The organism is Streptomyces sp. NPDC057136, from assembly GCF_042670885.1.
Classification (GTDB): Bacteria; Actinomycetota; Actinomycetes; order Streptomycetales; family Streptomycetaceae; genus Streptomyces.
On sequence record NZ_JBHUUV010000042.1, the window covers coordinates 1 to 52,518 of the forward strand.

Consider the following 52,518-nt stretch of genomic DNA (forward strand, 5'->3'; position numbering starts at 1 on the left):
GCTGGGAAATCCAGCCCCTCCGGCGTTTGAGGAGCGGGGTCCGGGGCGGAGCCTCGGTTACGGGAAGGGGCGGGGTGGGGGAAATGACGGTCCCCGGGCACGCCCTGCACCGGCAACGGCACCGCGTCCGCCAGCCTCGCCCGCAGCGCCCCCGCGCCGCGCCGTGCATCCCGTACGGACAGGGGTAGCGGGGACCAGCCCGCGAGGCGGCCCAGGGCCACCACCGGGGGGTGGACCGGGGAGATCGCCATGACGTCCTGCGGGGTGCCGGTCACCGGGGCCGCGCCCGGTGACGGCAGCAGGATGACCTGGTCCGCGTACTGCACCACCCGTTCCAGGCGGTGTTCGGCCATCAGGACCGTCGTCCCCAGGTCGTGCACGAGCCGCTGGAGCACGGCCAGGACCTCTTCGGCCGCCGCCGGGTCCAGCGCCGACGTCGGTTCGTCGAGGACCAGCACCTTCGGGTGCGAGGTCAGGACCGAGCCGATCGCGACCCGCTGCTGCTGGCCGCCCGACAGCGTGGCGATGGGACGGTCGCGCAGCTCGGCCAGACCCAGCAGGTCGAGCGTCTCCTCGACCCGCCGTCGCATCACGTCCGGCGCGAGGCCCAGCGATTCCATGCCGTAAGCGAGCTCGTCCTCGACGGTGTCGGTGACGAAGTGCGCGAGCGGGTCCTGCCCCACCGTGCCGACGAGGTCGGCGAGTTCACGCGGTTTGTGGGTACGGGTGTCACGGCCGTCGACCGTGACCCGGCCGGACAGTGTGCCGCCGGTGAAGTGCGGGACGAGCCCGGAGACGGCCCCCAGCAGGGTCGACTTCCCGACCCCCGAAGGGCCGACGAGCAGTACCAACTCGCCCTCGGGGACGGTCAGATCGATGTCGGAGAGGGTGGGCCGGTCCGCCCCCTCGTACCGTACCGAGACGTGCTCGAACCGGATCATGTCTGCTCCTTGAAGCCTGTGGGTGAGGGCGGCAGCGGTGCCACGACCGCGGGCAGCAGACCGATCAGGACCGCGGCGGCGGGCCACAGCGGCAGCACCGGAGCGGTCAGCGGTACGACGCCGGGGTGCAGCGCCTGCGGATCGGCGCTGCCCGCCCAGATCATCGCCGCGGCGACCACCGCGCCCGAGCCCGCCACCAGCCAGGCCCTGGCCCCCCACCGGTCGGGCCGGTAGCGGGTGCGGACCGAGCGGCGGCCACCCAGCCGCAGCCCCGCCATCGCGGCGACGAGGCCGACGAGCAGCAGCGGCAGCCCGTACACGGCACCCTGCGAGGCGAGCAGCCCGTACGTGCCCGCGCACACCCCCAGCAGTCCGCCGAGCGTGAGGACGTTCGTGGTGTGCCGGACGGCGGGCGGCACCTGCGCCGTACGCCCGTATCCGCGCGCGTCCATCGAGGCCGCCACCGCCACCGACCGCTCCAGGGCACCTTCCAGGACCGGCAGTCCGATCTGGAGGACGGCCCTGATCCCGCCGGTCGGCCGCCCCCGCAGCCGCCGGGCCGTGCGCAGCCGCACCACATCCGCGACCATGTTCGGCGCGAAGGTCATCGCCACGACGACGGCGACCCCCGCCTCGTACAGCGCGCCCGGCAGGGACTTCAGCAGCCGTGCCGGGTTGGCCAGCGAGTTCGCCGCGCCGATACAGATCAGCAGGGTGGCCAGTTTCGCCCCGTCGTACAGGGCGAAGACCAGCTGCTCGGCCGTGACCCGGCCGCCGATCCTGACGCCCTGCGCCCAGTCGGGCAAGGGCACTTCGGGGAGCGTGAACAGCGTGTGCGTGCCGGGGATCGGCGAGCCGAGAAGGACGGAGAACACCAGCCGTACGCCGACGACGAACAGCCCGAGCTTGATGAACGCCCCGTACGAACGGGCCCACGGTGCGTCCGTACGCCGCGCCGCCACCACATAACCCGCCACGCCGACCAGCAGCCCGAGCAGCAGCGGGTTGGCGGTCCGGGAGGCCGCGGTGGCCAGGCCGAGCGCCCACAGCCACCACGCCCCGGCCGGCAGCGCGTTGCTGCGGGTGGCCTCGGGTGCGCGCAGGGCGCGGTGGAGCCGGGCGGCACGGGTGGAGCGGGTCATCGGCGTCGGCGGGCCTGGAGGACGGCAGCGATACCGAGCAGCAGGACGGCACCGAGGCCGACGAGCACACCGGCCGACGGACCACTGCCGTCGTGGTCACCGGCGACCGGGGAAGTCGTGGCCGGGGCGGTCGCGGCAGGGGTGGAGTCGGCGGGCTCGGACGTGTCGTCGGGGTCCCCGGCGACCTGGTCCCCGCAGCCCGACGCCGGGTAGCCGGAGATCGCGCAGAGCAGCGCGTTACTGCTGTAGCGCAGCGGCGTCGCCACCGACGCGAGCGCTTCCGCCGCGCTCGCGTCCGGCTCCACCCGCGCGCACGCGGCGCGCAGCGCGGGCGGGGTCTCGCCGTCGGGGGCGTCCGCCGCCGTGCCCGGGTCGATGACGACACCGATCCGCTTCGTGCCGTCCCGGGCCGGCGTGCCCGCGCAGATCTCCTCGAAGTCCGGGGCGTGGCGCGGCTGCGCGGAGTCCTGGGAGTCCTCGCTCACGGAGAAGCGGAAGCCCTCCACCGCACCGTCGTCGGGCCGGGTCAGGGACGGGCCCTGGGTGGCGTACGTCCAGTTCTTCCCGTCGCTCTCCCAGAACGACCAGTAGCGGTACCCGGCCGCCTGTGCGCTCCCCGCGCCCAGCACGGCCAGGAGGCCGCCCACGACCAGCAGCAGGACCGCGGCTCCGGTCCGGCCCCGTGTGATACCCCCCGCTCGCTTCACAGCTGCTGGTTCTTCCGGCGGCTGCTGAGCAGGAAGCCGATTCCCGCGCCGAAGGCGAGGCCGACGCCGACGAGCCACCAGACGCCCAGGCCGCTGTCGTCGCTGCTCTTGTCCTTCACCGGCTCCTGCCCGGTGACGGTCGGCGAGGGGGCGGCGGTGGCGGCGGGCGCGGGGCCGGTCGCGTTGAGCTGCGCGACGAGGTCGACGCCGCCGAAGTCACGGGCGTCGGTGCCGGTGGCGTGCGCAGCGAGTACCAGCTGCGCGGTGGCCGCGGGCCCGCTCTGCTCGGCCCACTTCTTGGAGTTCTTCTCCAGCCACTTCACGGCTCCGGCCGCCTTGTCCTTGTGGCCGGAGGCGGCGAGCGCGACGACCGCGTCCGCGGTGTTGCCGAAGTCGGGCTGCGGCGCGGTGTCCTCGGCGCCCGGCATGGGCGGCAGGTCCAGGTACGGCTGCTTGCCGAGCAGGCCCGCGAGGTAGTACGCGCCGTTCTGGGCGGTCTGCTCGGGGCTGAGGTCCGTGCTTTTCTGGCAGACGGGGGCCTTCACCGCGTTGGAGTTGCCTGCGGCCAGGCCCTTGCCCATGGCGCCGAGCACCCCGGCCGCCGTGGCGTCCGCGTTGGCGGCGAGCTTTCCGTCCTTGTCCGGCTGGTAGGCGAACGCGCCGCCCTCCGCACCGCCGCACGGGATGGCGAACGTCTGGAGCGCCGCGTACGGCGTCTTCCCGCCGAGCGTGGTGATGTCGCCCAGCTTCTGGCCCGCCCTGGCGAGCGCGCCGATCACGATCGCGGTGGAGTTGGCGTCGCTCGGGCTGCCCGGGTTGTAGCCCCAGCCGCCGTCCTCGTTCTGTACGGTCTTCAGCCAACGGACGCCGCTGTCGACGGTCTCGCGGTGCATGTCGAGCTCGACGAGCGCCTGGACCGCGGCGGCGGTGGCGTTGGTGTCCGCCACCGTCTTCGGGGTGCAGTTCTTGGTGGCGTCGCGGTACGAGGGGAACGCGCCGCTCGCGCACTGCTGGCCCGCCAGCCAGTCCACCGCCTTCGTGGACGGCGTCACGTACTCGATCTTCTGGGCGAGCAGCGCGAGCGACTGGCGCCAGACACCGTCGTACGTCGGGTCCGATGTGCCGTACAGACCGGGCGGCAGCGCGGTGGTCGGGGACGGCGACGGGCTCGGGGCGGCGACCGCGGCGGGAGCGGCGGTGGCACAGAGCACGGCGGTGGTCGCGAGCGCGGCTGCGCTGCGGCGTACGGACATGGCTGGCTGGGCCTCTCCTGCGGTGACCGGGCGCAGGCGCACTGAGGCACCGGGCTCCGGCCCCGTATACCTCGACGGTGCCGGCCACCGGGGTTCCGGTGGCACGAGCCGGTCACGACCGCGTACAGGGCATTCCGACTTCACCGCCGCGGGGCGGAATACGAGATGGGGTCTCCCCTGCTCGAGCGGAGCCGAGAGCTTGGGGAAGGGCCAGTGCCGGACTTCCACCGGCTTTCCCCTGTACGGGCATGATGACGACCCGCTCACTCTACCGGCCCGCCCCGTGCCGCTCCCGGGCGGACGGCCCGGTCAGACCGCGACGTACGTCACCGGATCGCTGCCCGCCGCCTCCGCGCGCCCGAGCTTCACCAGGCGCCGCAGATGGGCCTCGGCCTCGGAGACGGCGATGGACCGGGAGCCGTGGGGGATCTGCTCCCAGGGCCTGTTCCACACCATCCGCTCGGCCAGCTGCCACGGGGTGAGGGGCGCGGAGAGCAGGGCGAGCAGCCCGGTCAGCCGCTCCTCGTGATGGTCCAGGAGCTCCCGTACGCGCCCGGCGGCGTCCGTGAACGCGTGCTGGTGCGCCGGAAGCACCTCGGCGACCCCGAGGCGGCCGATGCGTTCCAGCGAGTCGAGGTAGTCGCCGAGGGGGTCCGTGACCGTCGTGTCGTCCGGGTCCTCGTACAGCCCGATGTGCGGGCTGATCCCGGGCAGCAGATGGTCGCCGGAGAAGAGCCGGCCTCGGCCCGGCAGCCGCGCCGGGTGGTCCTCCTCCAGGTGGAGGCAGACGTGGCCGGGCGTGTGGCCGGGTGTCCAGATGGCGCGCAGCCGGCGGCCCGCAAGGTCCAGCAGCTCGCCCGGGACGATCTCGCGGTCCGGGATCGCGGCACGCAGCCCGGGCAGGGTGCGCATCCGGCCGCTCGCGCGGGCGGCCCTGAGCGGGGCGAGGTGTTCCTCGGGGGCGCCGGCCGCGGCGAGTTTCGCCGTGAGGTACGCCAGCCAGGTCGCCGGTTCGGACTCCCGGGTGCGGCGTACGACCTCGGTGTCCGCCGCGTGCATCGCGATCCAGGCCCCGGAGACCTCCCGGACCTGTCCCGAGAGGCCGTGGTGGTCGGGGTGGTGGTGGGTGATGACCATGCCGTGGATGTCGGTGACGGCGGTACCGAGGGAGCCGAGTCCCGCGACCAGGGCGTCCCAGGACTCCGGATCGTCCCAGCCGGTGTCGATGAGGACCGGCCCGCGGTCGGTGTCGACGAGGTGGACGAGGGTGTGACCGAGCGGGTTGTCCGGGATGGGCACCTTGATGCTGTGGATGCCTCCGCCGTGGTCGGTCACCTGGGTCATGGGTTCCTCGTCTCTGACAAGAACTCGTTCCAGTAGTAGCCCCAGTCAATCACTCTTGCCGCCGCGGATCGATGCCGATGCGTGGACTCCTGCAAGCGGAACTGGTATCAGTTCTGACACATAGTCAGGTACGTGCCGGGTTCGCGGGAGGCAGCAGCCATGACCGAGCTTGTGGAACACGGAAAACTGTTCATCGGCGGGGAGTTGACCGATCCGCTCGGCGACGGCGTCATCGAGGTGATCTCCCCGCACACCGAACAGGTCATCGGCCGGGTCCCGCACGCCTGCGAGGCGGACGTGGACCGGGCCGTCGCCGCCGCCCGCCGCGCCTTCGACGAGGGGCCCTGGCCGCGCACCACCCTGGACGAGCGGATCGCGGTGATCACCCGGATCAAGGACGCCTTCGCCGTACGGTACGAGGAGATCGCCCGCGTCATCAGCTCCGAGAACGGCACCCCGTACAGCTCCAGCGTCATGGTGCAGGCGCTCGCCGCGATGATGGTGTGGGACTCGGCGATCACGGTCGCCCGTACCTTCCCGTACGAGGAGCGGCGCGACGGAGTCCTCGGACCCCTGCTCGTACGCCGTGAACCGGTCGGGGTGGTCGCGGCCGTCGTGCCGTGGAACGTCCCCCAGTTCACCGCGGCGGCCAAGCTGGCCCCGGCGCTCCTCGCGGGCTGCACCGCCGTCCTGAAGGTCTCGCCCGAAACGCCCCTGGACGCCTACATCCTGGCCGAGATCGCCGCCGAGGCCGGGCTCCCGGAGGGAGTGCTCTCGATCCTGCCCGCCGACCGCGAGGTCAGCGAGTACCTGGTCGGACACCCGGGCGTCGACAAGGTGTCCTTCACCGGGTCCGTCGCCGCGGGCCGCCGGGTCATGGAGGTCGCCTCCCGCAACCTCACCCGCGTCACCCTGGAACTGGGCGGAAAATCCGCCGCGATCATCCTCCCCGACGCCGACCTGGACGCCGCCGTCGCGGGCATCGTCCCCTTCGCCTGGATGATCAACGGCCAGGCGTGCGTGGCCCAGACCCGCATCCTCGCCCCCCGCTCCCGCTACGAGGAGATCGCCGAGGCGTTCGCCGCGGCCGCGGGGGCATTGAAGGTCGGCGACCCGCTCGACCCCGCGACCGAACTCGGCCCGCTCGTCGCGCGGCGCCAGCAGCAGCGGTCCCTCGACTACATCCGGATCGGCCAGGAGGAAGGCGCCAAGATCCTTACGGGCGGCGGCCGTCCGGCCTCGCAGGAACGCGGCTGGTACGTCGAACCGACCCTCTTCGGAGACGTCGACAACTCCATGCGCATCGCCCGCGAGGAGATCTTCGGCCCGGTCATCTGCCTGCTCCCGTACGGGGACGAGGAGGAGGCCGTGAAGATCGCGGACGACTCCGAGTACGGGCTCAGCGGCAGCGTCTGGACCGCCGACACCGAGCGCGGCGTCGACATCGCCCGCCGGGTCAGGACGGGCACGTACAGCGTGAACACCTTCAGTCTCGACATGCTCGGCCCCTTCGGCGGCTACAAGAACTCCGGCCTGGGACGGGAGTTCGGGCCCGAGGGATACGGCGAGTTCTTCGAGCACAAGATGATCCATCTGCCCGCCGGATACCAGGGGGCGTGATGGGCGACCGCTGGCAGGTGGAGGTCGACCGGAGCGTCTGCATCGGCTCCGGGATGTGCCTGAACCACGCCCCGGAGGGCTTCCGGCTGGACTCGGCCAGGCAGTCCCATCCCGCCGATCCGGAGAGCGACGCCAACGAGAAGATCCTCGCGGCGGCCGAGGGGTGCCCCGTCGAGGCAATCACGCTCACGCTCCTGGCCTCCGGTGAGGTGGTGTTCCCGCCGGAGGAGTGAGAAGGAAAGGGCCGGAAGAAAGGGCTTCCCCCCAGCTCAGAGCCCGTGCGAGACTCCGGCGGAGATCGCACGGGCGCCCGCCCGTGAGAACGACGACCGGGCGGGGAAGCCACCTGTGGGTACGAGAAGAGCGGCGGCCGTTGCCGTAGCAGTGACCGGAATACTGACCGCCGTCGCCGGCTGCGGCCTCGGCGACGGCGATGCGACGGACAGCGCGGCGAAGGCGTCGCCAACGGCCGTAGCACCGTTCACCAAGGAGACGGTGGCCAACGAGGTGGGCGCGGCCGCGGACGCCTCGGGGCTCCCCGCGGGCGACGACTCGATGGCCGGTATGCCCGCGGGGGAGTGGCAGAACTGCGTGGCCCCGTGGCTGGCGGACGCGCCCGAGGCGGACGCCGCCGACGGGTTCGCCGCCACGGTCGAGCGGCTGCGGAAGCTGGGCTGGAAGATCACCACGAGCCGCGAGGACCAGGACGTCACCTTCCGCACCCTCACCAAGCAGGGCTGGAAGGTGTACGCCCGGCACTTCGCGATGGAAGGCTTCGGCGACCGGCAGCCGGTCTCCTTCACCGCCGTGAAGGACGGCTGCGCGCTGCCGGAGGAGGTTCAGGGAGACTTCTCCGACGACCCGGCCTAGGGCCTGTCCGGCGGATCAGGGCCTAACAGCCGGAGTCTGCGAGCGCGAAGTACCCCGCCGGTGACTCCTTGAGCGTGTGGGTGACGAACGTGTTGTACAGCCCCATGTTCTGGTTGGAACCGTTCGCGTACACGTAGCCGCCCGAGGTGTGCGCCCGGCCCGCCGTCACATGCGCGTAGTTGCTCGCGGTGAAGCACTGGACGGGGACGCCGCCCGTGGTGGTGGCGGTCACCGCCGACGTGGCGGCGCCGACGGCGCCCGAGGAGTCGACCGCCGCCACCGTGTAGCGGTAGGAGACCCCGGCGGTCAGCCCGGTGTCGGTGAAGGACGCCCCGGTGGGCGAGGCGACCTTGCTCCCGTCGCGGCGCACCTCGTACGAGGCGGCTCCCGCGACCGGACTCCAGGACAGCGAAGCGGAGTCGGCGGTGACACCGGTGACCGTCAGGCCGGACGGGGCGGGCAGTCCGTCGCCGCCGCCCGGTGCGCCCTGGTCCAGTCCCCAGAAGACGCCGGTGTAGTACGTCGAGCAGATGGTGTTCAGGAAGTACGCGGCCGTCGAGCCGCACTGCCCGGCGCCCGTACCGGGGTTCACGGGCAGGCCGTGGCCCATGCCGGAGACCGAGTACGTCTCGACGGCGGGCTTCCCGGACGCGTCGTTGTAGACGGTGCGGGTGGTGTTCCCCGGCAGGGTGCTGGTGCCGTCCGGGGTCTGGCCGATGCCCCACACATCGGTCCACTGGTCGCGCAGGGCGGTGGCGTTGGCCGGGTAGACCGTGTAGTCCGATGTGCCCTGCCAGATCGCCACCCGGGGCCACGGGCCGGTGTAACCCGGGTAGGAGGCGCGGACCTTGTCGCCCCACTGGGCCGGGGTGAGCTGCTGCGGCCCCGTCTGGCAGCCGGAAGCGGCGGCCTGGCTCGTGGCGCACTGGGCGGGCAGCCCCGAGGCCACGGAACCGCCCGCGAACACGTCCGGGTAGGCGGCGAGCAGATTCGCGGTCATGCCGCCGCCCGCGGAGAGCCCCGTGACGTACACCCGGCGGCCGTCGGAACCGTACGTCCGCTTCGCGTACTCGACCATCTGCACGACGGACGCGGCCTCGCCCCGGCCGCGGGTGTCCTCCGCCGGATCGAACCAGCTGAAGCAGGAGAGAGAGTTGTTCGCGGACGTGGTCTGCGGGAAGACCACGTCGAAGCCCCAGGTGTCGGCGAACTTCGGCCAGCCGGAGTTGGCGTAGTAGGCGTTCGCGGTCTGGGTGCAGCCGTGCAGGGCGATCACCAGGGGCGCGCCCGCCGGAACATGCGCCGGGGTGTACGCGAACATCTGGAGGTTTCCGGGGTTGGTGCCAAAACCGGTGACCTGCTGAAGAGTATCGGCGGCGACGGCCGGCTGAGCGGCCGTGGCGGTGACCGGCGTCGCCAGCAGGACGCCGAGGACGGCGGTGGACGCGACGCACCGGAACAGGCGTCGCAGGATCGATGGGCGCATGGTGGGGGCCTCCCTGATCGGACGTGCGGACTGCTGCCGGAACCTATGAGCCGGGGCCGGGACCGCCCATGTGGCGGGCGGCCACCCGCGTCGGCCTGGTGTGTGCGGCACGGCCCTTGCGCAGGTCAGGGCGGTGCGCCGGGCCGCCGCCGCCCCGAACCGCCGCTTGCCCGGCAGCCGTCCCGCACCATGTACGCCGCCACCATGTACGCGTACGAGGGTGTGTGCACCGACCCCGTGTGATGCGGGCGGCGACCTCCTTACCGTGACGGCCATGCAGACTTCCCGGACACCGGACCACGCGCCCGCCCCTTCCCCCGCCGACGGCGTGCCGCCCCCGTCCGCCGACCGGTTCCTGACCGGCCGCACCGCCCTGGTGACCGGCGCGGCGAGCGGCATCGGACTGGCCTGCGCACGGACGCTCGCCGCAGCCGGCGCCCACGTGTACGTCGTGGACAAGGCGGCCGACGCCGCCAAGAACCTGGCCGATGAGATCGGCGCGACCGCCTGGGTGGTCGACCTCTCGGACCCCGAGGCGGTGGACACCCTGCCCGCCGACGCGGACATCGTGGTCAACAACGCGGGGCTCCAGCACATCGCCCCCGTGCACGCGTTCCCGCCCGAGCGCTTCGCGCTGATCCAGCGGGTCATGGTCGAGGCCCCGTTCCGCATCTTGCGCCGGACCCTGCCCGGCATGTACGAACGCGGCTGGGGGCGCGTCGTCAACATCTCCTCCGTCCACGGACTGCGCGCCAGTCCCTACAAAGCGGCCTATGTCACGGCCAAACACGCACTGGAAGGACTCAGCAAGGTGGTCGCGCTCGAAGCTGCGGAGCACGGGGTGACGAGCAACTGCGTCAGCCCCGGATACGTACGCACCCCCCTGGTCGAGAACCAGATCGCGGCGCAGGCCCGTACCCACGGCATCTCGGAGGAGGAGGTGGTGGGACAGGTCATGCTGGAACGCAGCGCCGTCAAGAGCCTCATCGAACCCGAGGACGTGGCCGAGGCCGTCCTGTGGCTGTGCGGTCCGCGCACCGGGCACATCACCGGCACCTCGCTCTCCATGGACGGCGGCTGGACCGCCAACTGACCCACCGACCCGACCCGCGCACTCCCGACGAACGATGGCCGCCCATGTCTGAACCGTCCCCCTCCGCCGCACCCCACCTGCGACGTCTCCTCGGGCTGCTGGCCGACGACGCCCCCGCCGAGGCGCTCGGCGCCGTCTCCTCCGCGGCGAGAGCCGCCGGCGTGCCCGCCGCGGACCTGGCCGAGGTGGAAGGGGCGGTCGCCACGGCCCTGCGGATCAGGGGCGCCCTGCGTCAGCACCGCCGCCGGGAACTCCAGCTCACCGCCCTCTTCGACACGGCGGGAGACCTGGCCGCCTCCCGCGACCTGGACGAGGTGCTGAAGGCCATCGTGCGGCGGGCCAGGATGCTGCTCGGCACCGACACCGCCTACCTCACCCTCCCCGACGAGGAGGCCGGGGACACGTACATGCGGGTGACCGACGGCTCGGTGTCCGTGCTCTTCCAGCGGCTGCGGCTGGAGCTCGGCGAGGGGCTCGGCGGCCTCGTCGCACAGACCGCCAGCCCGTACGCGACGCCCGACTACCGCACCGACGAACGTTTCCGCCACACCGAGAACATCAACGCGGGTGTGCTGGCCGAGGGGCTCGTCGCCATCCTCGGCGTCCCCCTCCTCCTCGGCTCCAGCCGCGGCGGTACGGGGAAGGTCATCGGCGTCCTCTTCGCGGCCGACCGCTCCCCACGCGTCTTCAGCCCGGACGAGGTCGCCCTGCTCTGCTCCCTCGCCGCGCACGCCGCCATCGCCATCGACACCGCCCGCGCGCTCGCCGACACCGGGGCGGCCCTCGCGGAACTGGCCCAGGCCAACGCCGAACTGGCCGAGGCCAATGCCGCCGTGCGCGAGCACTCCGCCGCCATGCAACGGGCCGAGGAGGCCCACGACCGGCTCACCGACCTGGTGCTGCGCGGGGGAGACGTCACGGATGTCGCCACGTCCGTCGCCGGTCTGCTGGACAGTCCGCTGACCATCCACGACCCGGCCGGACGCCCGCTGGCGGCCGTCCGGCCGGACGGGACGGCCTGCGCCGCCGACGGCGCGGATGCGGAATGGCTGGCCGAGACCGCCGAGGAGTCCCGGGCCGGAGGGCGTGCCGTGCACCGTGACGGGCGGTGGATCTGCGCCGTACTCGCCGGGCAGGAGCTGCTGGCCAGTCTGGTGCTGCACCAGCGCCGACGCCTCGACGACTCCGACCGCCGGCTGTTCGAACGCGCCGCCGTGGTCACGGGGTTGCTCCTGCTGCTGCGGAGAACGGTGGCCGAGACGGAGAACCGGATTCGCGGCGAACTGATCAGCGACCTGCTGAGCGACGCGGAACGCGACCCGGCCGGTCTGACCGAGCGCGGCCGCCGGCTGGGCATCGACCTGGACCGGCCCCGGCTCCTGCTGGTCGCCGAATCCGGCGCCCGGGAGAGGCTCGGCGCCGCCGCCATGCGGTATCTGTTCGGCGGGGACATCCACGGAGTGAGCGCCGAACACGCGGGAACGGTCGTGCTCCTGGTCGACTGCGCAGACGAGGGTACGGGCGCGGGCGCCGGCTCCGGGCGGTCGCCCGGTGAGGTGGCCAGGGCGGCGGCGGCCCAGCTCGGCCACCTCGTCCAGGCCCCCGTCACCGTCGCCGCGGCGGGCCCGGCGGGCGGACCGCGGGAACTGGCCGCCGCGTACGCGGAAGCGGCCCGGTGCCTTCGGGCGATGCGGGTCCTCGGCCGTGCGGGCGAGGGTGCCTGTGTGGACGAACTCGGCTTCCTGGGTGTGGTGCTGGGCAACGCACAGGACGTCGACGGCTTCGTCCTGGCCACGCTGGGGCCGCTGCTGCGGTACGACGAGCGGCGCGGCACGCATCTGGTGCGGACGCTGAGCGCGTACTTCGGGGCGGGGGGCAGCCTGATCCGGGCCAAGGACGAGCTGCACGTGCACGTCAACACGGTGGTGCAGCGGCTGGACCGGATTCAGGTGCTGCTGGGGCGGGACTGGAACGAGCCGGGGCGGGCGCTGGAGTTGCAACTCGCGTTGCGGCTGCACCTGTTGTCGGGTGGGCGGGAAGGGTGACCGGGGCGGCCGGTTGCCGCCTTGGCCTCAATCGACAGAAGTGTCTGAACCGTTCAGCAGGTGGTGGGCGATTTCCTTTGCTCCTCTGTCGCCCGTCAGCACCGTGTAGTGGTTGACGTCCGGTATCCGTACCGTCCGGACCGTCGTTCCCGTGAGGCCGGCCGCTGCGAGGCGGGTTTCGTCGTACAGGCCCTGGGCCTCGTCCATCAGGCCCCGTTGCGCCCACAGCAGCGTCGCCGGGGCCGGTAGTTCCCGTACCGCCGACACCACCTCATCGGCGAAGAGGCCGACCCCGTCGGTGCGTACGGCCTCGATCCGGCAGGTGGAGTGCAGCGCGGGCTCCTCACCCGTCAGATCGCGCTGGATGTACGCGTCCACCTCCGCCGACCACGCCCCGGCGAACGCGGGATGCGCCTGCCAGAAGGCCCGGTAGGCGGCGCGGTCGGGGAAGGCCATCGACAGCCGGTCCATCGCCGGTCCGATGACGGCTGTCAGGAGCGCGTCCGGGGAAAGATGGGTGGGCGCGGGGAAGCCGACCCCGCCGTCGACGAGCAGCAGCGGACCGAACCGCTCCGGATGCCGCACGGCGGCCAGCGCCGCCACGAACGCGCCCATCGAATGACCGGCCAGCACCACCCGGCCGAGGCCCAGCGCCTCGGCCAGGGCTGCCGCGTCGTCCGCGTGCGCGGCGATCCCGTACGGGCCGGGCAGCCCGGAACTGGCCGCCCGGCCCCGCAGATCCGGGGCGATCAGAGTGACCCGGCCCGCCAGCGCCCGGGCCACACGGCCCCAGGACAGGGCGTTGGCCGTGATGCCGTGCAGGGCCACGACCACCGGCGCGCCGGTCTCGCGGGCCGGCCAGCGCAGGGCCGCCAGTTCGCCTCCGGCGACGGGGACCCGCAGTTCTTCGTACCGGGCGGGGGTCATGGGTTCTGGTTCTCCTTCGTGTTCCGGGAGGCGCGGCGGCCCGCGCCCAGCCGGCCCGGCAGCCGTGCGAGGCCGCCGGGCAGCAGATGCACCACGGCCACGAACAGCACCCCGAGCAGGAACAGCGGCTGGGACAGCGGTACCCGCAGCACCGCCGGCAGATCGGCGACCGCTCCCGATCCGGCGAGGTCGCCGAGCCGGTGGTCGGCCCAGGTGTACAGAATGCCGCCGACCATCGGCCCCCAGCGGGTGCCGGACCCGCCCAGTACCACCATCACCAGCAGCGACAGCGTGAAGTCGGAGGTCGTCGTCTGCGGGGTGGAGCCGCCGGTGAGCAGGAGGTGGACGAGCCCGCCGACCGCCGCCAGCGCACCCGCCAGCACGAAGGCCGTCAGCTTGAACCCGTACGGCTTCAGGCCCAGCACCTCCACCCGGCGCTCGTTCTCCTTGATGCCCTCCCAGACCCGCCCGGTGGGGGAGCGGACCGCCCAGTGGACGACACCGAGGGTGAGGACGAGGTAGGCCAGCGCGATCCAGTAGAGATTCGCCGTGTTGTCGATGCCGACGAGCCCGGACGGCAGCAGCCCGGCGGGCGCCGCCCGGCCCTCCTCGCCGCCGGTGAGACCACCGGGGTTGCGGGAGACGAGGATCGAGCCCGCCTGTGCGAAGGCCAGCGTCACCATGGAGAAGCCGATGCCGGTGACCCGCAGGCTCACCGAACCCAGCACCAGCGCCAGGGCGATCCCGAAGCAGAGGCCGAGCACGGCCGAGACGGCGAACGGCAGCCCTGCCTCCAGCAGGAACATATTGGTGGCGTAGCTGCCGGCCGCGAAGTACAGCGCATGCCCGAAGGACAGCAGCCCGGTACGGCCGAGCAACAGGTCGTAGCCGGTGGCCAGGGCGCCGAACAGCAGGCAGGTGGCGAGGAGTTGGAGGGACCCTGGACTGCCCACCGGGCCGTCCAGGAGCCCCGGCAGCGGCAGCGCGCTGAACGGTGCGACGACCAGGGCGAGCAGCACGGCGGCGGGCCACCAGTGCAGCACCCGGGCCGGAGCCCCGGCCGCCGGACGCGGCGCCCCCGCGGCCGGTGTGCCGTCGGTACGGTCGTGTGTCTCGGTGGCGGTACTCACGCGAGCCTCCCGGTCAGTCCGCGCGGCCGGACGAGCAGCAGCGCGCCGAGCAGGACGACGACGGCCAGATCGCCGAGGCCCGCTGCGGTGTAGTAGTTGGCGAACTGCTGGACCAGGCCGATGACGACGGCCGCCACGGCGGCCCCGGTCACCGAACCCATGCCGCCGGTGACCACCACCACGAAGGCGAAGATCAGCAGCGAGGTGCCCTGCCGGGGGTCGACCGAGCCGAAGTACAGCCCGCCCAGTGCCCCGCCGAGCGCGGCGACGCAGCCGCCGATCGCGAAGACGAGCGTGAACGCCCTGCGGACGTCGATGCCCAGAGCGGTGACCATCGCCCGGTCCTCGACCCCCGCCCGTACGACGAGCCCGTGCCGCGTCCGGCCGAGGAACAGCCGCAGCGCCACGAGGACCACGACCGCCGCGGCGATCAGGACGAGCCGGTTGACCGGGACGTGCGCGCCCAGCAGCCCGAAAGTTCCCGACAGTGCCTCGGGTCCAGGGAACGTCAGGGCGTCCGGGCCCCAGATCCCCGAGAGGAGCGCGGGGACGGCGAGCCCCACCCCGACCGTGGCGAGCACCTGTTCGCGTGGCCGGGTGTAGAGCGGGCGGACCACGGCGAGTTCGAGCAGGACGGCCGCCGCGGTGCCCACCGCCGTACCGAAGAGCACGGCGAGGGCGAAGCCCGCACCGCCCGGGCCCGCGCCGGGCAGATTCCCGGACGCCGCCCACCAGGTGCCGTACGCGCCGATGGAGAGCAGCGCACCGTGCGCGAAGTTGAGCACGTCCATCAGGCCGAAGATCAGTGAGAGGCCCGACGCGATCAGGAAGTAGAGCGCCCCCAGACCGAGCCCGGTCATGGTGAGCAGAACGATGGTGGACATCAGGAATCCGCCTCCGCGGTCGGGGAAGAGGCATGGGCGGCCGGACCGTGCCCCACGCCGAGCAGTCTGCGGGCCGCCTCCGCGTCGCCCAGCAGCGCGTCAGCCGGACCCTGGTGCGCGGTGCGCCCGTCGGCGAGGACGACGCACTGCCCGGCCAGCCGCCGTACGACGGCGAGGTTCTGCTCCACGAGCAGCACCGGCACCGCCTCGGCGGCCCGCTCCAGCACCTGGGCGACCTCGGTGACGACCCGGGGCGCGAGGCCCTTGGTGGGCTCGTCGGCGATGACGAGCCGGTTGTCGTTGAGCAGGGTGCGCCCGATGGCCACCATCTGCTGCTGGCCGCCGGACAGTGTTCCGGCCAACTGCCGTGCGCGCTGCCTCAGTTCGGGAAAGAGTTCGTGCACGAGTGCGTACGCGGGCTCGCCGGCCCCGCGCCGTTCGGCGAGCCGCAGATTCTCCGCGACGGTCAGCCCGGCGAAGATCCCGCGGTCCTCGGGGGCGTACCCGATGCCCCGCCCGACCACGGTGTGGGTGGGCAGCGCCACGGTCTCCTCGCCGTCCAGCAGCACGCTGCCGGCGCGCGGGACGAGGCCGAGGATGCCGCGTACGGTCGTGGTCTTGCCCGCGCCGTTGCGGCCCAGGAGCGCGGTCACCCCCTGGCGTGCCACGTCCAGGTCCACGCCGTGCAGGATGTGCCGTCCGCCGATCAGGACCCGCAGGTCCCGTACGGCGAGCAGGATGTCCGGGTCCGGTGTCACAGCCCCTCCCCGAGGTAGGCCCGCTGGACCGCCGGATCGGCGGTCACGGCCTGCGGGGTGTCCAGCGCCAGCAGCTGTCCGTGGTGCATCACGGCGAGCCGGTCGGCGAGGCCCAGCAGGACGTCCATGTGGTGCTCGACCATGAGGACGGTGCGGCCCTCGTCGCGGTGCAGGGTGCGGATCAGTTCGGTGAGTGCGGGAACCTCCTCGGCGCTGACCCCGGCCATCGGCTCGTCGAGGAGCATCAGCCGCGGCTCTCCGACGAGCAGCACCGCCAGTTCGAGCTTGCGCTTCTCCCCGTGGGACAGCTCGGCGGCCGGCACCTGAGCCCGGTGACCGAGGCCCGTGCGCTCCAGGACGCCGTGGACCTCGGCGGTGTACGGGGAAGCCCGCCGCCACAGCCGGTACGAGCCGCCCTTCGCCGCCTGCGCGGCGAGCCGGACGTGGTCGGCGACGCTCATCCCGGGCCAGAGGCTGGACGTCTGGAACGTCCGGCCGATCCCACGGCGTGCGCGGACGTGCGCGGGCTGCCCGGTCATGTCCGTGCCGTCCAGCGCCAGGGTCCCGGCCGTGGGTGTGGTCAGCCCGCTGATCAGGTTGAACAGGGAGGTCTTGCCGGCCCCGTTGGGGCCGATGAAGGCCAGGAACTCGCCCTCGCCGACGCTCAGGGTGATGTCCTCGACGATGGTCGCTCCGCCGATGCTCCAGCCGAGCCCGTCGAGGCTCAGCACGGGGGCGGAGGCGTGCCCCTTGGGTCCGGGGTCCGTGGTGATGTCCGGAGCCGTCATCGCTCAGCCCGCCGAGGGCTTGACGGGCGGGGCCACCTCGTCCATCGGCTCGGTGCTCACCAGCTCCGGGGTGGCGCCCGCGCCCTTCCCCTTCAGACGGGCCACGAACATCGGCTGCACCAGGGCGTGGTCCTCGGCGCGGACCTGCGTCGTGCCCTTCACCCCGTCGAAGGTCCAGCCCTCCAGGGCCTTCGCCATGGCCGCGGTGTCGGTGGCGCTGCCCTTCTCCACGGCACGGACGATCATCTGGGCGGCCGTGAAACCGTCCGGGGTGAACAGGTCGGGGGTGCCGCCCGCCTTCTCGACCGCGTCCAGCATGGCCTGCTCCACCGCGTTGCCGCCGCCCGCGCCGGGGAAGTAGTGCGCCAGGAACGAGACCTTGGAGCCGGCCGCTCCGAAGACCGGGTACGAGGCCGTTCCGGCCAGTCCCGTGACCACCTTCCCCGCGTCCAGCACGCCCTGCTGGTCCAGTGCCGTCCACAGGGCGGGGGCGGTGGAACCGGCCCAGGCGACGAAGACCAGATCGGTTCCGGCGGACTTCACCTGCCGGGCGAACGGGGTCAGGTCCGTCGCCCCGGGCGGCGCGAGCACCGAGCCGACCTCGGCGCCCCTGGCGCCGAGGACCGCCTCGACGGCGGTGACGTTGGCCTGACCGAAGGTGGAGTCCTGGGCCAGCACCGTGACCTTCTTGCCCTTGGCGTCGCCGAGCATCGTGCCCGCGGTGAGGATGTCCTGGTAGGACTGCCGGCCGGACCGGAAGGTGTACGCGTTGATCCCGGTCACCGCGTCGGTGGCGGCCGGGCCGCTGACGTACAGCACCTTGTTCTGGGCGGCGAGCGGGGCCATCTGGAGGGCGACGCCGGAGTCGGTGGTGCCGGCCAGCACCTTGTAGCCCTTGCCGATCAGGTTCTTCGCGGCGGAGACCGCCTTGCCGGGGTCGCCCGCGTCGTCCTGCTCGGTCACCTCGATGCGGTGGCCCGCGACCTTGCGGGTGCCCTTGGTGGCGTGGTCGAGCCCCGCCATGAACCCGTCGCGGTACTGCTTGCCGTAGGCGGCGAGCAGCCCGGTCCGTGAGTAGACCAGGCCCACCTTGACGGAGTCGTCCTTGCCGTCGGCGGAGTCGGAGCCGCCCGCCTGCCCGGCAGCCGTGCAGCCGGCCAGGAGCAGTGCGGCGGTGGCGAGGGCGGCTGCGGTCAGGAATCTGTGCTGGACGGCTACGGCTCTGCGACGGCGCATGGTGACCGGCTCCTCGGCGTGGTTCGGATGATGTCGGCCGAACCTATGAACACCGTGGCGCCGTCGATATGGTGCAGGAACCCTCACCTGGCCGGGTCCCCATGTGGGTGCCCGACACGGGCACCGGACCGGGTCCTACCGGTCCCCGGGCGGACCGGCCTCCGGACTCGTCAGGTCGATCAGCCTGCACACCGTCTCGATGTCTATCTTCACCTGCGCGATCGAGGCCCGCCCCGACAGCCAGGTGATCAGCGCGGAGTGCCAGGTGTGCTCGATGACACGGACCGCCGACAGCTGCTGCGGCGTCGGGTGCTCCAGCCCCATCGAGTCCAGGACGATCTTCGTCGTGAGCCGCGAGACGGTGTCCACCTCGGGGCTCACACTGCGGTCGGCGAAGGTCAGCGCCCGCACCATGGCATCGGCCAGATGCGGCTCCCGCTGGAGCGCCCGGAAGGCCCGCATCAGCGTCTCGGCGACCCGGTCCGCGGCGCTCTCGCCGGTCGGGGGGCGCTTGCGGAGCGTGCTGTGCATGTGCTGGAGCTGGTCCTGCATGGTGGCGACCAGCAGATGGATCTTGGATGGGAAATAGCGGTAGAGCGTGCCCAGGGCGACCCCGGCGGCCTCCGCGACCTCGCGCATCTGTACGGCCTCGAAACCGCCCTTGCTGGCGAGCTGGGCGCTGGCGTGGAGGATACGGCGGCGGCGGGCCTCCTGACGTTCCGTCAGTGGAGGCGATGCGGGTCTGGCTTCCGCTGTCATGTGTCCCCATCCATGGCTTCTGTCCGCAACCGGTACAGGGGAGCGAGATTCCGGGCGCGCACAGCATGCCAGGGTGCCTGCCGTGGCGCGAATCACCTGATCCGGCGGTTACGCCGACGCTACCTGCCGGTAGATTCGATGCTCGTTGAACGATCCGGTCTGAAACTTGTTCTAGATTAGCGTGAGCGGTTACGCTCCGGCGAACACGCAGTGAGAAGGGGGCCGAGTGTGACCGCTGAGGCCATAGAGACAGGCCCCCGGGCGGGCACCGAAGCACCCGCCGCCGCCGACGGCCGGCCGTTGCGCATCGCACTCCTCACGTACAAGGGCAATCCTTTCTGCGGAGGCCAGGGCGTCTACGTACGCCATCTCGGCCGCGAACTCGCCCGCCTCGGCCACAGCGTCGAAGTGATCGGCGCCCAGCCCTACCCGGTGCTCGACGAGGGCGTCCCGCTCACCGAACTGCCGAGCCTGGACCTGTACCGCCAGCCCGACCCGTTCCGCACCCCCGGGCTCGGCGAGTTCCGCGACTGGATCGACCTCGCCGAGGTCGCCACCATGTGGACCGGCGGCTTCCCCGAACCGCTCACTTTCAGCCTGCGGGCCCGGCGCCACCTCCAGGCCCGCCGCGGCGATTTCGACGTCATCCACGACAACCAGACCCTCGGCTACGGCCTGCTCGGCGACCTCGGGGCCCCGCTCGTCACCACGATCCACCACCCCATAACCGTCGACCGGCAGCTCGACCTGGACGCCGCGGGCAGCCGCCGCCGCCGCGCCTCCGTACGCCGCTGGTACGCCTTCACCCGCATGCAGAAGCGGGTCGCCCGCCGCCTGCCGTCCGTCCTCACCGTCTCCGGCTCCTCACAGCAGGAGATCGTCGAGCACCTCGGCGTACGGCAGGACCGCGTCAGCGTGGTGCACATCGGCGCCGACACCGACCTCTGGTCGCCCGATCCGTCCGTCGCGGAAGTGCCGGGCCGGATCGTCACCACGTCCAGCGCGGACGTCCCGCTCAAGGGCCTCATCCACCTCGTGGAGGCGCTGGCCAAGCTCCGTACCGAGAACCCGCAGGCGCACCTCGTGGTCGTCGGCAAGCGGGCCGAGGACGGACCCGTCGCCCAGGCCATCGAGCGGTACGCACTCCAGGACGCCGTCCAGTTCGTCAAGGGCATAAGCGACGCCGAACTGGTCGACCTGGTGCGCAGCGCCCAGATCGCCTGCGTCCCCTCGCTGTACGAGGGCTTCTCCCTCCCCGCTGCCGAGGCGATGGCCACCGGCACCCCCCTCGTCGCGACGACCGGCGGCGCGATCCCCGAGGTCACAGGACCCGACGGGGAGACCTGCCTCGCCGTGCCGCCCGGCGACGCGGGCGCGCTGGCCATCGCCCTCGGCCGGCTGTTCGGCGACCCGGAACTGCGGGCCCGCCTCGGCGCGGCCGGCCGCGACCGGGTGCTCGCCCGCTTCACCTGGGCCAGGGCGGCCCTCGGTACGGCCCAGCTGTACCGTCAGGCGATCGTCTCCCGGGGAGCCCGCAGGTGACTGCCCCCGCCGCCCACGGAACCCGTACCTCCGACCTCGAAGGCAGGCCCTCGTGCTGACCGTCGACTTCACCCGCTTCCCGCTCGCCGCAGGCGACCGAGTGCTCGATCTGGGCTGCGGTGCCGGCCGGCACGCCTTCGAGTGCTACCGGCGCGGCGCCCAGGTCGTGGCGCTGGATCAGAACGCCGAGGAGATCCGCGAGGTCGCCAAGTGGTTCGCCGCGATGAAGGAGGCCGGTGAGGCCCCCGAGGGTGCCACCGCCACCGCGATGGAGGGCGACGCGCTCAACCTGCCCTTCCCCGACGACTCCTTCGACGTCGTGATCATCTCCGAGGTGATGGAGCACATCCCCGACGACAAGGGCGTGCTCGCCGAGATGGTCCGGGTCCTCAGGCCCGGGGGCCGGATCGCGATCACCGTGCCGCGCTACGGCCCCGAGAAGGTCTGCTGGTCGCTCTCCGACGCGTACCACGAGGTCGAGGGCGGCCACATCCGGATCTACAAGGCCGACGAACTGCTCCGCAAGATCCGCGAAGCCGGACTCAAGCCGTACGGCACCCACCACGCGCACGCCCTGCACAGCCCGTACTGGTGGCTGAAGTGCGCCTTCGGGGTGGACAACGAAAAGGCGCTGCCGGTGCGTGCGTACCACAAGCTGCTGGTCTGGGACATCATGAAGAAGCCCGCGGTCACCCGGGTCGCCGAGCAGCTGCTCAACCCGGTCGTCGGCAAGAGTTTCGTGGCGTACGCGACGAAGCCGCACCTTCCCAAGGCCGAGGCGTGAGCACCCCCGAGCGGACCGAACACCTCGTACTGCCCGGGGTTCTCACCGCCGACCAGGCCGCCGAGACCGTCGCCGCGCTGCGCGCCGTCCAGCGCGAGGACGGGGCGCTGCCCTGGTTCCGCGGTCACCACCTCGACCCGTGGGACCACACCGAGGCCGCCATGGCACTCGACGCCTCCGGCGAGCACGAGGCCGCGGAACGCGCCTACGACTGGCTGGCCCGCCATCAGAACGAGGACGGCTCCTGGTACGCCGCCTACCATGACGGCGACCCGGAGCAGCCGACCGACCGCAGCCGCGAGACCAACTTCTGCGCCTACGTCGCGGTCGGCGTCTGGCACCACTACCTCGCCACCGGCGACGACGCGTTCGTCGACCGGATGTGGCCGACGGTCTACGCCGCCGTCGAGTTCGTCCTGCGCCTCCAGCAGCCCGGCGGCCAGATCGGCTGGAAGCGGGAGCCCGACGGCACCCCCGTCACCGACGCCCTGCTGACCGGCTCCTCCTCCATCCACCAGGCCCTGCGCTGCGCGCTGGCCATCGCGGAGGAACGCGAAGAGCCGCAGCCCGACTGGGAGTTGGCGACCGGAGCGCTCGGTCACGCGATCCGCAACCACCCGGAGCGCTTCCTCGACAAGGACCGCTACTCGATGGACTGGTACTACCCGGTCCTCGGTGGCGCGGTCACCGGCGTCGCCGCACAGAAGCGGATCGACGAGGGCTGGGACCGGTTCGTGGTCCCCGGACTCGGTGTCCGCTGCGTACTCCCCAACCCGTGGGTCACCGGTGGCGAGAGCTGCGAACTGGCCCTGGCGCTCTGGGTGATGGGCGAGTCCGACCGCGCCCTGGAGATCCTCCAGTCCGTCCAGCACCTGCGCGCCGAGGGCGGCATGTACTGGACGGGGTACGTCTTCGAGGGCAACCGCGCCTTCTGGCCCGAGGAGCTCACCACCTGGACGGCGGGCTCCCTGCTGCTGGCGGTGGCCGCACTCGGGGGGGACGAGGCGACCACCGCGGTCTTCGGCGGCGAGCGGCTGCCCAGGGGACTGGAGCCGGACTGCTGCCGCTGATTCCTCAGAAGCGGCGGACGCGGCCGGCCACGGCGTGGCCGATGAAGAGGTAGACGACGGCGGCGAGGCCGTATCCGGCGACGACCCGGGCCCACTCGGCGTCGAAGGTGAACAGGTCGTGCGACCAGCCGGCCAGCCAGCGGGCGGATTCCCTGACGAACTCGACCAGTTCGTTGGCCCGGTTGGCCTCGAGCAGGTACATCAGAATCCACAAGCCGATGACGAAGGCCATGATGTCGGCCACGACGGCTATGACACGTGCTGCGGTACTGCTTCCTGTGCCTGTTCTGGGAGACATGGCCTTCGGGTTGCCGCTTTACGCAGAGTGAAACCCGGACGGCCCGTCCGGGTGGCGGCCCCGCCCCGGCCGGGCGAGCCTGGCCCGGAGTGGCGAGCTCCGTCACTTGCCGTGAAACGCCCGGTCAGGGAGGCCAGCTGTGCCCCGTCCCCATGCCGTCCGCCGCATCCCGGTGGCGTTGCTGCTGTCCTGCGCCGTGCTGGTGAGTGCCACCGGGTGCGGGGACGGCGGCAGCGACAGCACCACGAACGCCGATTCCAGCGCGAGCCCGAGCCCGAGCGCGAGCGCAAGCCCGAGCGCCTCCGCCTCCGCCGGGAAGCAGAAGCTCGCCAAGACCCGGTTCGTGGCCAACGCGGGGCTGGCGGCCGGTGCGACGTACCAGTGGATCGTGAAGCCGTACCGTGCGGGTTCGTTCAAGAAGGGCGCGGACGGCCGCACGTTCGCCCTGATCAAGGCGGGGCTCGCGGGCGGATTCGCGTACAACCGGCTCAAGGCGGCAGCCGAGAACGCCAAGGGCGACCCGCTGCTCTCGAAGGCCGTCGCCCCGCTGACGGCCGGTATCGAATCGCTCAAGGGGCTGGGCACCAAGCTCCGCAACGGTGAGGTGGGATCCGGCGACATCGGCACCTTCGAGAGCGTCATCAACAGCATCAAGGATGCGGGCGCGAGTGCCGGCGCCGAGGTGAAGGACAAGGTCCCGTCCACCTCCCAACTGGGCCAATAGCCGTGTGTTACCCCCGCAACGCCCGTATTAGGGTGCGGATATGACCCTCCTCCTCCCGTACGACCGCTACTGCGACGAGATCCTGGCCCAGACCGATGCGCTGAGAGCGGTGCTCAAGGACGCGGACCTCACCGCGACTGTGCCGACCTGCCCCGACTGGAATCTGCGCGAACTGGCCGTCCACGTCGGCGGCGCCCACCGCTGGGTCGGCGAGATCGTACGCACCCGGGCCACCGAGGACATCCCCGAGGAACGCGTACCCGGCTCCGCGGGGCCGGAGAGCGAGGAGCCCGGCGCCCTCGACGCCTGGCTCGTCGAAGGAGCCGACGGCCTGGTGGCGGCCCTGCGCGAGGCGGGCCCCGACGCGGAGGTCTGGAGCTGGGGGGCGGAGCAGCGGCCGACGTTCTGGGCGCGGCGCATGACACACGAGACCGTCGTGCACCGGGCGGACGCCGCCCTCGCCGCACGGGCCGACTACGAGGTGGCGCCCGAGGTGGCGGCCGACACCATCGAGGAATGGATGGAGCTCGTCTCCGCGGCCCAGCGGGACGGCGACCCGGAGGCCGTCGAACTGTGCGGCGGCGACCGCTCCCTGCATCTGCACGCCACGGACGTCCCCGGCGCGGAATGGCTGATCGAATTCGGCGAGGACGCCTTCGGCTGGCGCCACGCCCACGAGAAGGCGACCGTCGCCCTGCGCGGCACACTCACCGACCTGATGCTCGTCTTCCACCGCCGGCTGAGCCCCGCCGGCACGCGCATGGAGCTGCTGGGAGACGCGGAACTCCTGGACTTCTGGCTGGACCGCGCGTCCTTCGGCTGAGCCGCGCTACACGTTGAGCTCCGCCAGCACCCGGAGCGTACGAGGGTCCGGTGCTGTGACCAGGAGGTCGGTCACCGGACCCTTGCGCCACAACTCCAGCCGCTCCGCGATGCGTTCACGGGGTCCGACGAGCGAGATCTCGTCGGCGAAGGCATCCGGCACCGCGAGCACCGCCTCCTCCTTGCGGCCCTCCAGGAACAGTCGCTGGATGTGCCGGGCCTCCTCCTCGTAGCCCATCCGGCCCATCAGATCCGCATGGAAGTTCCGGGCCGCATGCCCCATGCCCCCGATGTAGAACCCCAGCATCGCCTTCACCGGCAGCAGCCCCTCGGCCACGTCCTCGCACACCTGCGCCCGCGCCATCGGCGCGACCATGAACCCCTCGGGGAGGCCGGCGGCCGTGACCCCGTACACATCGGGGCGCGTGGGCGACCAGTACAGCGGCAGCCAGCCGTCCGCGATCCTGGTCGTCTGGGCGACGTTCTTCGGCCCCTCCGCACCCAGCAGCACGGGAAGCCCGGCGCGCAGCGGATGGGTGATCGGCTTCAGTGGCTTGCCCAGACCCGTACCGTCCGGTCCGCTGTACGGATGGGAGTGGAAGCGCCCCGCGAGCTCGACGGGCCCTTCCCGCGCGAGAACCTGCCGGATCACCTCGACGTACTCGCGGGTCGCGGTCAGCGGACTGCTCGGGAACGGCCGCCCATACCACCCCTCCACCACCTGCGGCCCGGACAGACCGAGCCCCAGCATCATCCGGCCGCCCGAGAGATGGTCGAGGGTCAGCGCGTGCATCGCCGTCGCCGTGGGCGTACGGGCCGCCATCTGCGCGATAGCGGTGCCGAGCCGGATACGGGAGGTGTGGGCCGCGATCCACGTCAGCGGCGTGAAGGCATCCGAACCCCAGGCCTCCGCCGTCCACACGGAGTCGTAGCCGAGCTCCTCGGCGCTGCGGGCCAGGGAGAGATGGTCCGGATTCGGGCCGCGACCCCAGTATCCGAGAGCGAGTCCGAGGCGCATAGCGGTCCCTCCAGGCGAATGTGACGCTCCGTCAGGCAACGGGTGCGGGAGGGATGGTACGACAACGGCCCCCCGCCCGGAAGGGCGAGGGGCCGCGATGTGCGTGCGGGGTCAGCCGCGCTGGATGCCCGTGGTGTCCTGGAGGACTCCACGACGGCCGTCCTGCGTCTGGGCGATGAGGCCCGGACCGCGCTGCTCGACCGCGAGATACCAGGTGCCCGGCGCCAGTTCGGCGATCGGGTTCGGCGAACCGTCCTCGCCGTACAGCGGACGGGCCACCGGCACAGCGAACCAGAACGGCGTGAAGTCGCCGGTCGGCGCTCCACCGTCCTGCGGGGCCTGCGGGGCCTGCTGCGCCTGCATGGCGTGCGCCTGGGCCGGGTCGGCCTGACCGGGCTGCGGCTGCGCACCGTACGGCTGGGGCTGACCCGGCTGCGCACCGTAGGGCTGCTGCTGGGTGCCGGGGTAGCCGTAGCCCTGGCCGGGCTGCGGCTGCGCACCGTACGGCGCCTGCACGCCCTGCTGCGCCGGACGCGGGGCGCCCATCAGTGGGGCCTTGAGCGCCGGAACCATCGGGGTGGCGATCGCACCGGCCGCCAGCGCGATGGCCGCGAGAAGGCCGAGGATCAGGCCGGCGCCCGCCTCATTGGCGTCGATGATCGTCCAGAACGCGGTCCACAGGGCGAAGACGGTGAACGCGGCGCCGAACTGGCCGAGTTCGAGACCGGCGACCTTGCGGCCCGGCATGGCACGGCTCACGATCAGCAGCGCCGCGCCGATGATGCCGGCCAGGTAGACGCTCATCAGGAGCGAGAGCGAGTCCCAGGCGTTCGAGCTGAAGCCGGAGCAGTCGACGCCGGAGGGGCAGTCGACGCCGAAGAGGTCGAGGAAAGAGGCGATGAACAGCACCACCGCTGCTCCGATCACCACCCCGTCGCCTCGAGTGAGGGAGCGGATATTCACGTGAAGGTCCTTAGTCGGTCGTCTCGTCGGGGCGGTCGTCGCTGCCGCCTGTACGGCGGGTACGGCGCGAAGCTCGGGGGCGGCTCCCCATCGTACGGATGAATCTATCGTCTGCCCGGCCGGGTTGTGCCCCGCCCCGGACCTTGGGCTGTTATCCCCCCAATTCCCACGCAGGTCTACCTCTTGAGATAGCTGCTGATGCCGTCGGCAATGCCACGGGCCGCCTTCTGGCGCCATTCCGCGCTCGTGAGCAGGGCCGCGTCCTTCGGATCACGCATGTTGCCGCATTCGATGAAGACCTTCGGCACGGTCGACAGATTCAGTCCGCCGAGATCCGTGCGGGTGTCGAGACCGGTGGAGTCGCCGATGTAATTGGAAGGTGAGCTTCCGGTGGCGCGGAGGAACAGACCGGCGATACGGGTGCCGAGTTCGCGCGAGGGCTCGACGATTTTCGCGGTGTCCGCGGCGCCGCCGCGCACCCGTCCGGGGAGGATCACATGGAACCCGCGGTTGCCGGCCGCGGAACCGTCCGCGTGGACGGAGACGACCGCGTCGGCCCCGGCCTTGTTGCCGATCCGGGCCCGCTCGTCGACGCACGGGCCGAAGGGGCGGTCGTTGTCGTGCGTCAGCACGACCTTCGCGCCCTGCGACTCCAGCAGGGTGCGCAGCCGGTGCGATACGTCGAGGGTGAACCGGGCTTCCGCGTAACCGGCGTTGGTCGCGGTGCCGGTGGTGTCGCACTCCTTGTGGCCCGTGCCGATGTCCACCTGGCGGTTGATCTCGCGGGTGTGGTCACGGTTGCGGGGGTTGTGCCCCGGGTCGATCACCACGGTCCTGCCCGTGAGCGGCCCCTTCGGAGAGGGCTTGGGTGTCGTGGCCGCCGGTGCCGATGGGGCGGGCTTCACGGCGCTGCTGCCGGCGTGTGGTTGTGTCTGCGGCGCCAGACCGCTGCCGCCGCCACCTCCACACCCGGAGACGGTCAGGGACAGGGAGGCCAGGGCGGCGGCGGTGAGCAGGGGCCGGCCGTGGCGGGTGGGGGGAATTCTGTCGTCGTACGGCACGTGGCGAGCCTATCCGGGCGGCTCAGATCCCCGCCCCAAGGCGCCGCAGGACGCGCAGCGAGTCCGTCACCGAGATCTCGGTGAACGCACCGGAGGCCAGCGCCCGCTGATGCACGCGGTACGGGGCCTGGCCGCCGTCCGCCGGGTCGGGGAACACGTCGTGGATCACCAGCAGCCCGCCGTCGGCGACATGCGGGGCCCAGCCCTCGTAGTCACCGTTCGCGTGTTCGTCGGTGTGACCGCCGTCGATGAAGACGAAGCCGAGCTTCCCGCCCCAGACGGCCGCGACCTGCGGCGACCTGCCGACCAGGGCCACCACGTGCTCCTCCAGACCGGCCTTGCACAGGGTGCGGCGGAAGGTGGGGAGTGTGTCCATCAGGCCGACCTCGGGGTCCACGACGGTCGGGTCGTGGTACTCCCAGCCCGGCTGCTGCTCCTCGCTGCCCCGGTGGTGGTCGACGGTGAGAGCCGTGACCCCCGCCGACCGGGCGGCGTCCGCGAGCAGGATGGTGGAGCGCCCGCAGTAGGTGCCCACCTCCAGGAGCGGGAGCCCGAGCGTGGCGGCTTCGGCCGCCGCCGCGTACAGGGCGAGTCCTTCGCGTACCGGCATGAAGCCCTTGGCGGCCTCGAACGCGGCAAGGATCTCCGGCTTGGGCTCGGCGGCCACGGTGTTCCTCCAGGTGGGTCGGTCGATCGACGGCGCCCCATCGTGCCGTACGCCCCCGCCGTCGAGGACGGCGGGGGCGTACGTGACCCCTTGGTGCCCGGCTCGCCAGGTCAGCCGGGCACCAGGGCCGGAACGAGCATGCAGCGCGGGGTGTGTACTTAGGGCGCCCTTGCCGCCGTGCGTGCGGCAGGTGCTTCCGGCGGGCACCTCACAGGTCGGACAGGCGAAGTCGGCGCTCACGACGGGCGGCACCTGCCAAGCGTTGATCTTGGCAGTGTGCGCCCCCTGTGCCTCAGGTTCACCACATGGTGTAAATAGTCCCAGTTTGAGTCATCTCGCCGGTTGCCTTCGCCAAGTATCGAGGAACGCCCGGGCGCCATGCAGGGGAAAGTCCCCCGTGATCTCCGGCACGCCCGGCCGCACGCACCATCCCGACAAGAGAAGACGACTCATATGCATCTGACTCCGCACGAGCAGGAGCGCTTGCTGGTTCACGTCGCTGCCGATGTGGCGCGGAAGCGTCGCGACCGGGGCCTGCTCCTCAACTACCCCGAGGTGATGGCTCTGCTGACCACCCACGTCTTCGAGTCGGCGCGCGACGGCAAGACAGTCAGCGACATCATGGATTCGGGCCGACAGGTGCTCACCCGCGACGAGGTGATGGCCGGCGTCCCGGAGATGATCAAGAACGTCCAGGTGGAGGCCACCTTCCCGGACGGCACCAAGCTGGTCACCATCCACGACCCCCTCCCGGAGGCCACCGAGGAGCCTGAGGTCTACCCGGGCAAGGTCGAGCACCCCCAGCCGCCGCGCAAGCCGCAGCACCCAGTCGGCTGTGCAGATGACGAGGATCCGTCCGCGTGCTGCGACCCGTGTGCGGATGAGGCCGTCTGGTACGAGGCGATCGAGTTCAACAAGGCCACGATCGGCGGCAAGAGGACGATCAAGGTCCGGAACAAGTCGGACCGCCCCATCCAGGTTGGTTCCCACTACCACTTCGCCGAGGTCAACCCGGGGCTTGAGGTCGTGGAGAACCCGATCGGTACACCCGTAACCAGCGGGCTGCTCAAGGACTGCGCGGAGGCCCGAGGCCGACGGCTCAACATTGCTGCGGGCACGTCCGTGCGCTTCGAACCGGGTGACGAGTGCTGCGTCGAGCTGGTGGAGATCGAAGGCGACGCCCTGGGCGACCCGACCAAGATCCGGGGACTGCGCGAGGGGACTGTCTGATGGGTAGCCAGCAGGGCCAGAAGCAGAGCAACGTACTGAAGCGGACGGACTACACCGCTCTGTACGGGCCGACGACCAAGGACCGCGTCCGTCTCGCGGACACTGATCTCACTGTGGAGATCGAGGCTGACTGGAGCGGCGGGCCGGAGTACAGCGGCAACGAGATGATCTTCGGCGGCGGCAAGGTGATCCGCGAGTCGATGGGGATGTCGCACATCCCCAGTGACGGGGGCGGCGACGCGTCGCGCAAACCCGTTGACACGGTCATCACCGGGGCGCTGATTCTCGATTGGTGGGGTGTGGTCAAGGCCGACGTGGGCATCCGCGACGGCAGAATCGCGGCCATCGGCAAGGCGTACAACCCCGAGACGATGAACAAGATCGAGAACTTCGAGAAGCCGACCCGTAACCGTGCTGATCAGACCGATACGGTGCCGCCGACGGCGGACCCGATGAACTTCGTGGTCGGCCCGGGCACCGAGGTGATCTCCGGTAATGGCCGGTTCCTCACTGCGGGCGGTGTGGACACCCATGTCCACTTCATCTGCCCCGGAGAGATCCACGAGGCCCTTGCCTCAGGCGTGACCACCCTCATCGGCGGCGGTACGGGGCCCGCCGAGGGCAGCACGGCCACCACCGTGACGCCGGGACCGTGGCACATCACCCGGATGTTCGAAGGGCTGGACGAGTACCCGGTCAACGTCGGTCTGCTCGGCAAGGGCAGCACGATGAGCAAGGAGGCACTCCACGAGCAGGTGGACGCCGGCGTCTGCGGCTTCAAGATCCACGAGGACTGGGGTGCAACACCAGCTGTGATCAACAATGCGCTGGAGGTCTGCGAGGACCGGAATGTTCAACTGGCCCTGCACGCAGACTCGTTGAACGAGTCCGGCTTCCTCGACAGCACGCGCGACGCCTTCAAGGGGCGTTCCATCCACATCTTCCATGTCGAAGGTGCCGGCGGTGGCCACGCGCCGGACATGATCGAGCTGGTCAAGGAAAGGAACGTCCTTCCCGCCTCGACCAACCCGACCCGCCCGCTGACGGTGAACACCGTCAAGGAGCACGTCGACATGATGGTGGTCTGCCACCACCTCAACCCGGACATCCCCGCGGACATGGCCTTCGCGGACTCCCGCATCCGGCCGTCCACCATGGCCGCGGAGGATCTCCTGCACGACATGGGCGCCATCTCGATGATGTCCTCCGATGCTCAGGCGATGGGCCGCATCGGCGAGATGATCATGCGGACCTGGCAGACCGCGCACGTCATGAAGTCCCGCTACGGCCCTCTGGAAGAGGACCTCAAGAACGCGAAGATCCGAGCGCGTGACGAGGACACCGACCATTCGTACAACAACAAGGGGCTGACACCGAACGACAACTACCGGGCGCGCCGCTACGTCGCCAAATACACCATCAACCCGGCGATCACCCACGGCATCGACAAGTACGTCGGTTCCGTGGAGACCGGGAAGCTTGCCGATCTTGTGTTGTGGGAGCCGAAGTTCTTCGGCGTCAAGATGCACATGGTCATCAAGGGCGGTCAGCTCGCTTACGCGCAGGTCGGCGACGCCAACGCGTCGATCACGACGCCGCAGCCCTACCTGCCGCGGAAGGTCTGGGGCTCCACCGGCCGCTCCCCGGGAAGCAACTCGTACAACTTCGTGGCCGACGAACAGGTGGCGCTCCGGCTGAACGGCGGCACCGACTCGGACAACACCACGTACGACGGTCTCGGCCTCGGCAAGAAATTCGTGGAGATCGAGAGCACCCGAGGGGTCACCAAGGCGCACATGAAGCTGAACGACACGGTTCCTGAAAGCCTCGAAGTCGACCACAACAGTTTCGAGGTCACCATCGGCGGCGCGACCACATCGGACGCCCGCACCGTGCTCAACGGTGCGACCGTACCGCGCGCTTTCGTCAACGATCTGCCCATGGCCCAGCGCTACTTCCTCTTCTGATCCAACCCGTGCCCGGCCGCCAGCGCCGTCAGCGCGGCCGGGCACAGCGCAACATCCGACCCTGCGAAAGGCAGCCGCTCACCCATGAGCCGTGCCGCACTGCTCCTGCTGGCCGACGGCCGCTTCCCCGCCGGTGGGTACGCCCATTCCGGCGGCATCGAGGCCGCGGTCGCCCATGGAGCCGTACACGACACCGACAGCCTGGAGGCATTCTGCCGCGGGCGCCTGCACACCACCGGCCTGACCACGGCCGGGCTGGCCGCCGCAGCCACCGCCGGCCATGACCCATTGCTGCTGGACGACGCCGCCGACGCGCGTACCCCCGCCCCCGCGCTGCGCGCCGTTTCCCGCAGGCTCGGCCGGCAGTTGATGCGCGCGGCACGCGCCACCTTCCCCTCTGCCGAGCTCGAACGCCTGGCCGCCGAGCGCCCCCAGGGCGCCCACCAGCCCGTCGTCCTGGGCCTCACCGCCCGCACCGCCGGGCTCGCACCGGTGGACGCCGCGCATGCCGCCGCGTACGAGAGCGTCGGTGGCCCGGCCACCGCCGCAGTGCGCCTGATGAGCCTCGACCCCCTCGACGCCTCGCGCCTGCTGGCACGCCTCGGCGCCGAAACCGACAACGTCGCCGCGGCAGCCGCCGAGGCCGCGGCCCGCGTGGAGACCGAGGGCATCGACGCCCTGCCCTCCGCGTCCTCACCGCTGCTGGACATCACCGGGGAACAGCACTCCGCCTGGACCGTCCGGCTCTTCGCTTCCTGACCCCCCTTCCCGAACGCCCGGTTCCCCCCATGGAGTTGGCATGCACCTCGACCACTCGCTGCCCCACCAGCACCTTCCCAGCGTCTCAGCGAACCGGCCCGACGGCAGCCGCCGCGCCCTCCGCGTCGGCCTGGGCGGGCCCGTGGGCTCCGGCAAGACCGCCAGCGTTGCGGCGCTCTGCCGCACCCTGCGCGACCGCTATTGCCTGGCCGTCGTCACCAACGACATCTACACCCGCGAGGACGCCGAGTACCTGCTGCGCGAGGCCGTGCTGCCGCCCGAGCGGATCACGGCCGTCGAGACCGGCGCCTGCCCGCACACCGCGATCCGCGACGACATCTCCGCCAACCTGGAAGCCGTCGAGCACCTGGAGGAGACCCTTCACCCCCTCGACCTCGTACTAGTCGAGTCCGGTGGCGACAATCTCACCGCCACCTTCTCCAAGGGCCTCGTCGACGTGCAGATCTTCATCATCGACGTCTCCAGCGGCGACGACATCCCCCGCAAGGGTGGCCCCGGCATCACCACCGCCGACCTCCTCATCGTCAACAAGACCGACCTCGCCCCGCACGTCGGCGCCGACCTGGACACGATGGCCGCCGACGCCAAGAAGCAGCGCGGTGACCTCCCCGTCATCTTCACCAGCCTCACCTCCGACGACGGAATCCGCGAGGTCGCCGACTGGGTCACCGCCCATCTCGCCGCGTGGCGCGCCGAGGCGACCGTATGACCCCCATCGCCCAACTCGCCAAGCACCAGCCCCCCAACGAACCGGGCGCCCCGACTGCCGGCGCCGAGAAGGCGGCCGAACATCCGGACGGGGTGCGCGCCACCGCCCGCATCCACGCAGCGCACAACGGACGCGTCACCACCCTCCCGCGACTGCGCAGCGACGGCCCGTTCCACCTACGGCGCATGCGCACCGACGGGAACGCCGCCACGGTAGGGATCATCGGTGCGATGAGCGCCCCACTGGGCGGCGACCGGCTCGCGCTCGAAGTCACCGCCGATGACCGGGCCGAACTGGAGGTCACCTCGGCCGCCGCCACACTAGCCCTGCGCGGCCCCACCACCGCGGCGGCCACATACGACGTGCGGCTCACCGTCGGGGAGCACGCCAGTCTGCGCTGGCTGCCGCAGCCGCTGATCAGCGCCGCCGGCAGCAACCTGCGTCAGACCTATACCGTTGAACTCGCCGCCACCGCACGGCTGGTACTGCGAGAAGAGCAACTCCTGGGCCGGGCCGACGAGGAGCCCGGCCACCTCGTCAGCCGGATCCGGGTCCGTCGCGCCGGACGCACGCTGCTCGACCAGTACACGGCGTACGGGAGCCCGGAGCCCGGCTGGGACGGCCCGGCCGTCCTGAACGGGCACCGCGCAGTCGGCCAACTTCTGCTCGTGGGTCCAGGGATGGACGCCCGGCACGACCCTGTCCTGCTCCGAGAGGGCTCCAAGGACGGGAGCGCCGTCCTCGTGCCGCTGGCCGGCGGGTCGGCTCTGCTCGCCACAGCCGTGGCACCGACCTCGTCCGTACTGCGCGAGCTCCTCGACGAGGCGCACGCACATGCCCTCGGAAAGTAGCGTGGATGTCCCGCGGGCATGACCGCTGCCTCACCAGCGGCTGACTACCGTTCCTAGTCAGTGAGCAGGAGTGAGTCTTGGACCCACGTTCCGGCACTGCGTGCATCCCGAACGGTTTTGGATGCGCTGGTCTCCCGCGTTCCCTGTTGTGTCCCTGTTCGGCGACGTGCATCGTGTGCACGCTCCGTGACGGGTGGGCGGGTTTCCTCACGTCCCCGGGCCACCGGTTCGGCCTGGACGGTCCGATGCCCAGCACCATCACTCTGGTGATGCTGGGGCGGTGCCGTCCGTCGCCGGATCGGGTGCCCGAGGGCGCGTCGCCCGATCGCGATGCCAGCGGCATCGTGACGGGACATCTTGCGCCGCGGGGCGGTCAGCGGCTTGCGCCAGTGCTGATCGCCCCACATCGAGGTATAGGCCGGGTCCACGGCCACGACGGACAAGTCCATCTCGGCGGCCATGGAGATCAGCCGGGCTTTGAGTTTTCCGGTGGGGATGCCGGAGATGAGTTGCCGGAACCTCTTGCGGCGGCCGTGCTTCTCGCGGGTCTTCTCGGCGGTGAAGTCAAGGTCCTCGATCGCGATGGCGGCGACGCCGCAGCCTTTTGCCCAGTGCAGGACCTGGGTGATGGCGTGCCGGATCCGAGCGTCCCGGTGATCGGCGGTACCAGACAGGTCGTAGGAGAAGCGGCGCGGGTCGCCGACTGGGTTGCCGTGCCGGTCGAGGTGGTAGGCGGCGAAGTGGTCGGCGTTCGTATCGACACCAACCATGCCCTTGGCCCGTGCCGCCTCCAACGGCATCGTCTGGACGACGGGACGCTGCCAGGACGCGGTGAGGTACCAGCGCCCGCGCTGCACGTCGTAGTGGATGCGGTAGGCGACGGCCCGGTTCCGCTCGATGCGCTCGCGCCACTCCTCGCCCCGGTGCTGGAACCGCACGGTGGAGGCGAGGACGTACCGGCCGTGCTTGGCGTTGGCGTGGTGGGCGAGCGGGGCGGGCAGCTTGATGGAGACTTCGCCGACGGGGGTGACGCGGATCGTCTCGTTCCCGAACCGCTTCCCGGACTCGCCATCGGCGGCGAGGAACCAGCGCTCAGCTTCCCAACGCTCCCGCCACTCGGCTTCGGTGAGCTGAGTGGCGGCGAGGTTGTGCCGGTTCTTGAGCAGCTTGCGGCCACCGCGCACCACGCGCACCACGCCCGCTTCGCGCTCGGCGCGGGCGACGTCGAGGCGGTGTTCCAGCACGTGCAGGCGGCGGGTCTTCTGGAACCACTCGCTCGTGGAGCGGTATCCACCCGCAGCACGCTTGGTGCCTTTCTCCCCGATGGGCTGGGACAGGCGGTGCGTCAACGTGCGCACACCGGCCTCCAGGCCCTGGATGTGCGCGAGCTGGCAGCGGCGGGACAGTGCCCACTGGTCGTGCGTGGCCTTCGTGATCGACCCGGCCCACCGCGACGACGAGAAGGCGGTCAGACCCTGCTTACGCGCCGCCCACGTGTCGCTGTTGTGGTCCAGGCCATCAGCACAGCGGGCCTTGAGGTCCCGCGACGCCATCGAACCGAGGTGTTCGCCGACCAGCCGCAGCACCTTCTCATCCTCACAGGTGAGGTGCTTGAGGCGGTCGCGTATCGCCACACCGGACGGACCGAGGGCGACGAACGGTGCGTCGATGGTGCGGAGCTTCTTCTTCTTCTTCTTCTTCGGCTCAGCCATCGGCTGCCGCCGCCTCAAGAGCCTTCTCAGCACGGCTCTTCGCTGAGCGGCGCCCGTACAGACCGGCGCAGAACGAAGTCAGCACCTCCACCATGTCGCGCACCAGATCGTCTTCGACCTCGCCGTCATCAAGGACAACGAGACGGCGGCCGGTCGCGGACAGAGCGGCCTCAACCAGTTCGACGTTCATGCGGCCGAGGCGGTCTTTGTGCTCCACCACAACCGTCGTCACGTCCGGATCGGCCAGCAGGCGCCGGGCCTTGGAACGCGAGCCGTTCATCCCGGAGGCGATCTCGGACTCGATGCGCACCACCCGGTGCCCGGCCTTCGCCGCCCACTGAGACAGGCGTGCCGCCTGGCGGGCAAGGTCGTCCTTCTGATCGTGCGAGGAGACACGGGCATACAAGCCCACACCACCGGTCACCGTCGGTGAGGAGTTCGCTTCGATGTTGACCAGGATCGTGCGCGGCCCGACCCGCTCCGCGGGGACCGGCAACGTGCCCTCACGGAACCAGCGATACGCGGTCTGCCGATGCACACCGTTCGCTTTCGCCCACTCCGTAAGGTTCATAGACAAGATCGTAACATCGCTTGAACGCGCTAACACTCACTCAATCGACTCTAAGATCGAACAGTTGCCCACCTCCGCCGACGGGGACAGCAGTTGTTCGTCGTGAACGAGGTGTCGGACCAAGGCCCAGCGCTGGTCCTTGCTGACGATGCGCTCAGCAAAGTAGCTGCTGTTGACCGGTGCGGTCAGTGGTCGGCTGTGGCCGCGTCTGCAGGCGGCCGAAGGGCAGCGAGCCGTCCGCCAGTGAAGGACTCCTGGGCGATGACGACTCCTCACACTTACCGCACTTCGGAAGAGCGATCGGCTGTAACGAGATCCGTCGCACATCCCGAGCATTGTCGAGGTCACGTCACTGACTGATGCGGCTTCCATGCAACGCTGGGCCCGGGCAGCGAACTTTGCCATCGTGAAGACCTGTCAGGGGCCGCAGGCGGCACCCGATGAACGACAAGCACCTCAAGCCCTGTCGGCCCACTCGGGTCGGCGTGCCACAGCAAAAGGAAATACGAAGCGCAACCGCTTGCCTTTCCGAGTGGCCGCGGTCGCACCCGTGCAGCTACTGAGGTCCACGAAGACATCGACGTTGCACACCGAGTCCAACTCCTCGTCTGAGCTGGGCAGGAACGGCCCCCGCCGGCAGGGTCGCCGTCATCACCCAGGTGGCGTTCGACGGGGTGGTGTCGAGGAGTGCGGGCAGGTCCTTGATGACGGGGACGAGCAGGGTCTGCATCACTGCGACGGTGATACCCGCGAAGGCGAGGGCGGGGACCACTCCGAGTCCCGCCCGGCTCTTCCTCGGATCGAGGCGGTCCCCGGCGAGCTGTTACATCGTCGTCCGTTGCATACGTGCGGCTGCGGCCTCCGGGCAGCGCTCACCACCCGGGCTCCCCACAAGTGTGCGCATGCCGAAGGCTTCCGTACGCCCGTGGTATTCCGATGGACGGGTGTCCTGTCCGACTGAACCTTGCGAGAACTGGTCCCGGTGACCTGTGATTCGCAACCTTCAGTAGGACAGGTGAAGGCCGGAACGTCTCACGATAGGTTGCATTTTCGGCGGCTCGTCGGGTGTCGGGGCGATGGGAAATGACTCTCGGATGGGGTGTGTCAGATCAGGCTGAGCTGTTCTCCCGGAGCCTGCGGTAGGAGCGCGTTTCGCAGCTGGGAGACGGTCGCTCGCCAAGGGCCGTCCTTGTTGCTTTCACCCCAGAGTTCCATGAGCTCGGAGGGCTCAGTCACGACTCGGTCGAGGGCGTGGATGGCGAGCTCGCGAATGTCGGCAGGTAGCTCGGGGATGGGCAGGTCCGGCCCGTAGACGGTGGTGACGGGTTCGCCTCCGGGGCACTGTGCGGCGACCAGGGCCGCCGCAGCGATTGCCTCCACCGGGATGTCGTGGTCGAGGTAGCCGTGGGTTTCGATCGTGCGGACCAGCGCCGTGCGGATGATGCCTTCCCGCTCGCCTTCGGCTGCCTCGTCGAGGGTGGAGGAGAAGTCCGCAGCGGTGTCGTTGTCGAAGGGGCCGACGTCCCAGGTTCCCATGATCTCTCCTGCTCGTACGGATGCTCAGGCATCGTGCCAGGAAGGACTGACATGGGCTGCCTGTGCAGAGTGAGACCGGGGACGAGGTCGCGGTTGGTGGCCGGGTGAGAATGTGCGGCATGGCGCCTACTTCTTCCGCATCCCGACTGGTTGCAGCAGCGGCTCGGGAACGGCTTCGTCCTCTTGGCCTGCGGCAGCGGGGCCGCTCCCGGATCTGGATAGACGATCACGGGTGGTGGCTTGGGGTCGTCGAGTTCCCTTCCCCGCAGTGGAGCCAGGGCAGCGGACTGGCAGTCGGGGCGATGTGGTTGTGGCAGAACGTCGATCATCTGACGTTTGATTTCGTCGAGCGTGTGAGCGGGTCTGAGGAGTTCCGCAACGAGAAGCAGTTCGCTTCCGTCGCTGCGGAACTTGCCCGCAGCGCCGAAGAGCAGGTCGAGAGTTTCAGGAACCGCTTCTCGGACCTGGGTGCTGTCGCTCGGTGTCTGCTGGAGCGTAAAGCCAGGCCGGGGTATATCTGGGACAGCTTCAACGCTGGCGTGGTTGCCGGGCTGGTCGGTGAGACGACTCTGGCCCGAGCGAGGTTCGCTGCGGTCCTGGCCGAGGACCCCGTTGCCGACTGGATCCGGGAAGCTCAGCAGACTGCCCGATACCTGTCCGATCTGGCCGATGACGAGGCCGCCATCCGGGAGTGGACCCGTGATGCAGTCATGTCGTGTAGGGCGAAGCTGAGTCTCGGGGACCTGCCGGAGCAGGTTGGCGGCCCGCTCATGTCGGAGGGGTCGTTGTAGGCGCTGGTGGGTCATCCCTCGCCACCCATGCGCTCTGACGTCATGGCAATCACGACCGGACTTCGCAGGGTTCAGTGAGACAAGACAGCGACCCTTCCGTTCCCATTGAGAGTTGCTGTCCCGTCTCATGCGAATTGGCCCCTGTCTCAGGTGATCTGGTCCGATTCGCTCGTCGTCTCAGGCGATCTGGTCCGTTGGCGCTACTCATGTCACGCGAGACCTCAACCTGCGCGGCGATGACACCCTGAGACGGCACCGGGCAACCGTGCGTCCGGGACCAGATCCACTGAGATTTCCAGCGTCACAGCGTCTCAGTTCTTCTGGTCGCTGCAGGTCACAGACATCACCAGGGGCCAGATCATCTGAGACGGGACAGTTGCATCGACAAGCAGCCCTGATCATCGGGATGCAAGATCGGGCTGTACGGCGAGCGCTTCGGCTGTCCAGCATGACCTTGCATTCATTCGGTGAGCACGACCAGGTTTGCCAGGTCCTTCCCGCGGGGGCGCTGTGCCTGAGTGCCAGCCCTTTCAGAGGCGTTGGAAAGCTCCCACTGTCAACAGCTCGGCAGGCTCAGGCCTGAGTGGCTTCGGTGATCTCTAGAAGGTTCTGGCACACATTCCGTGAACGATCTTCCTGGCCACTGCGTCAGGTGAGCAGCGAGGCGCGCTACCAGCACGGATCGAAGACCGCACGGGCCCGATGGAGCCGGACTCGGGATCGTTCACGGAATGTGTGCCAGAACCCTCTAGAAACAGCGTTTGTCGACGGGTTCCGGAGTCAGTTGGTGATCATTCGGCTCATGAATGTCGCAGAAATGACGGCGCTGTCGTGGGGGCGGTGAAGAAAAGGGAAGGCGGGAACGGGGGGGCGTTGGCAGGATGTCCACGCTCAACACCCGACGGGAAAGGACCCGACGACCGTGGCTCGTGCCATCACTTTGATCCGCTCCGCCTCTCTGTCTGACGTCGCCGAGTACGCCTACGCGGCCACGGCGCCCGCCGAGTCACGTCTGATCTTCCTCGCCGGGGCGTGTCCGCTGAACGATGACGGCTCCACGGCAGCGATCGGGGACTACGCGGGTCAGGCAGTGAGAGCCATCGAGAACATGCAGGCTGCTCTCGCCGCCTCGGGTGCGTCACTCCAGGACGTCATCAGTACAAGGGTTCTCGTCGCATCGGCACGGCGGGAGGACCTGGTGGCTGCCTGGGAGGTAGTCCGGGACTCGTTCGCTGACCATGACGTCCCCAGCACCTTGATGGGCGTCACCGTGCTCGGCTACGAGGATCAGCTTGTCGAGATCGAGGCCGTCGCCGCCGTGCTCGATTCTGCAGACTCGTTGACACACGTGGCGGCCGAACGCGGCTGTGGACCGGAAGTGCCTCAGTGACTGACGACAAGCCCTTGCGATCCCTGGCGAAGTGCTGCGGCCCCTGCGCGCCCCGGACGCGGTCGAGCTGGACGACGATGACGATCGCGAAGAGGATTGAGTCGGGGTAGCGGTCAGCGCGGGGCGGCCTCGCCTCGACGGAGGACCGGGACGGCCATGTGTCAGGTAAGGCGCTCGGGGATAGATGCGAGTAGGACCTCGTATTGGACGAACAGGCGTGGGACAGGGCGCCGGTCGAGGCAGACCTGGGCGAGGCCGGCGAGGCGGTCGTGGCGGGCGGCGATGTCGTCCAGGGGCCAGAGGGCGGCGGCCAGGGCGGGCGGGTAATCGAGGCCCCCGACGCGCAGGTCGGTGCTGGTGAGGCAGGTGACCGCGTGGGCGACGTCGAGGTGGCGGGTCACGTGATCACGCTCCAGCCAGGACTCGTACCCGATGTGCCCGTCCGCCGTCGACCACCACAGCCCTGGCAGGTGCCGCTGCCCTTTGTGCGACTTGAACGCGCGTACCGGCGCGACGCCCTCGAACCGTACTGACCACACATCGGCCAGTGGCCGGCGTAGTCCCGATCCATCTTGCTCGACGTACCCGACCTCGAATCCATCGGCGGGCGGCTCCTGTGCGCCGTCGGCCAGCACGCGTAACCCAGCTTCCACGGATGGCCTAACGCCAGGTCCGCTCGCAAGGTAACGAGGGACCTTGCAAGATCCCTCGCAACCTATGCCCGGACTTCGCAGGGTTCAGTGAGACAAGACAACGGGATGCGAACCCGGAGCGGATCAAAACGACCGGCCTTCTGACCTTCCGTCAGAATGGAACGTGTTCTACTCTTGCGCCGTTCCAGTGGCTGCGACCGGCGAGGAACCGCATGGGCATCGGCATCACCGAAGAGCATCGCGCCTTGGCGCAGGCCGTACGCGGCGGGCTGGCCCGCGCCGTCCCGCCCCAGGAGATCCGCGCACCCCTGGACGCGGAGCACCCTCCCGCGCCCGGTACCCGCCCCGCGCACTGGGACGCGCTCGCCGGGCAGGGGCTCCTGGGCATCCATCTGCCCGAGGCGTACGGGGGCGGGGGCGGCGCACTCCTCGACCTCGCCGTGGTCATCGAAGAGGCGGCCCTCGCCTCGCTCCCCGGCCCGTACGCGGCCTCCGTGCTGACCTCGGCGGTCCTGCACCGGGCGGACGTCCTGGATCGGAGGGGCTTCGCGGGCCTCGTCAAGGCCCTCGCGACCGGCGACCGCATCGGAGCGGCGGCCCTCGGCGCGGGCACCCTCACCGCCGTGGAGAGCGAGGGCGGCCACCTCCTCGACGGCGCTGCCCCGCCCGTACTCGGCGGCGCCGGCGCCGACCTGCTGCTGCTCGCCGCGACCTCGGCGACCGGCACCCTGTGGTTCGCCGTCGACGCCGGTACGGAAGGGCTGACCGTACGTCCGCACGACAGCGTCGACCCGACGCGCCCCACCGCCGAGGTGCACGCCAGGGGCGTCCGCGTCCCCGCCCACCGGGTCGTCGCCACCGACACGGCGTCCGTCCGCGACCTGGCCGCCGTCCTCCTGGCCGCCGACGCCTGCGGCACCGCCGCGCGGTCCCTGCGCACGGCCACCGAACACGCCAAGGTCCGCGAGCAGTTCGGCCGCCCCATCGGGCAATTCCAGGCCGTCAAACACCTCTGCGCCGACATGCTCGTCCGGCTCGAACAGGCCCGAGCCCTCACCTGGGACGCGGCCCGGGCCATCGGCGAGACTTCCGACATACGGGGGCTGACCGCCGCCCTCGCCGCCGCCACCGCGCTCGACGCCGCGTACAGCTGCGCCAAGGACTGCATCCAGATCCTCGGCGGCATCGGCTTCACCTGGGAACACGACGCCCACCTCCAGCTGCGCCGGGCCGTGGTGGCCCGGCAACTGCTCGGCGCCGGTGACGCCCACCGGCTGCGCGCCGTCCGGCTCGCCGAGAGCGGCGCCCGCCGCGAGCTCACCCTCGAACTCCCCGCCGAGGCAGCCGCACATCGAGCCGAGGCCAGGCAGGCCGTCGCCGCCGCCCGAGGCCTCGACGCCCGGGCCGCCCGCCGCGCCCTCGCCCCGGCCGGCTACGCGGCCCCGCACCTCCCCACCCCGTACGGACTCGGCGCAGGCCCGGTCCAGCAGCTCGCCGTCCAGCAGGAGTTGAAGGCTCAGGACATCAAGGTGAGCGACCTCGGGATCGGTACCTGGGTGGTGCCCTCCCTCCTCGCGTACGGGACCGACGCCCAGCAGAAGCGCTTCCTGATGCCCACCCTGCGGGGCGAACTCCTCTGGTGCCAGCTCTTCTCCGAGCCGGGCGCCGGGTCCGACCTCGCCTCGCTGCGTACGAAAGCCGTACGGACCGACGACGGCTGGCGCATCACCGGCCAGAAGGTCTGGACGAGCGCCGCCCAGTGGGCCGACTACGGCATCCTGCTCGCCAGGACCGACCCGGACGCCCCCAAGCACAGGGGCCTCACCTACTTCCTGGTGGACATGAAGAACGCCCGGGGCATCGACATCCGGCCGCTGAAGGAGATCACCGGGGACTCCCTCTTCAACGAGGTGTACTTCGACGACGTCCTGCTGCCCGCCGACGCGGTCGTCGGCGAGGTCGACGACGGCTGGCGGGTCGCCCGCAACACCCTGGGCAACGAACGCGTCCACATGGCCGACCAGATGACGTTCGACACCGGACTCGAAGCGCTGATCGCCCGCTCCGCCGAGCTCGACGGAGCGGCCCGCACCCGCGTCGGCGCACTCGTCGCCGAGGCCCACGCCCTGGCGTGCATCGGACTGCGGACCACGCTCCAGCAGGTCTCGGGCCTGGAACCGGGCGCCGGGGCCTCCGTACGCAAGCTCGTGCAGACCACCCACCAGCAGAAGGTCGCCGAACTCACCCTGGAACTCCTGGGACCCGAGGGCGCGACCACGGAGGGCGCGGCGGAACGGGCCGTGCACGGCTTCCTGATGTCGCGCTGCCTGACCATCGCGGGCGGCACCACACAGGTCCAGCTCAATGTCGTCGCCGAGCGCATTCTCGGCCTCCCGCGTGACTGACGTGACTGACGGGACGGAAGGGACGTACCCATGACCACGAAGGCGTACATCGTCGGAGTCGGGATGACGAAGTTCGAGAAGCCGGAGACCCGCGACTGGCAGTACTGGGACATGGCGAAGGAAGCCGGCACCAAGGCACTCGACGACGCGGGCATCCGGTACGAACAGGTCGAGCAGGTCCCTGTCGGCTACTGCTTCCAGCCCTCCACCGCGGGGCAGCGCGCCGTCTACGAACTCGGACTGACCGGTGTGCCCGTCTACAACGTCAACAACAACTGCGCCACCGGCTCCACCGCGTTCATGATGGCCCGCCAGTTCGTCGAGGGCGGCATCGCCGACTGCGTACTCGCCCTCGGCTTCGAGAAGATGACACGCGGCTCGCTCGGCGGCGGGGGAGCCGACGGCGGCGCGGCGGACTTCTCGACCTCGCCCGTCGCCCGGCACTACGGCATCATGGCCGCCGCCCACGGCTTCGAGATGTCCCCGCCCACCGCCCAGATCTTCGGCAACGCGGCACGCGAACACATGGAGCGGTACGGGACGACGGAGGCCCAGCTCGCGGCGGTCGGAGCCAAGAACCACCGGCACTCGGTGAACAATCCCTACGCCCAGTTCCAGGACCCGTACACCGTCGACGAGATCCTGGCCGCCAGAACCGTCCACCGGCCCCTGACCAAACTCCAGTGCTCACCCACATCGGACGGCTCGGCCGCCGTCGTCGTCGTATCGGAGCGCTTCGTCGAGCGGCACGGGCTGTGGCACAAGGCCGTCGAGATCGCCGCGCAGGCCATGACCACCGACACCGGCGACTCCTTCGCCTCGGGCACCTGCATCGACGCCGTCGGCGCGCCCATGTCCCGGGCCGCGGCCCAGCAGGTCTACGCGGCCTCCGGGCTCTCGGCCGAGGACCTCGACGTCATCGAACTGCACGACTGCTTCTCCATCAACGAACTCCTCACCTACGAGGCGCTCGGCCTGTGCGGGGAGGGCGAGTCCGGCAAGCTCATCGAGTCCGGGGCCACCACGTACGGGGGCCGATGGGTCGTCAACCCTTCCGGCGGCCTGATCTCCAAGGGCCACCCCCTGGGCGCCACCGGCATCGCGCAGGCCGTCGAACTGACCTGGCAGCTCCGGGGCGAGGCCGGCCCCCGCCAGGTACCCGGCGCACGCACCGGGCTCGCCCACAACATCGGACTGGGCGGCGCAGCCGTCGTCACGGTCCTACGTCGCTAGGGCCTGTCCGGCGGATCATGGCCGGGGTCACGGTGTCTGGCACGGCACCTCGCCGCGTTGCCGAAGCGTCCGCATAGCTCCTTCCCCAAGCTCTCAACTTCGTTCGAGCAGGGGAGACCCCACCTGAGGACGCTTCGGCGCCTTGCGATGCACCGCACCAGACACCGCGCCCTATCCGACCCTGATCCGCCGGACAGGCCCTAGACCGAGTCCTGGTCGGGCCCCCAAACCGATGTACGGACCACCGGCCGCCTGAGACCATGACACCCATGGCTGACGTCTCAACACCCACGCGCATACCCGCCCGGAGAACCGCCAGCACGTGGGCCGTGGTGCTCGCAGCCTGCACCGGCCAGTTCCTCGTCGTCCTCGACGTGTCCGTCGTCAACGTCGCCCTGCCGTCCATGCGCACCGACCTGGCGCTGAGCGCCGCCGCGCTCCAGTGGGTCGTCAATGCCTACGCGATCGCGTTCGCCGGATTCATGCTCCTCGGCGGACGGGCGGCGGACATATACGGCCGCAAGCGCATGTTCCTCATAGGGCTCGGCGTGTTCACCGCCGCCTCCCTGGCCGGTGGACTCGCCCAGGAGGGCTGGCAGTTGCTGGCCGCCCGCGCCGCCCAGGGCCTCGGCGCCGCCGTGCTGTCCCCGGCCACCCTCACGATCCTCACCGCCGCCGTTCCCGAGGGCCCCGCCAGGACCAGGGCGATCGGCACCTGGATGGCGGTCGGCGCGGGCGGCGGCGCGGCGGGCGGGCTGATCGGCGGGGTGCTCACCAATGCCCTCTCCTGGCGTTGGGTCCTGCTGATCAACGTGCCCATCGGCGCGCTCGTCCTCATCGGCGCCGCGCTCCGGCTCGCGGAGGGCCGCGCGGGCGACCGGCGCCGCGTCGACCTGCCCGGCGCGGTCCTCGTCACCTTGGGCCTCGCCACGGTCGCGTACGGCATCGTGCAGACCGAGGCCGAGGGGTGGACCGCCGCGGCCACCCTCGTACCCCTGCTCTCGGGGCTGGCGCTGCTCGCCGTGTTCGTCCTGGTCGAGGCACGGACGGCGGCGCCGCTGATGCCCCTGCGGGTACTCGGCGTACGGGCGGTGTCGTCGGCCAACGTGGCGATGCTGCTGATGGGGTCCGCGACGTTCTCCATGTGGTACTTCGTCACCATGTACGCGCAGAACGTGCTCGGGTACAGCCCGCTCCAGGCCGGACTCGCCCTGATGCCCACGTCCGCCGCCGTCATCATCGCCTCGAAACTCGCCCCCCGGCTCATGGTCCGCACGGGCGCGAAGAGTCTGGCGGTGATCGGGGTCCTGATCACGGCAGCGGGCTTCGCCTGGCAGTCGACGATGGGCATCGACGGCTCCTACCTCACCGCGATCTGTCTCCCCGGCATCCTGATGATGGGCGGAGCGGGCCTCGCCTCCACCCCACTGGCCACCCTCGCCACATCGGGAGCCGAACCCGGGGACGCCGGACTCGTCTCGGGACTGGTCAACACCTCGCGCACGATGGGCGGCGCGCTGGGCCTGGCCGTACTGTCCACCGTCGCCGCGGCCCGCACCGGCGGCTCCGGCACGGCGACCGAGATCACGGCCGGCTACGCCCTGTCCTTCCGGGCCGCCTGCGCGGTGCTGCTCGCCGGGGCGGTGCTCATGCTGCTCTGGCTTCCCAGACACCGGACTCCGGCCCCGAAGCGCTGACACGCCATCCCTCAGAGCCACCCCTGCTGCCGCGCCGCCCGCATCGCCTCCATGCGGTTGCGGGTACCGGTCTTGCCGATCGCGGACGACAGGTAGTTACGGACGGTCGACTCGGACAGCCGCAGCTTCATCGCGATGTCCGCGACCGTCGCGCCGTCCACGGACGCGTTCAGCGCATCGCGCTCGCGCGCCGTGAGCGGGCTGGGCCCCGCACCGAGTGCGGCTGCCGCGAGCGCCGGATCGATCACGGTCTCGCCGCGCAGCACCTTCCGGATCGCCTGGGCGAGCTCCTCGACCGGCCCGTCCTTGACCAGAAAGCCGGCAGCACCGGCCTCCATGGCACGACGCAGATAACCGGGACGCCCAAAGGTCGTGAGGATCAACACCCGGCAGTCGGGCACCTCGTCCCGCAACAACGCGGCGGCATCCAGCCCGCTCATCCCCGGCATCTCGATGTCCAACAACGCCACATCGGGCCGCGCCAACAGAGCCGCCCCCACGATCTCGTCCCCGGCCCCGACCTGCGCGACGACCTCGATGTCCTCCTCCATGCCCAGCAACAGCGCGAGGGCGCCCCGCATCATGCCCTGGTCCTCGGCGAGAAGAACTCGTACAGACCGCGTGGGGCGGTGATCCTGCGGCATCTCGTTCACGGGGACAGGTTAGGCCCGGAAGGCTGTTGTGAGGGGAGGCATCGGCTCCGGGTTCTGCGCCACCCGTGCGCGCACTCGAAGATGTGAATCCCACTCGCGGAACTCTGACTCCTGGAGACCAGTGAACGACACTCAGCTTGGTGACGACGGCAGTCGGCAGCGGGACCGCAGGGTGGACCAGCCGATGAGGGGAAGCCCGGCCGCGCTCCTCGCCCGGACTTGTGAACACTGCGGTCGACTCGCCACCGAGAGCTCCGATCATGCGAGGGCTCCCAGCTCCGCGGACTCCGCCGTCTCCGGCACCGGGAGTTCGGCGGTCAGCCGGAATCCGCCGTGTTCCAGCGGGCCCGCTTCCAGTGAGCCGCCCGCCGCCGCGAGGCGCTCCGTGAGGCCCTTGAGGCCGGTTCCGGTGCGGGCTTTTGGCTCCTGGCCGGTGGGCGTGGCGTGTCCGTTGTCGGTGATCTTCAGGCGGACGCGTTCCGTGGAGCCCTCCACCTCGATCTCGCAGCGGGACGCGCCGCTGTGCCGTACGGCGTTGGTGACCGACTCCCGTACCACCCAGCCCAGCAGCGCCTCGCTCTGTGCGGTGAGCGGTGGTCCCGACTGGCGTACGACGGGGTCGATCCCGGCGGCGGAGAGCGCCGAGCGGGCCCGGTCCAGTTCGGTGGCCAGGCTGCCCTCGCGGTAGCCGGTGACGGCCTCGCGGATTTCGGTGAGGGCCTGGCGGCCGACCGATTCGATGTCGGAGACCTGTGCCAGCGCCGCGGCCATGTCGCGCGGGGCGAGCCGGCGCGCGGCCTCGGACTTGACGACGATCACCGACAGGGTGTGGCCCAGCAGGTCGTGCAGATCGCGGGAGAAGCGCAGGCGCTCTCGCTCCACCGCCGTGCGCGCCAACTCCTCCCGCGTTTCCCGAAGTTCCTTGACGGTCTCCGAGAGCGCGAGGATCGCCGCCGTCACCATCGCGGAGATGAACGTCCCGTACGCGACATTGATGGCGCCCCAGCCGTCCCGGAGCCCCGCGATCAGTCCGGCCAGTGCGCTCAGGCCGAGGACGACCGGGCCGAGGTATCTGCCGCGCATGATCGAGCCGGTGGCGAGGCCGAGCAGCATGAAGAAGAGCAGCCAGCTGCCGCCGTATGCGAGGGCGAGTGCGCAGGTGACCGCGCCCAGGGCGGCCAGGGCCCAGCGGGTGCGGGGAGCCTCCCGTGCCCGCTTGTCGAAGGCTCTGAACACCACATAGATATAGAGGGAGTTGAAGGTGATGATACCGATCCCGCCCACCCAGGGGTTGGGGGTTTTGCCCTGGAGGAGGTTGGAGAAGGCGCCCATTCCCATCAGCAGCCACGGGAGGAGGGCGAAGCCGTTGGGCGGCCCCAGATGCTCGGGCCTCTTCCCGGTGCGCTTCTCCATCTTCCGGCACGTCTTCGTCCTCTTCGCCCGGAAGTCGGCCTTCCACGCGGCGTACTGCTTGCTCATCACCGGCATCGTCCCTCCCGTTACGCGGTCCGCGCGGCCCTGCGGTACGAGGCCACAGCGTACGAGCCGAAGATCACGAGCCAGCCGGTGAGGACGGCGAGCGTGGCCGGGCCGGGCGCCGAGCCCTCCGTCACCGCCCAGCCGAGCTCCGCGAAGCGGTTGGCCGGGGTGTATGCGGCCACGGAGGCCAGCCACCCGGGGAACAGTTCCAGGGGGAACCAGAGGCCGCCGATGACCGAGAGTCCCATCAGGCCGACCGTGTTCGCCACGCCCATGGTCTGGGGGCTCAGCCGGTAGCCGTTGCCGAGCCCGAGCAGGGTGAAGGGGAGCGCCCCGGCCCACAGCAGGAGCGTCAGCGCCGCCCACTGCCAGGCCTCCAGCCGTACGCCGTTGATCAGCGCGCCCGCGGCGAGCACCGCGACGATCCCGGGCAGTACGGTCACCGAGCCGCTGACGGCCCGTCCCGTCACCACCCGGGAGGGGGCGAGCGGGGTGACGCGCAGCTGCCGCAGCCAGCCGATCGACCTGTCGATGGAGACCCCGATGCCGGCGCTCATGGCGGAACCGAGCGCACCGTACGCGGCCATGCCGACCATGGCGGTGACCCGCCACGGCGCGGACTCCTCGTCGCCCGTCCCGATGTTGGTGAAGAGCAGATACATCACCACCGGCATCCCGATACCGAAGATCACGAACATTGTGTCGCGCAGCGTGCGCCGCATTTCGAGCTTGATGTACTCCAGCATCAGACCGTCTCGCCTTCATGAGTGCTCTCGTGTGCGGTGAGGGAGAGGAAGGCGTCCTCCAGGCTCGCGGGGGAGACCTCCAGCCGTCGGAGCGCGCCGCGCGCGACCAGGGCCGTGATCGTGGCGTCCGAATCGTCGCTGCGCAGCCGCGCACGGTCCCCGCGGATCTCGATGGACGTGACGCCGGGCAGCTGGGCGAGCCCCTCCGTACCGCTTCCCGCGAGGTCGAAGGCGACCAGGCTGCTGCCGGCCGACTGCTTGATGTGTTCGCCGCTGCCGTCCGCGACGATCCGGCCCTCGTCGAGCACGACGATGCGGTCGGCGTTCTCGTCGGCCTCCGTCAGGTAATGCGTCGAGAAGAGCACGGTGTTGCCCCGTGCGGCGTACGCGCGCATCGACCCCCAGAACGCCCGCCTTGCCTCCACGTCGAGGGCGGCGGTCGGCTCGTCGAGGACCAGCAGCTCGGGGTTGCCCGCCAGCGCCACGGCGAAGCGCACACGCTGGGTCTGGCCGCCGGAAAGCTTGTCGACGCGTCGCCCGGCGAACGCGGTCAGCCCGGCCAGCGCCAACGCCTCGGCGACCGGCATCGGCCGCGGATAAGTGGAGGCGACGAACGCGATCAGCTCCCGCACGGTGACCCGGGGGACCCCCGAGCCGTCCTGGAGCATCGCCCCGACCCGCCCGGCCCGCACCGCCCGCTCGGGGGTGTCACCGAAGAGCCGCACCTGTCCGGCGTCGGGCTCGTTCAGGCCGAGGAGGAGGCCGATGGTGGACGACTTGCCGGCGCCGTTCCGGCCGAGCAGGGCGACGGTCTCGCCGCGCCGCACGGCGAGGTCGATGCCGGCCACGGCCCGTACGGTCCCGTAGTTCTTGACCGCCCCGTCGAAGCTCACCGCGGGTGCGAAGTCGGGTGTCTGCGTCATGCCGATGACGTTACGGAGGAGGCGGCCCCCCCGGCAGATGCGGATGTACGGACTCGGCGGTGACAAATGTACTGGCCCGCTCACACTCGTATCTGACGTGGCGTCAGTGGTATTCACAACTGCTGGGGCTTGCGTTATACATAAGGCCATCGGCCCTAGAACACGTTCTAGAAGAAGTCCGGGCCGGTCCGCACGCGACCTCGGTGCGGCCGACGGTGCGGACGGCCGTGCCGGGGTCTCTCCGCCAGAAGGACCAACCATCAAGGAGCAGAATTCCCATGCCCATTGATGCCGTGAAGGCGGTCGCCGCCGAACCCAGGACCGCCGAGATCCGCTGGGACCACAAGGACATCCAGCTCTACCACCTCGGCCTCGGTGCGGGCACCCCCGCCACCGACCCCGGCGAGCTGCGCTACACCCTGGAGTCCCGGCTGCACGTGCTGCCCACCTTCGCCACCGTCGCGGGTGCGGGAAAAGGTGTCACCAGCGTGGTCTCCCTGCCGGGCATCGACATCGAACTCGCCGCCCTCCTGCACGGCGCCCAGTCCGTACGCGTGCACCGGCCGATCCCGGTACAGGGACGCGCCGTACAGACCTCGAAGGTCGCCGCGGTGTACGACAAGGGCACGGCGGCCGTCATCGTGCTGCGTACCGAGGCGGCGGACGACGACGGCCCCCTGTGGACCAACGAGGCCCAGATCTTCGTACGCGGCGAAGGCGGCTTCGGCGGTGAACGCGGCCCCTCCACGAAGTTCGCCCTGCCGGCCGTGGCCCCCAACCACACGGTGGAGCGGCATGTCCGCGAGGACCAGGCGCTGTTGTACCGGCTCTCCGGGGACTGGAACCCGCTCCACGCCGACCCCGGCTTCGCCGCGCGGGCCGGTTTCGACCGGCCGATCCTGCACGGGCTGTGCACCTACGGCATGACGCTCAAGGCCGTCACCGACACGGTGCTCGGCGGAGACGTCTCCAGGATTCGCGCGTGCAGCACCCGCTTCGCCGGAGTCGCGTTCCCCGGCGAAACCCTCCGTGTCGACATATGGACCGGAGGTGCGGGCGCCCGGGTGACGGTGAGCGCCGTCGAACGGGACGGCGCACCGGTCCTCGACAGCACGCTCGTCGAATACTCCTGAACCACTCCACGAGGGGAGCCGCACCATGCGCGCAGCCGTACTGCACGAGATAGGCCAGGACAAGCTGGAAGTCCTCGACGACGTCGAGGCGGTGGGCTTCGGTCCCGGCAAGGTCAAGCTCCGTATCCGGGCCACCGGACTCTGCCACTCCGACGTCTCCGCGATGAGCGGAGTGCTGCCGCAGCCCGCCCCCTTCATCCCCGGACACGAGGGCGCGGGCGAGGTCATCGACATCGGAGACGGGGTGACCGGGCTCGCCCAGGGGGACCGCGTCCTGGTCTGCTGGCTGCCCGCCTGCGGCGGCTGTCCGTCGTGCAGGCGAGGACAGACCCACCTCTGCCTCGCCGGTTTCATGAACGCGGGCACCCCCAACTTCAAGCGCCCCGGCGGTGACGTCTTCGGCTTCGCGGGGACCGGCACCTTTACCGAGGAGGTCGTCGTCGGCGCGGGCTGCGCGGTGCCGATCCCCGACGACGTGCCCTTCGACATCGCCGCACTGATCGGCTGCGGCGTCACCACGGGGCTCGGTGCCGCCATCAACACCGCGCAGGTCGAGGCCGGTTCGTCGGTCGCCGTGATCGGCTGCGGAGGCGTCGGCATCTCCACGATCCAGGGCGCGCGGGTCCAGGGCGCCGCCCAGATCATCGCCGTGGACCCCGTCGCCTCCCGCCGCGAGGCGGCGCTGCGGTTCGGTGCGACCGAGGCGGTGTCACCGGACGAACTCGCCGACGCGAAACAGCGGATCACCGGCGGCGAGGGCTTCGACTACGTCTTCGAGGTCGTCGGAAAGTCGGTGACGGCCCGCACGGCGTACGAGAACACCCGGCGCGGCGGCACGCTCTGCATCGTCGGCGCGGGCGCGATGGACGACAACTTCCAGGTCAACATGTTCGAGCTGTTCTTCGACGAGAAGCGGATTCTGCCCTCCATGTACGGGGGAGGGGACGTGCTCCGGTCCTACGAGCGGGCCATCGCCCTGTGGCGTGCGGGCCGTATCGACCTCGACTCGATGATCACCCACCGGGTGCGGCTCGACGGCATCAACGATGCCCTGGACCAGATGAGGACCGGCGAGTCGCTGCGTACCTGCATCGAGCTCTGACCTCCCCGCCGATCTACCGAGAAGGACGTTGAGGACTGCGATGTCACACCCCCTTCCCCTGGACGGGCTCACCGCGATCGTCACCGGCGCCGGCCGCGGCCTCGGACGCGCCGAGGCACTCGAACTGGCGAGGCTCGGCGCGGCCGTCGTCGTCAACGACTACGGGCAGCCGGGCCGCGACGGCTCGGGCGAGGCGTCGGCCGCCCCCGCCGAGGAGGTCGCCGCGGAGATCCGGGCGGCGGGCGGCCGGGCGGTCGCGCATCTCGGCGACGTCTCCGACCACGAGCAGGCCCGTGTGCTGGTCGAACTGGCCGTGACCACCTACGGAAAGCTCGACATCCTCGTCAACAACGCGGGCATCCTGCGTGACCGGATGATCTTCTCGATGACCGAGGACGAGTGGGACTCCGTCATCAGGGTCCACCTCAAGGGCCACTTCAACACCACGCACTTCGCCGCATCCCACTGGCGTGCCCGCTCCAAGGAAGCCGGCGGTCCCGTCTACGGGCGGATCGTCAACACCTCGTCCGAGGCGTTCCTCGCGGGCTCGGCCGGCCAGCCGAACTACGCGGCGGCCAAGGGCGGCATCGTCGGCCTCACCACCTCCACCGCCCAGGCCCTGGCCCGCTACGGCGTCACCGCCAACGCCATTTGTCCGCGCGCCCGCACGCGGATGACGGAGGACGTTTTCGCCGGCTTCCAGGAACCGGCCGACGGCAGTCTCGACGCCCTGGCCCCCGAACATGTCTCCCCGCTCGTCGGCTACTTGGCGTCCCCGGCGGCGGAAAAGGTCAACGGCCAGCTGTTCGTTGTCCACGGCGGCATGGTCGCGATCGTCGAACGGCCCAGGGTGGCGGTCAAGTTCGACTCGGCGAAGGAGACGTTCACCTTCGTCGAACTGGACGGGCTGATCACTCCGTACTACGAGGACAGGCCGCCGAACGAGACCTTCGCCGCGGTGGAAGTCCTTGGCCTGAAGCGGGATTAGACAGGAACGAGGGAGGGCCGCCACAGCCGTTCGGCTG

The 52,518-nt window shown here is 70.7% G+C and carries 49 protein-coding genes and 2 pseudogenes; 24 read left to right on the forward strand and 27 right to left on the reverse strand.

Annotated features, from left to right (window positions below; genetic code table 11):
• The 5 genes from ACFT7S_RS33065 to ACFT7S_RS33085 all read right to left on the reverse strand — a co-directional run.
• The coding region (locus tag ACFT7S_RS33065) for an ABC transporter ATP-binding protein (protein ID WP_382738326.1) at nucleotides 1–941 on the reverse strand (941 nt) is incomplete at its 3' end.
• Nucleotides 938–2,083: an energy-coupling factor transporter transmembrane component T gene (locus tag ACFT7S_RS33070; protein WP_382738329.1), complete on the reverse strand. Its 1,146-nt coding sequence runs from the start codon at nucleotides 2,081–2,083 to the stop codon at nucleotides 938–940. The genes ACFT7S_RS33070 and ACFT7S_RS33065, both read right to left, overlap by 4 nt.
• Complete coding sequence (locus ACFT7S_RS33075; RefSeq protein ID WP_382738455.1) at nucleotides 2,080–2,772, reverse strand: SCO2322 family protein; 693 nt, start codon at nucleotides 2,770–2,772, stop codon at nucleotides 2,080–2,082. Before ACFT7S_RS33075 ends, ACFT7S_RS33070 begins: the two co-directional genes overlap by 4 nt.
• Before the next feature lie 14 nt (nucleotides 2,773–2,786).
• Nucleotides 2,787–4,043 (reverse strand): prenyltransferase/squalene oxidase repeat-containing protein, encoded by a 1,257-nt coding sequence (locus ACFT7S_RS33080; protein ID WP_382738331.1) that lies wholly within the window; start codon nucleotides 4,041–4,043, stop codon nucleotides 2,787–2,789.
• 309 nt (nucleotides 4,044–4,352) lie between these two features.
• Nucleotides 4,353–5,387, reverse strand: coding sequence for an MBL fold metallo-hydrolase (locus ACFT7S_RS33085; protein ID WP_382738334.1), 1,035 nt, complete (start codon nucleotides 5,385–5,387; stop codon nucleotides 4,353–4,355).
• Between the two features lie 159 nt (nucleotides 5,388–5,546).
• On the opposite strand from ACFT7S_RS33085, the gene ACFT7S_RS33090 reads away from it, so the two are divergent.
• From ACFT7S_RS33090 to ACFT7S_RS33100, 3 genes are all read left to right on the forward strand, one after another.
• Complete coding sequence (locus ACFT7S_RS33090; RefSeq protein ID WP_382738337.1) at nucleotides 5,547–7,007, forward strand: aldehyde dehydrogenase; 1,461 nt, start codon at nucleotides 5,547–5,549, stop codon at nucleotides 7,005–7,007.
• Complete coding sequence (locus tag ACFT7S_RS33095; protein ID WP_382738340.1) at nucleotides 7,007–7,240, forward strand: ferredoxin; 234 nt, start codon at nucleotides 7,007–7,009, stop codon at nucleotides 7,238–7,240. The genes ACFT7S_RS33090 and ACFT7S_RS33095 overlap by 1 nt, the downstream gene beginning before the upstream one ends.
• 115 nt (nucleotides 7,241–7,355) lie before the next feature.
• Nucleotides 7,356–7,877 (forward strand): hypothetical protein, encoded by a 522-nt coding sequence (locus tag ACFT7S_RS33100; protein ID WP_382738342.1) that lies wholly within the window; start codon nucleotides 7,356–7,358, stop codon nucleotides 7,875–7,877.
• Between the two features lie 22 nt (nucleotides 7,878–7,899).
• Here ACFT7S_RS33100 and ACFT7S_RS33105 read toward each other — a convergent pair whose 3' ends face one another.
• Nucleotides 7,900–9,363 carry a PHB depolymerase family esterase gene (locus ACFT7S_RS33105; protein WP_382738345.1) on the reverse strand — a complete coding sequence of 488 codons (1,464 nt, stop codon included), beginning with the start codon at nucleotides 9,361–9,363 and terminating at the stop codon, nucleotides 7,900–7,902.
• 274 nt (nucleotides 9,364–9,637) lie between these two features.
• Between ACFT7S_RS33105 and ACFT7S_RS33110 the strand changes: the two genes are divergently transcribed.
• Both ACFT7S_RS33110 and ACFT7S_RS33115 read left to right on the forward strand, forming a co-directional pair.
• Nucleotides 9,638–10,456, forward strand: a complete 819-nt coding sequence (locus tag ACFT7S_RS33110; RefSeq protein ID WP_382738348.1) for a 3-hydroxybutyrate dehydrogenase — start codon at nucleotides 9,638–9,640, stop codon at nucleotides 10,454–10,456.
• Nucleotides 10,457–10,500: 44 nt separating this feature from the next.
• Nucleotides 10,501–12,501: a helix-turn-helix domain-containing protein gene (locus tag ACFT7S_RS33115; protein ID WP_382738351.1), complete on the forward strand. Its 2,001-nt coding sequence runs from the start codon at nucleotides 10,501–10,503 to the stop codon at nucleotides 12,499–12,501.
• A gap of 27 nt (nucleotides 12,502–12,528) precedes the next feature.
• On the opposite strand, the gene ACFT7S_RS33120 is transcribed toward ACFT7S_RS33115, so the two are convergent.
• From ACFT7S_RS33120 to ACFT7S_RS33150, 7 genes are all read right to left on the reverse strand, one after another.
• The gene (locus tag ACFT7S_RS33120) at nucleotides 12,529–13,428 is read right to left on the reverse strand and encodes an alpha/beta hydrolase (RefSeq protein ID WP_382738354.1); all 900 of its coding nucleotides are present in this window, start codon (nucleotides 13,426–13,428) and stop codon (nucleotides 12,529–12,531) included.
• Nucleotides 13,425–14,558 carry a branched-chain amino acid ABC transporter permease gene (locus tag ACFT7S_RS33125; RefSeq protein ID WP_382738357.1) on the reverse strand — a complete coding sequence of 378 codons (1,134 nt, stop codon included), beginning with the start codon at nucleotides 14,556–14,558 and terminating at the stop codon, nucleotides 13,425–13,427. Before ACFT7S_RS33125 ends, ACFT7S_RS33120 begins: the two co-directional genes overlap by 4 nt.
• Nucleotides 14,555–15,442 (reverse strand): branched-chain amino acid ABC transporter permease, encoded by an 888-nt coding sequence (locus tag ACFT7S_RS33130; protein WP_362841336.1) that lies wholly within the window; start codon nucleotides 15,440–15,442, stop codon nucleotides 14,555–14,557. The genes ACFT7S_RS33125 and ACFT7S_RS33130 overlap by 4 nt, the downstream gene beginning before the upstream one ends.
• On the reverse strand, nucleotides 15,442–16,200 hold the full coding sequence (locus ACFT7S_RS33135; RefSeq protein ID WP_382738360.1) for an ABC transporter ATP-binding protein: 759 nt from the start codon (nucleotides 16,198–16,200) through the stop codon (nucleotides 15,442–15,444). The genes ACFT7S_RS33130 and ACFT7S_RS33135 overlap by 1 nt, the downstream gene beginning before the upstream one ends.
• Nucleotides 16,197–16,988, reverse strand: a complete 792-nt coding sequence (locus tag ACFT7S_RS33140) for an ABC transporter ATP-binding protein (protein WP_382738363.1) — start codon at nucleotides 16,986–16,988, stop codon at nucleotides 16,197–16,199. The genes ACFT7S_RS33135 and ACFT7S_RS33140 overlap by 4 nt, the downstream gene beginning before the upstream one ends.
• A 3-nt stretch (nucleotides 16,989–16,991) precedes the next feature.
• Nucleotides 16,992–18,224 carry a substrate-binding domain-containing protein gene (locus tag ACFT7S_RS33145; RefSeq protein ID WP_382738366.1) on the reverse strand — a complete coding sequence of 411 codons (1,233 nt, stop codon included), beginning with the start codon at nucleotides 18,222–18,224 and terminating at the stop codon, nucleotides 16,992–16,994.
• Nucleotides 18,225–18,359: 135 nt separating this feature from the next.
• A complete protein-coding gene (locus tag ACFT7S_RS33150; RefSeq protein ID WP_382738369.1) occupies nucleotides 18,360–18,983 on the reverse strand; it encodes a TetR family transcriptional regulator in 624 nt (207 codons plus the stop codon).
• Between the two features lie 228 nt (nucleotides 18,984–19,211).
• Between ACFT7S_RS33150 and ACFT7S_RS33155 the strand changes: the two genes are divergently transcribed.
• Genes ACFT7S_RS33155 through ACFT7S_RS33165 form a run of 3 tightly spaced genes read left to right on the forward strand, consistent with a single transcriptional unit; the run spans nucleotide 19,212 to nucleotide 22,379 of the window.
• Nucleotides 19,212–20,525, forward strand: a complete 1,314-nt coding sequence (locus tag ACFT7S_RS33155) for a glycosyltransferase family 4 protein (protein WP_382738371.1) — start codon at nucleotides 19,212–19,214, stop codon at nucleotides 20,523–20,525.
• 52 nt (nucleotides 20,526–20,577) lie between these two features.
• Complete coding sequence (locus ACFT7S_RS33160) at nucleotides 20,578–21,309, forward strand: class I SAM-dependent methyltransferase (protein ID WP_382738374.1); 732 nt, start codon at nucleotides 20,578–20,580, stop codon at nucleotides 21,307–21,309.
• On the forward strand, nucleotides 21,306–22,379 hold the full coding sequence (locus ACFT7S_RS33165; RefSeq protein WP_382738377.1) for a prenyltransferase/squalene oxidase repeat-containing protein: 1,074 nt from the start codon (nucleotides 21,306–21,308) through the stop codon (nucleotides 22,377–22,379). Before ACFT7S_RS33160 ends, ACFT7S_RS33165 begins: the two co-directional genes overlap by 4 nt.
• A 4-nt stretch (nucleotides 22,380–22,383) precedes the next feature.
• On the opposite strand, the gene ACFT7S_RS33170 is transcribed toward ACFT7S_RS33165, so the two are convergent.
• Nucleotides 22,384–22,677 (reverse strand): hypothetical protein, encoded by a 294-nt coding sequence (locus tag ACFT7S_RS33170; RefSeq protein ID WP_382738380.1) that lies wholly within the window; start codon nucleotides 22,675–22,677, stop codon nucleotides 22,384–22,386.
• Nucleotides 22,678–22,816: 139 nt separating this feature from the next.
• Here ACFT7S_RS33170 and ACFT7S_RS33175 point away from each other — a divergent pair, with 139 nt between their 5' ends.
• Nucleotides 22,817–23,401, forward strand: coding sequence for a hypothetical protein (locus ACFT7S_RS33175; protein ID WP_382738383.1), 585 nt, complete (start codon nucleotides 22,817–22,819; stop codon nucleotides 23,399–23,401).
• Nucleotides 23,402–23,441: 40 nt separating this feature from the next.
• Complete coding sequence (locus ACFT7S_RS33180; protein ID WP_382738386.1) at nucleotides 23,442–24,224, forward strand: maleylpyruvate isomerase family mycothiol-dependent enzyme; 783 nt, start codon at nucleotides 23,442–23,444, stop codon at nucleotides 24,222–24,224.
• A 6-nt stretch (nucleotides 24,225–24,230) separates the two neighbouring features.
• On the opposite strand, the gene ACFT7S_RS33185 is transcribed toward ACFT7S_RS33180, so the two are convergent.
• The 4 genes from ACFT7S_RS33185 to ACFT7S_RS33200 form a co-directional block, all read right to left on the reverse strand.
• Nucleotides 24,231–25,241 (reverse strand): LLM class F420-dependent oxidoreductase, encoded by a 1,011-nt coding sequence (locus ACFT7S_RS33185; RefSeq protein WP_382738389.1) that lies wholly within the window; start codon nucleotides 25,239–25,241, stop codon nucleotides 24,231–24,233.
• Between the two features lie 111 nt (nucleotides 25,242–25,352).
• Nucleotides 25,353–26,204: a hypothetical protein gene (locus tag ACFT7S_RS33190; RefSeq protein ID WP_382738392.1), complete on the reverse strand. Its 852-nt coding sequence runs from the start codon at nucleotides 26,202–26,204 to the stop codon at nucleotides 25,353–25,355.
• A gap of 176 nt (nucleotides 26,205–26,380) precedes the next feature.
• On the reverse strand, nucleotides 26,381–27,265 hold the full coding sequence (locus tag ACFT7S_RS33195) for an N-acetylmuramoyl-L-alanine amidase (RefSeq protein ID WP_382738395.1): 885 nt from the start codon (nucleotides 27,263–27,265) through the stop codon (nucleotides 26,381–26,383).
• A gap of 22 nt (nucleotides 27,266–27,287) precedes the next feature.
• Nucleotides 27,288–27,875, reverse strand: a complete 588-nt coding sequence (locus ACFT7S_RS33200) for a class I SAM-dependent methyltransferase (protein ID WP_382738458.1) — start codon at nucleotides 27,873–27,875, stop codon at nucleotides 27,288–27,290.
• A gap of 510 nt (nucleotides 27,876–28,385) precedes the next feature.
• Between ACFT7S_RS33200 and ACFT7S_RS33205 the strand changes: the two are divergent.
• From ACFT7S_RS33205 to ACFT7S_RS33230, 6 genes and pseudogenes are all read left to right on the forward strand, one after another.
• Nucleotides 28,386–28,682, forward strand: a pseudogene (locus ACFT7S_RS33205) (urease subunit gamma); the annotation flags it as partial.
• Nucleotides 28,683–28,835: 153 nt separating this feature from the next.
• The gene (locus tag ACFT7S_RS33210; protein ID WP_382738461.1) at nucleotides 28,836–29,162 is read left to right on the forward strand and encodes an urease subunit beta; all 327 of its coding nucleotides are present in this window, start codon (nucleotides 28,836–28,838) and stop codon (nucleotides 29,160–29,162) included.
• Complete coding sequence (locus ACFT7S_RS33215) at nucleotides 29,162–31,129, forward strand: urease subunit alpha (RefSeq protein ID WP_382738399.1); 1,968 nt, start codon at nucleotides 29,162–29,164, stop codon at nucleotides 31,127–31,129. Before ACFT7S_RS33210 ends, ACFT7S_RS33215 begins: the two co-directional genes overlap by 1 nt.
• Nucleotides 31,130–31,213: 84 nt before the next feature.
• Nucleotides 31,214–31,888, forward strand: coding sequence for an urease accessory protein UreF (locus tag ACFT7S_RS33220; protein WP_382738402.1), 675 nt, complete (start codon nucleotides 31,214–31,216; stop codon nucleotides 31,886–31,888).
• A gap of 40 nt (nucleotides 31,889–31,928) precedes the next feature.
• Nucleotides 31,929–32,618 (forward strand): urease accessory protein UreG, encoded by a 690-nt coding sequence (gene ureG, locus ACFT7S_RS33225; RefSeq protein WP_382738405.1) that lies wholly within the window; start codon nucleotides 31,929–31,931, stop codon nucleotides 32,616–32,618.
• Nucleotides 32,615–33,469: an urease accessory protein UreD gene (locus tag ACFT7S_RS33230; RefSeq protein ID WP_382738409.1), complete on the forward strand. Its 855-nt coding sequence runs from the start codon at nucleotides 32,615–32,617 to the stop codon at nucleotides 33,467–33,469. Before ureG ends, ACFT7S_RS33230 begins: the two co-directional genes overlap by 4 nt.
• A gap of 53 nt (nucleotides 33,470–33,522) precedes the next feature.
• Here the strand turns inward: ACFT7S_RS33230 and ACFT7S_RS33235 are convergent, their stop codons facing one another.
• The 4 genes and pseudogenes from ACFT7S_RS33235 to ACFT7S_RS33250 all read right to left on the reverse strand — a co-directional run bounded on the left by ACFT7S_RS33235 (nucleotide 33,523) and on the right by ACFT7S_RS33250 (nucleotide 37,288).
• Entirely contained in the window at nucleotides 33,523–35,181 is a 1,659-nt protein-coding gene (locus ACFT7S_RS33235) for an IS200/IS605 family accessory protein TnpB-related protein (protein WP_382738411.1), read from the reverse strand.
• Nucleotides 35,174–35,752 (reverse strand): IS607 family transposase, encoded by a 579-nt coding sequence (locus tag ACFT7S_RS33240; RefSeq protein ID WP_382738414.1) that lies wholly within the window; start codon nucleotides 35,750–35,752, stop codon nucleotides 35,174–35,176. The genes ACFT7S_RS33235 and ACFT7S_RS33240 overlap by 8 nt, the downstream gene beginning before the upstream one ends.
• Before the next feature lie 595 nt (nucleotides 35,753–36,347).
• Nucleotides 36,348–36,554, reverse strand: a pseudogene (locus ACFT7S_RS33245) (MFS transporter); the annotation flags it as partial.
• Nucleotides 36,555–36,856: 302 nt separating this feature from the next.
• The gene (locus ACFT7S_RS33250; RefSeq protein WP_382738417.1) at nucleotides 36,857–37,288 is read right to left on the reverse strand and encodes a DUF4259 domain-containing protein; all 432 of its coding nucleotides are present in this window, start codon (nucleotides 37,286–37,288) and stop codon (nucleotides 36,857–36,859) included.
• A gap of 302 nt (nucleotides 37,289–37,590) precedes the next feature.
• Here ACFT7S_RS33250 and ACFT7S_RS33255 point away from each other — a divergent pair, with 302 nt between their 5' ends.
• Both ACFT7S_RS33255 and ACFT7S_RS33260 read left to right on the forward strand, forming a co-directional pair.
• Nucleotides 37,591–38,079 carry a hypothetical protein gene (locus ACFT7S_RS33255; protein WP_382738420.1) on the forward strand — a complete coding sequence of 163 codons (489 nt, stop codon included), beginning with the start codon at nucleotides 37,591–37,593 and terminating at the stop codon, nucleotides 38,077–38,079.
• Nucleotides 38,080–39,001: 922 nt separating this feature from the next.
• Nucleotides 39,002–39,469: a RidA family protein gene (locus ACFT7S_RS33260; protein ID WP_382738423.1), complete on the forward strand. Its 468-nt coding sequence runs from the start codon at nucleotides 39,002–39,004 to the stop codon at nucleotides 39,467–39,469.
• A 161-nt stretch (nucleotides 39,470–39,630) separates the two neighbouring features.
• Here the strand turns inward: ACFT7S_RS33260 and ACFT7S_RS33265 are convergent, their stop codons facing one another.
• Nucleotides 39,631–40,104 (reverse strand): hypothetical protein, encoded by a 474-nt coding sequence (locus ACFT7S_RS33265; protein ID WP_382738426.1) that lies wholly within the window; start codon nucleotides 40,102–40,104, stop codon nucleotides 39,631–39,633.
• A 230-nt stretch (nucleotides 40,105–40,334) separates the two neighbouring features.
• Here ACFT7S_RS33265 and ACFT7S_RS33270 point away from each other — a divergent pair, with 230 nt between their 5' ends.
• The 3 genes from ACFT7S_RS33270 to ACFT7S_RS33280 all read left to right on the forward strand — a co-directional run bounded on the left by ACFT7S_RS33270 (nucleotide 40,335) and on the right by ACFT7S_RS33280 (nucleotide 45,457).
• Entirely contained in the window at nucleotides 40,335–42,527 is a 2,193-nt protein-coding gene (locus ACFT7S_RS33270; RefSeq protein ID WP_382738428.1) for an acyl-CoA dehydrogenase, read from the forward strand.
• A 30-nt stretch (nucleotides 42,528–42,557) separates the two neighbouring features.
• Nucleotides 42,558–43,760 (forward strand): lipid-transfer protein, encoded by a 1,203-nt coding sequence (locus ACFT7S_RS33275; RefSeq protein ID WP_382738431.1) that lies wholly within the window; start codon nucleotides 42,558–42,560, stop codon nucleotides 43,758–43,760.
• Between the two features lie 260 nt (nucleotides 43,761–44,020).
• On the forward strand, nucleotides 44,021–45,457 hold the full coding sequence (locus ACFT7S_RS33280; RefSeq protein WP_382738434.1) for an MFS transporter: 1,437 nt from the start codon (nucleotides 44,021–44,023) through the stop codon (nucleotides 45,455–45,457).
• Between the two features lie 11 nt (nucleotides 45,458–45,468).
• Here the strand turns inward: ACFT7S_RS33280 and ACFT7S_RS33285 are convergent, their stop codons facing one another.
• The 4 genes from ACFT7S_RS33285 to ACFT7S_RS33300 all read right to left on the reverse strand — a co-directional run bounded on the left by ACFT7S_RS33285 (nucleotide 45,469) and on the right by ACFT7S_RS33300 (nucleotide 49,258).
• Complete coding sequence (locus tag ACFT7S_RS33285; RefSeq protein WP_382738464.1) at nucleotides 45,469–46,101, reverse strand: response regulator; 633 nt, start codon at nucleotides 46,099–46,101, stop codon at nucleotides 45,469–45,471.
• Nucleotides 46,102–46,368: 267 nt separating this feature from the next.
• Nucleotides 46,369–47,589: a histidine kinase gene (locus tag ACFT7S_RS33290; protein ID WP_382738437.1), complete on the reverse strand. Its 1,221-nt coding sequence runs from the start codon at nucleotides 47,587–47,589 to the stop codon at nucleotides 46,369–46,371.
• A 20-nt stretch (nucleotides 47,590–47,609) separates the two neighbouring features.
• Nucleotides 47,610–48,335 (reverse strand): ABC transporter permease, encoded by a 726-nt coding sequence (locus ACFT7S_RS33295; RefSeq protein ID WP_382738440.1) that lies wholly within the window; start codon nucleotides 48,333–48,335, stop codon nucleotides 47,610–47,612.
• Complete coding sequence (locus ACFT7S_RS33300) at nucleotides 48,335–49,258, reverse strand: ABC transporter ATP-binding protein (protein WP_382738443.1); 924 nt, start codon at nucleotides 49,256–49,258, stop codon at nucleotides 48,335–48,337. Before ACFT7S_RS33300 ends, ACFT7S_RS33295 begins: the two co-directional genes overlap by 1 nt.
• Nucleotides 49,259–49,536: 278 nt before the next feature.
• Between ACFT7S_RS33300 and ACFT7S_RS33305 the strand changes: the two genes are divergently transcribed.
• The 3 genes from ACFT7S_RS33305 to ACFT7S_RS33315 are packed head-to-tail and all read left to right on the forward strand — an operon-like array spanning nucleotide 49,537 to nucleotide 52,481.
• On the forward strand, nucleotides 49,537–50,391 hold the full coding sequence (locus tag ACFT7S_RS33305; RefSeq protein WP_382738446.1) for a MaoC/PaaZ C-terminal domain-containing protein: 855 nt from the start codon (nucleotides 49,537–49,539) through the stop codon (nucleotides 50,389–50,391).
• A 25-nt stretch (nucleotides 50,392–50,416) separates the two neighbouring features.
• Nucleotides 50,417–51,493, forward strand: a complete 1,077-nt coding sequence (locus ACFT7S_RS33310; protein ID WP_382738449.1) for a Zn-dependent alcohol dehydrogenase — start codon at nucleotides 50,417–50,419, stop codon at nucleotides 51,491–51,493.
• A gap of 40 nt (nucleotides 51,494–51,533) precedes the next feature.
• The gene (locus tag ACFT7S_RS33315) at nucleotides 51,534–52,481 is read left to right on the forward strand and encodes a 3-oxoacyl-ACP reductase (RefSeq protein WP_382738452.1); all 948 of its coding nucleotides are present in this window, start codon (nucleotides 51,534–51,536) and stop codon (nucleotides 52,479–52,481) included.
• Nucleotides 52,482–52,518: the final 37 nt, after the last annotated feature.

Excerpts from the sequence above, each read along its gene's own strand:
- ACFT7S_RS33070 (WP_382738329.1), bottom strand. The coding sequence starts at position 2,083 with ATGACCCGCTCCACCCGTGCCGCCCGGCTCCACCGCGCCCTGCGCGCA.
- ACFT7S_RS33080 (WP_382738331.1), bottom strand. The coding sequence starts at position 4,043 with ATGTCCGTACGCCGCAGCGCAGCCGCGCTCGCGACCACCGCCGTGCTC.
- ACFT7S_RS33085 (WP_382738334.1), bottom strand. The coding sequence starts at position 5,387 with ATGACCCAGGTGACCGACCACGGCGGAGGCATCCACAGCATCAAGGTG.
- ACFT7S_RS33090 (WP_382738337.1), top strand. The coding sequence starts at position 5,547 with ATGACCGAGCTTGTGGAACACGGAAAACTGTTCATCGGCGGGGAGTTG.
- ACFT7S_RS33095 (WP_382738340.1), top strand. The coding sequence starts at position 7,007 with ATGGGCGACCGCTGGCAGGTGGAGGTCGACCGGAGCGTCTGCATCGGC.
- ACFT7S_RS33105 (WP_382738345.1), bottom strand. The coding sequence starts at position 9,363 with ATGCGCCCATCGATCCTGCGACGCCTGTTCCGGTGCGTCGCGTCCACC.
- ACFT7S_RS33110 (WP_382738348.1), top strand. The coding sequence starts at position 9,638 with ATGCAGACTTCCCGGACACCGGACCACGCGCCCGCCCCTTCCCCCGCC.
- ACFT7S_RS33115 (WP_382738351.1), top strand. The coding sequence starts at position 10,501 with ATGTCTGAACCGTCCCCCTCCGCCGCACCCCACCTGCGACGTCTCCTC.
- ACFT7S_RS33120 (WP_382738354.1), bottom strand. The coding sequence starts at position 13,428 with ATGACCCCCGCCCGGTACGAAGAACTGCGGGTCCCCGTCGCCGGAGGC.
- ACFT7S_RS33130 (WP_362841336.1), bottom strand. The coding sequence starts at position 15,442 with ATGTCCACCATCGTTCTGCTCACCATGACCGGGCTCGGTCTGGGGGCG.
- ACFT7S_RS33140 (WP_382738363.1), bottom strand. The coding sequence starts at position 16,988 with ATGACGGCTCCGGACATCACCACGGACCCCGGACCCAAGGGGCACGCC.
- ACFT7S_RS33145 (WP_382738366.1), bottom strand. The coding sequence starts at position 18,224 with ATGCGCCGTCGCAGAGCCGTAGCCGTCCAGCACAGATTCCTGACCGCA.
- ACFT7S_RS33150 (WP_382738369.1), bottom strand. The coding sequence starts at position 18,983 with ATGACAGCGGAAGCCAGACCCGCATCGCCTCCACTGACGGAACGTCAG.
- ACFT7S_RS33170 (WP_382738380.1), bottom strand. The coding sequence starts at position 22,677 with ATGTCTCCCAGAACAGGCACAGGAAGCAGTACCGCAGCACGTGTCATA.
- ACFT7S_RS33180 (WP_382738386.1), top strand. The coding sequence starts at position 23,442 with ATGACCCTCCTCCTCCCGTACGACCGCTACTGCGACGAGATCCTGGCC.
- ACFT7S_RS33185 (WP_382738389.1), bottom strand. The coding sequence starts at position 25,241 with ATGCGCCTCGGACTCGCTCTCGGATACTGGGGTCGCGGCCCGAATCCG.
- ACFT7S_RS33200 (WP_382738458.1), bottom strand. The coding sequence starts at position 27,875 with ATGCCGGTACGCGAAGGACTCGCCCTGTACGCGGCGGCGGCCGAAGCC.
- ACFT7S_RS33215 (WP_382738399.1), top strand. The coding sequence starts at position 29,162 with ATGGGTAGCCAGCAGGGCCAGAAGCAGAGCAACGTACTGAAGCGGACG.
- ACFT7S_RS33220 (WP_382738402.1), top strand. The coding sequence starts at position 31,214 with ATGAGCCGTGCCGCACTGCTCCTGCTGGCCGACGGCCGCTTCCCCGCC.
- ureG (WP_382738405.1), top strand. The coding sequence starts at position 31,929 with ATGCACCTCGACCACTCGCTGCCCCACCAGCACCTTCCCAGCGTCTCA.
- ACFT7S_RS33230 (WP_382738409.1), top strand. The coding sequence starts at position 32,615 with ATGACCCCCATCGCCCAACTCGCCAAGCACCAGCCCCCCAACGAACCG.
- ACFT7S_RS33235 (WP_382738411.1), bottom strand. The coding sequence starts at position 35,181 with ATGGCTGAGCCGAAGAAGAAGAAGAAGAAGAAGCTCCGCACCATCGAC.
- ACFT7S_RS33240 (WP_382738414.1), bottom strand. The coding sequence starts at position 35,752 with ATGAACCTTACGGAGTGGGCGAAAGCGAACGGTGTGCATCGGCAGACC.
- ACFT7S_RS33250 (WP_382738417.1), bottom strand. The coding sequence starts at position 37,288 with ATGGGAACCTGGGACGTCGGCCCCTTCGACAACGACACCGCTGCGGAC.
- ACFT7S_RS33255 (WP_382738420.1), top strand. The coding sequence starts at position 37,591 with ATGTGGTTGTGGCAGAACGTCGATCATCTGACGTTTGATTTCGTCGAG.
- ACFT7S_RS33270 (WP_382738428.1), top strand. The coding sequence starts at position 40,335 with ATGGGCATCGGCATCACCGAAGAGCATCGCGCCTTGGCGCAGGCCGTA.
- ACFT7S_RS33275 (WP_382738431.1), top strand. The coding sequence starts at position 42,558 with ATGACCACGAAGGCGTACATCGTCGGAGTCGGGATGACGAAGTTCGAG.
- ACFT7S_RS33280 (WP_382738434.1), top strand. The coding sequence starts at position 44,021 with ATGACACCCATGGCTGACGTCTCAACACCCACGCGCATACCCGCCCGG.
- ACFT7S_RS33285 (WP_382738464.1), bottom strand. The coding sequence starts at position 46,101 with ATGCCGCAGGATCACCGCCCCACGCGGTCTGTACGAGTTCTTCTCGCC.
- ACFT7S_RS33290 (WP_382738437.1), bottom strand. The coding sequence starts at position 47,589 with ATGAGCAAGCAGTACGCCGCGTGGAAGGCCGACTTCCGGGCGAAGAGG.
- ACFT7S_RS33295 (WP_382738440.1), bottom strand. The coding sequence starts at position 48,335 with ATGCTGGAGTACATCAAGCTCGAAATGCGGCGCACGCTGCGCGACACA.
- ACFT7S_RS33300 (WP_382738443.1), bottom strand. The coding sequence starts at position 49,258 with ATGACGCAGACACCCGACTTCGCACCCGCGGTGAGCTTCGACGGGGCG.
- ACFT7S_RS33305 (WP_382738446.1), top strand. The coding sequence starts at position 49,537 with ATGCCCATTGATGCCGTGAAGGCGGTCGCCGCCGAACCCAGGACCGCC.
- ACFT7S_RS33310 (WP_382738449.1), top strand. The coding sequence starts at position 50,417 with ATGCGCGCAGCCGTACTGCACGAGATAGGCCAGGACAAGCTGGAAGTC.
- ACFT7S_RS33315 (WP_382738452.1), top strand. The coding sequence starts at position 51,534 with ATGTCACACCCCCTTCCCCTGGACGGGCTCACCGCGATCGTCACCGGC.